The organism is Pseudomonas sp. G1002 (assembly GCF_013385455.1).
Classification (GTDB): Bacteria; Pseudomonadota; Gammaproteobacteria; order Pseudomonadales; family Pseudomonadaceae; genus Aquipseudomonas.
The window spans coordinates 223,128-266,724 of sequence record NZ_JACAPY010000019.1 but is presented as its reverse complement, the minus strand read 5'-3'; the positions used below and the strand labels follow the sequence as shown (position 1 = coordinate 266,724).

Sequence of the window (43,597 nt, the reverse complement as noted above, 5' to 3'; positions counted from 1 at the left end):
GATGGCCCGTCGCGGCGGCCCGCGGAACCGGGCCGGAGTGCGGGCATGCCGAGCCTAGGCGAGGCACCGAGTGGTGGGGCAAAGACCTTTTGGTTACTTTTGGCTGGGCCGGCATTCCGGGCGTTTGCCAAAAGTGACCCGCTGTAAGAGCGGAACCATAAGTGGCCGTTACCGAAGAAACGGATATGTACTCGGTCCCCCTCCCTCAGGCCACTTTTCCAGCCGCCTGGCGCTCCCGCTCAGCCACCAACTGCCGAGTCAGCGGAATCAGCCTCTTCCCGTAATCAATAGCATCATTCAGCGGATCAAACCCACGAATCAAAAAGGTCGTGATACCCAGGTCGTAATAGTCGAGCAGAGCCTCGGCCACCTGATCCGCAGTACCCACCAAAGAAGTAGAGTTACCCTGGGCCCCCAGCAACCCCGCAATCCCGGTCCACAACCGCTTATCCAACCGCGACCCCTGGGCCGCCGCCGCCAACAGCCGCCGCGACCCCTCATTCGGCGGTTCACGCCTCACAAACCCATTCTTCTGCGCCAGCGCCGTCGCCTGCTCCAGGATGCGATCCGCGCGCTCCCAAGCCAGCGCTTCAGTCTCTGCCAGAATCGGCCGCAACGACAAACTGAAGCGAACCGTACGCCCATGTTTGGCCGCCTCAGCCCGCACCTGGGCGACCACTTCCTTCACCTGCTCGTAGGTCTCACCCCACAGCGCATACACATCCGCATGCTTGCCCGCCACCGCAATGGCCGCCGCTGAAGACCCGCCAAAATACAACGGTATATGCGGCTGCTGCGGCGACTTCACCGTCGAAAACGCACCCTCGTACCGGTAGTAAGTGCCGTGATGGTCGAAGGGCTTTTCACTGGTCCATTCCTGCCGCACCACGCTCAAGTACTCGTCGGTGCGCGCATAACGCTCATCCTTGTCGATATGACTGCCATCGGCCCGCAGTTCACGGTCGTCGCCGCCGGTGATGATGTGCACCGCGGTGCGCCCGCCGTTGAACACATCCAGCGTGGCGAACTGCCGCGCAGCGAGGGTGGGTTGGACGAAGCCGGGCCGGTGGGCAATCAGGAACTGCAGCTTTTTCGTCACGCTGGCCGCATGGGCAGCGATCAACGTACTGTCCGGGCTGTTGGAATGGAAGGCCACCAGCGCGCGGTCGAAGCCGGCCTCTTCGTGGGCGCGGGCCACGGTCTCCACGTAGTCGGGCTGCAAGGTCGGGCCGCTGCGAGGGTGGATCTCGGAGGCGTGGTGGCCGCCGATATAGCCGATAAATTCGATGCTCATGGTCAGTCCTTGTTGAGGGCAGGAATAAAGCTGCTATCGAAAATAGGGGCCGCACCCGGGCCTGTAAAATGCCGATTGGTTCTATCCTAATTATAAAAATACAGAATCATAGTTTTAGATCGTTATCAGTAATGCGCATTTTAATCGTATTAGGTTATTCCCAAATAGAATTTCACTGAGGTTTTTTATGCGAATAGCATGAAACCGCAGCGGCGCTCCTGGCCGTGTTCTTGATGAGGAAGGAAGCCCGATGACTGAAAAGTCCCTTAACGCCAGTTCGTTTTCCGTCGACAAGGCCGAGGGTCAAGCCGGCGTTGCATCCCGCTTGATTCCGCGCTGGCTGCGCAACTGGCGCACCCCCGATGTGTTGCTGCGGCTGGTCAGCCCGATTGTGTTGCTGTTGCTGTGGGAACTGGCCTCCGAGCTGGGCTTGATCCCGGCACGGATCATCGCCGCGCCGTCTCAGATTGGCGGCACCCTGTGGGCAATGATCGTCTCCGGAGAGCTGGGCAAGCACCTGCTGGTGTCCCTGCAACGGGCGCTGCTGGGCTTGAGCATCGGCGTGAGTATCGGGGTGGTGGCCGCGTTGATCACCGGCCTGTCGAAGCGCGGCGAGGTAATCCTCGACTCACCGATGCAGATGCTGCGCACCATTCCTTCCCTGGCACTGGTGCCGTTGTTCATCCTCTGGTTTGGCATCGGCGAGTTCACCAAGATCGCACTTATCGTTACCGGCACCACCTTTCCGGTGTACCTCAACCTGTTCGCCGGCATCCGCAACATCGACCCCAAACTGATCGAGGCCGCCAACACCCTCGGCCTCAACCGTCGCGAGCTGATCTGGCACGTGATCCTGCCGGGCTCGTTGCCTTCGTTTTTTGTCGGCCTGCGCTATTCCCTGGGCATCTCCTGGCTGGCCCTGGTGTTTGTCGAGCAAATCAACACCACCGCCGGTATCGGCTACCTGGCCAGTGATGCGCGGGACTTCATGCGCACCGACGTGATCGTGATCTGCCTGTTGATCTATAGCGTGCTGGGCCTGCTGATCGACGGCTTGATCCGCACCCTGGAACGTTTTGCCCTGGCCTGGCGCCCATCGTTTGTGAGGAACTGACATGTCGATTCTCGAAGCTTCAACAGCACCGGTGCAGTTGCGCAATGTGGTGCGCCAGTTCGGCCAGCAGCGGGTCATCGACGGCCTGGACCTGGATATCGCCCCGGGGGAGTTCGTTGCGTTGCTGGGCGCCAGCGGTTCCGGCAAGACCACTTTGCTGCGCAGCCTCGCGGGCCTGGACAGCATCGACAGCGGCCAGTTGCGCGTGCCCAAGGCCCGGGCGGCGGTGTTCCAGGAGCCGCGCCTGATGCCGTGGAAGCGCGCCTGGAAAAACGTGATTCTCGGCCTGCGGGTTCCCGACGCCAAGGCCCGTGCGGTGCAGGCGTTGACGGAAGTCGGGCTGGCCCATCGGCTGGAGGCGTACCCGGCTACCCTCTCCGGCGGCGAGGCCCAGCGCGTGGCATTGGCCCGCGGCCTGGTGCGCGAGCCCAAGCTGCTGTTGCTCGACGAACCCTTCGCCGCGCTGGATGCGCTGACCCGCATCAAGATGCATCGCCTGATCACCGAACTCTGGCGCAAACACACGCCGGCCGTGTTGCTGGTGACCCACGACGTCGACGAAGCGATCCTGCTGGCCGACCGCGTGATCGTGCTGGCGGAGGGCAAGATTGCCGAGCAACTGCGCATCGACCTGCCCCGTGCACGGGATACCGGCCAGGACGGTTTCCAGGCGATTCGCGCCCGCTTGCTGAGCCTGTTGGGGGTTGAAGTGGACGCCCCGGCCGCCCAGCCTGCGAACGCCAGCGTCAGGCGGTTTGCCCATGGTTGAATTCAGAACCCTTTGCCTGTTGGCGGCTGCACTGCTGATGGGCGGCTGCGACAAAGCCGCTGAAGCGCCGAAGTCAGCATCGGATCTGTCGGGTGTGACCCTGATCCTCGGTGACCAGGCCAAGGGCTTGCGTACGGTGGTGGAGGCCGCCCACGCCCTGGATGGCATCGACTACAAGGTCCAGTGGGCCAACTTCCAGGGCGCCGCGCCGCTGTTCGAGGCCTTGCGCGCCGGCGCCGTGGACCTCGGCCCGGCCGGGGATACGCCGGTGCTGGCGGCTGCCACCGGAGGCACGCCGCTGCGTATCGTTGCGGTGCGCCGCAGTCAGGCGCGCAGCATTGCGATCCTGGTGCCGCCCGATTCACCGATCCACAGCGTGGCCGATCTGAAAGGACGCAATGTGGTGGTGTCGTCGGCCCGTGGGAGCATTTCCCAGTACCTGCTGATCCGCGCCCTGGCGAATGCCGGCGTGGATGAAAAGGACGTCAACGTCGGCTTCGTGCTGCCCACCGATGCATTACCTGCGTTCAACGCCGGCAAGATCGAAGCCTGGGCGACCTTCGGGGTGTACCAGGCGTTCGCCGAACAGCAGGGCGCGCGGGTGCTGATCAGCGGGGAGGGCATCAATACCGGCCTGACGTTTATTACCGCGTCCGATGAAGTGCTCACCGACCCGCTCAAGCGCCAGGCGTTGCGTGACGTTTTGCAGCGGTTCGCCAAGGCTTTTGAATGGGCGCAGCAGAACCCCGAGGAATACGCACGGGTGTTTGCCACGGTCAACGATATCCCGCTCAAGGTTTCACAGTTGCTGCGCACATGGGGTGATGAGTCGCTGCTGCCGGTAGAGGAGCGGGATGTGCAGGCGTTGCAGCAGGTGGATGATTTGTTTGTGGAAAAGAAGATTTTCCCGCACCGGGTAGAGGTACGGAAACTGACGGATACCGAGGTGTTTTCGCCGCAATCGCTGGCTGGCGCGCCCTGAAGTCGTTGTGTTTTGCCCGGACCTGAGGTCTCATGGGTCCGGGAAAAACTTGCGGGTAGGGAACAGCACTTGATACGGGAAGAACTGGCGCAATATGGCGGTATCACCGTCATGATTCCGGCCGCAGTGGTGATCGCCGTCTGGCTCTGGTATTCCCGGCCCCAGGCGGTCAAGTGGTGGCTGATGACCATCGCCTGCACCTATTCCATCGTGGCGTTCAGCAAGTTGCTGTTCAAGGGCTGGGGCGTGGCGCTCCAGCAGCTGGATATTGCGGTGCTCAGCGGTCACGCCATGAATACGTCGTTGATGGTGCCCGTGGCGATGAGCCTGGTGGCGCGCCGGGTCAACCCCGAGTGGCGCTGGCCCGCAGCTATCGCCGGGATGTTGATCGCCGGCTGGTTCAGTGCCTATTGCGTGGCACCCTATATTCACCCACTCAACGAAGCACTGGCCGGTGGCTTTTTGGGCGGCATGGCGGCACTGGCGTTTCTGTGGCGCCTTGAGGTGGTTGAAGTGCGGGTTTCCCCATCGTTGATCGGTGGGGGAATGGTGATCCTGTTGTTAAGTGCGATGGCACCCAAGTACAACGCCGAGAAGCTGCTCAACCATGTGGCAGTGGCCGTATCAGGTGCCGACCAGGCCCATCAGGAGCCTTCCTGGCGGGCCTCTTCCATGCAGTTGAACGCCGAGTAAGTGGCCAGGTCCAGGGCCAGGTTACTTTCCACCAGCAGCTCCAGCAGCACCGTCTGGCAATTGAAGCGCCGGGCATCGCCACGGCGCTGCGAACGCTTCATCTGCTTGAACAGCGTGTCGGTTATATCCTGCGGTGAGTTGCCGCGCAGCTGATCCAGCCAGTGGGACATGATCCGGGTGTTGCACGCATATTGCTCCGCCGGCAGTTGTTCGTGCGGTGCCAGGCCCTCGAAACCTTCAAACGTGTTCGTCAGCCTTTTCAAGGCGTAGGCCCGTTTCAGATCCTCATAAATGCTCATGGCCGCTCCTCGGTGCAGGAAATATTCGCCAATAGTTCGGCCGTCTTCATTTGCATCAGGTGGCTGTCGCCGCGGCTCTCCACGCACAGGCAGATGGACAGGGGATTGCTCACCTGCAACTTGAAGCGCCAGTCGGCAAACACCATTGAAAGCCCGGTACAGGATTCGTCACTGTCCAGGGAATGGCCGGCGTATAACACCTGCATGCGTTCTACAACGGTGGTTGAACTATTAACCTTGACGTGAATGTTTCCCGAAGAAGGAAACAGGCCGATACGCTCTACCAATAGCTTTGAACTTTTCATGGCCGTCCCTCGCTGTTAATTCACGTATTACTTTATTCTCAAGAGGTGAAAAAGTAAGCGGATGTTATTTTTAGTCTGTTATTAAATTGAATGTTATTTCTTGTCTGTTCAGCGCCGCTATCAGTCACATCTTTGCACTCGGCTGATTTCTGCCAATAGCAAGTTGATGCGTTGTTCCCGTTGCAGGAAGTTCATCAGCAACACCACCCGTTCCTCACCGTCCATGGCCAGGAAGACCGCTTCAAGTTCGGCAAACGGCCCTTCATTGATGCGCACGCTTTCGCCGGGCTGCAACAGGGCGCTCACCACGGCCTGGTGGTCGCGCTCCTGGAGTTCGTCCACCAGCGTGTCGCTGATGGGCAACGGGTGCGCGCCGAATGCCACCACCCGCGACACACCGCGGGTCGAGCGCAGTGAGCTCCAGCTGTCCTGCTGGCTCATTTGAATAAACAGATAACCGGGAAACAACGATTCACGGGTGGTCCTGCGCTGGCCCTTCAACAGCCGTTCGCGTTTATAGGTAGACCGGAAGCAGGTATAGCCCTGGCGCTGGAGGTGCTCCTCGGCGCGCTCGTCCTGCCGGGATTTGCACTGGACCAGGTACCAGGCTTTGTTGGCATTTGCGCTCATGGGAGTTCCTCTTCCTATATAAGGCGATACGTGACAAGGCTGTAATTTAAAGCCGATGGGGGTGACGAAGTAATGAATGTTATAAATTGTCGTGTTGAAGGCGGTGGTTGTTATTTTTCGTCCGGAGATAATTTTGGGGGAAGTAAGGGTTACGTGTTAATAAATACTGCCGTGAAGTAATGAAGTTGAAGAGGTTGCTTCATGGGGTAATGGATGGCCCGGGGATAGTGCCTTGTTTAAAAGAGTGTTGATTGTCTGTATTGGCAATATTTGCCGTAGTCCCACCGCGGAAAGTCTTTTGCGTGGCGCACTCCCGTGCTCCGATATCAAGATCAGTTCTGCAGGTATTGCCGCGTTGGTCGGCAAGCCGATTGAAACCACCGCCCGTGCGGTACTCGAAGCCCACGGTCATCCGGCCGACAAGCACCAGGCCACCCAGTTGGCGCCACAGGCGATCAGTGAAGCCGACCTGATCCTGGTCATGGAACGACAGCACATCAATGCCGTACTCAGCATGGCGCCCGAGGCACGAGGCAAGGTCTTGCTGCTGGGCAAATGGCAAAACGAGCGAGAGATCAGCGACCCGTACCGTCAAGGCAAGGCCGCGTTTGTGCACGCTTATGCGTTGATCGAAGAAGCTGTAAACGCATGGGTGCAGCGTCTTGCACGCTGATCGCCACTACTTTTTGAATCGAAATAAAGGCTAAGAATCCGACTTATGCAGCAAACGCCAGCAGTCACCGTACAGGAAGACGATAACGGGGAGATTGATCTCCTCGGTCTGTTTGGAACACTGATCGACCATAAATGGCTGATCGCTGCGGTGACCGGTGCCTTTATGGTCACTGGCGCCGCCTATGCGGTGCTGGCAACCCCGGTCTACCAGGCGAATGCCCTGCTGCAGGTCGAAGCGAAAAAGAACGACTTGCTGGGCTTCTCGGACATCGGCGGGATGCTGGGCAAGGAGTCGCCGTCGGCCACCGAGATCGAGCTGATCCAGTCCCGCTACGTGATTGGCAAAACCGTCGACAACCTGAAACTCGATATCGTCGTACAGCCGATGTACTTCCCGGTAGTGGGTGAGTTCCTGGCGCGCCGCTTCCAGAAGGCCAACCCCGGTGCAATCGCCGAGCCGCTGCTGGGCCTGGACAGCTTCGCCTGGGGCGGCGAGTCGCTGAAGATCTTCAAGCTGGACCTGCCCGACGGGCAATTGGGCAAGAAGCTGACCCTGACCGTGGGTGAAAACGCGCACTACACCCTGGTGGATGAAGATGACCAGGTGCTGGCGGCCGGCGAGGCCGGGCAGCCGTTCGAGCAAAATGGCGTGGCATTCCAGATTGAAGAACTGCGCGCCAAGCCCGGCACGCGTTTCCGGGTGATCCGCAATGCGCGACTGACCAGCATCCTCGACTATCAGGAGAACCTGGATGTGGTCGAGCGAGGGAAGGAGTCGGGCATGATCGGCCTGGCGCTGGAAAGCACCGAGCCGGACCAAGCGATCAAAATCCTCAATCAGATCGCGGCGATCTACGTGCGGCAGAACGTGGAGCGCACCTCGGCTGAGGCGGCGCAAAGCCTGGCGTTTCTCAAGGAGCAACTGCCGGAGGTCAAGAAGGACCTGGAAAAAGCCGGGAAGGCCTTGAATGAATACCAGACCCGCAGCAAGTCGGTGGACATCACCCTGGAAACCAAGGCGATTCTCGACCAGATCGTGGGCCTCGATACCAGCATCTCCGAGCTGAAGCTGCAACAGGCCGAGATGGACCGCAAGTTCACCCGCCAGCATCCCGCGTATCGCGCATTGCTGACCCAGATCGGCGAGCTGACCAGCAAGCAGCAGAGCCTGGCGAGCCGGGTCGAGAGCCTGCCTTCCACCCAGCAGGAGCTGCTGAGCCTCACCCGGGATGTCGAGGTCGGCACGGCCATTTACACCCAGTTGCTCAACAAGTCCCAGGAACTCGATGTGATGCGCGCGGGCACCGTGGGCAACGTGCGCCTGATCGACACCGCAGACGTCAATTTCTTCAAGCCGATCAAGCCGAAAAAGATCCTCATCGTGCTGATCGCGACGCTGCTGGGCGGCTTCCTGGCGGTGACCCTGGTGCTGCTGCGCAAGGCGCTGAACCGTGGCCTGGAAAGCCCCGAGGCCATCGAGCAACTGGGCTTGCCGGTGTACGCGTCGATTCCGTACAGCACGCTGCAAAAGGTCGAAGAAGACAAAATCACCCGCGGGCGTGGGCGTGCCGATGCCGGTTCTTCATTGCTGGCCATCAGTCACCCCACGGACCTGGCAGTGGAGGCCTTGCGCAGTTTGCGCACCAGTTTGCACTTCGCGATGCTCGAGGCGCCGAATAACCGGATCATGATTTCCGGCCCCAGCCCCGAGGTGGGTAAAACCTTTGTCTCGGTGAACCTGGCGGCGGTCATCGCGCAAACCGGGCAGCGCGTGTTGTTGATTGACGTGGATATGCGACGGGGCTACCTGCACAAAGTGCTGGGTGTGCCGGCCAAGGATGGGCTTTCCGACATCCTCTCCAATCAATGCACCCTTGAATCCGCCATCCACAAAACCGCCATTGAAAACCTCGACATCATCAGCCGCGGGCAAATACCGCCGAATCCTTCCGAGCTGCTGATGCACCGCAACCTGACCGAGCTGTTGGCGCAGGTCAGCGAACGGTATGACCTGGTGATTCTGGATACGCCACCGCTCTTGGCCGTGACCGACGCAGCCATCGTGGGACGGCAATCGGGGACCAACCTGATCGTCACCCGCTATGGCTTGAACCCGGCAAAAGAGATCGAGCACACCATGCGCCGATTTGCCCAGAACGGCATCGTGCTCAGGGGCGCGATCTTCAACGGCGTTGAAAAGAAAGCGTCGGCCAAATATGGCTACGGCAACTACGGGTATTACCAGTACGAATACCAGGCTGATCGGAGCTGATTCACCACTGTAATTGCAGGATAGAGGTCACGTTTTCAGGAAATGAACGAAAAATCCTGGGGCGGTAGCGTGCCAAATTCAAATCAGCATAAAGAATACCCAGCCATGTTTTACCTGTTATCCCTTATCGCGCTGTCAGCGGGTTTGCTCGCGGCGAAAAATCCAAAATACTCAATCGTAGTGTTCGGGATAATGCTGGCTGTTATTCCCACGGGTAACTCCTACAGCGAAATAATCTCGCTCAAGGGTATCTACTTCTTTGACTTTTATATCGTCGGCGGGCTGGGCGCACTGCTGATCCGGCAGGTGGCTACACAGAAGAAACAATTGACGGTGCCAGGCGGCCTGCTTTTTGGGTGCGGGCTGTATGTGGTGTTACTCGCCTGCGGCCTGCTGGAGTCCTCGAACAAGTACCTGTTGAAGGATGTTCGGCCGTTTATAATGATCCTGTCATTTATCGTGCTCTCGAACATCGCGACCCTTGCCGCAAAAACGCTGAAGTTGCAGGCAGTGCTCCTGCTATTGATCGCGATGACCGCCTTCAATGTGCTGGACATTGCCTGGTTACGCTTGGGCTTGTACAAGTTTCAAGACGTCTACTATGAAGAAAACGCCTACCGCTACCTGGACGGCGGTACGTACGCCGCCGTGGCCTATCTGATTTATTACTTCATAGACCCACGGCTGTTCGAACACAGGAAAAAGCTCGCAAGCATTTGCCTGGCCACTTCATTCATCTGTTTGTTCATTGCCAACTCTCGCTTCATCTTTGTCTCGGTGTTTGCGGCGATCATCATCCACCAATACACCCGGCCGGCCCGCATGATAGGCGTTGCCCTGGCCGGGGCGGTGGTGCTGATGGCGTTCATTGGCATCAGCAATATGATCGGGGCTGATCGAATCAATGATGGTTTGTCGTCCGAAGGCATGGCCGCCCAATTGGCCACGCGCTTCAGCCCGGCGCTGGAGTTGATCCGCGGCATGAACCCGCTGCATTACTTTGTGGGACTGGGCGCGGGCACGCCGTTCGAGATTCCCTGGTTCGAGTACCGTGGCCTCGATGACAAGAACTCGAATATCGACAGTGCCTACCTAACCTACTTCGTTAAGTACGGGCTGATCGGCGTGTACTTGCTGTACGTGTTCATTACCTCGATTACCCAGCACATGAACAGCCGGGTGGCGGTTTCGATCGCCATCTTTCTGGGGGTGATGTTCGTTGTCTCGGCCACGCCTTATCAGCCGTACGCCATCGGTATCGCGTATGGCGCGATTGTGCTGCGGGTCTGTTCCGAACACACCGCCAGGCAACGCAAAAAGATCCTCAAGCCTGACCAGCCGCTGATAACCACACCCTTGCAGGTGAATGCCGGATGAACAGCACACTGTTGAAAAAGTTCGTGTCCAGTACGGCATGGAGTTTCGTTTCTGCCGTGGCCACCAAAGTGTCGGTGGTCATCACCGGCATCCTGGTTGCCCGGGTATTGGGTGCGCAATCGTTTGGCGAGTATGGTTTGATCCAGAGCGCGATTGTGATGCTTGCCAACGTCGCCGCCCAAGCCACCACCACGGCGACGGCCAAGCATATCGGGCAGTTCAAGGAGACCTGTCCCGAGAAGACCGGCAGGGGCATCGCGCTGACGCTGCTGTTCTCGGTTGTGTTCAGCGGGATGATCATCGGGACAGCGCTGTTTTTCCCGCACTTTTTCTCCAGCGTTATCCTGGGGGCAGACAGCCTCAGCGCTGCATCGCTGATCGTATTGAGCACCATCACGTTGATTATCCTGTCGGGATGGACCCAGGGCTGCCTGACCGGTTGGGGCCAATACCGGACAATCGCGACCATCAACGGAATCATTGCGATTGTCGCGATCCCGGCGACGTACTTCCTGACCCTGCAGTTCCGACTCAACGGTGCGCTGCTGGGCTTGGCCGGTTCTCAATTGCTGATCGTGTTCTTCAGCGCACTGGCCTGCTGGAAGACATTGAAGGCCCGAAATACCACGCTGAGTTTCAAAGGTGCAATGACTGAAAAGCACGCAGTGCTGTCGGTTGGCCTGCCGGTATTGCTGACGGGGTTGATGGTCGCCCCGATGAACTGGTTCGCCAACAAGTTGCTGGCGGAAACAACTAACGGCCTTGCCGCATTGGGCATGTACGCCGCCGCGATGCAATGGAACGCGATCTTTTCCCATGTTTCCGTGGTGTTGGGCTCTGTGCTGGTGCCGATGCTGGCCGCCGCGCTGGGCGGTAAAAGCCGCAAGTTGGACGCCTTGAACTTTCTGTCGGGCTGGCTGGTGGTGTTGGTGATCATACAGCCGGTGATCATGTTCCCCGAGTTGCTGGCCAAACTGTATGGCAGCAGTTTCCTGGGGCGGGATTTTGAAGTGACGTTGGTTCTGGTAATCCTGGGTTCGCTGCTCAGTGCATTCAAGTCCGGTATTTCAAGAAAAATGATCGTGATGAACCTGGCCTGGTTCAGTGTGATGAGTAACATTCTATGGGGAGTGTTATTCATTGCCGGAGCACTGTGGCTTCGGGAAGAAGGTGCAATCGGGATTGCCAAGGCATTTATCGGTTCGCAGTTTATTCACTTCCTGCTGGGACTGCCGTATTTCGTCTACAAGAAGATATTACCTCTGGAGTTGCTCGTATCTCCCAGGATCCTGATCTTGTGGACATTGCCTCTCATCAGTTTCATATCAAGCGCCTACGTCGAAAGTGTGCTGTATCGATTAATGATCATGGCGCTGATATTTATCTACATTCTCGCAACAACGTTTGCCTTGAATGCCGTGTTTAATGACCCCGTGGAAAATGGAAGCCCAGCATGAATGTCAGCAAAGTATATATCCGGGGGGCATACGGTCCTGGTAATTTGGGTGATGACGTATTAATGCTATGCGTGATCAATATTCTGAAAAAACGCTTTAAGGAATCGGATATAGCGGTGGGTGTCGATCATCCGCAGATCGCCAGGAACTTCAACCCGCGTATCAAGTGGCTGCACATCAAGGAGCCGGTCAAGGCTGACCTAGTGGTGTTGGGCGGTGGGGGCCAGTTCTTCTCGTTCATCCCACCGGCCAAAGAGGCGGCTGCCAACAAAGGCATCGTGGCGAAGCTGTGCAAGAGCATCAAGGCGCAGACCGACCTGAAGTCCACGCTTCTGCGTTTGTATGTCGGGTTGCTCGGTGGTGTCGACAGGATCTATTTCCACCGGCGCCTGGCAGCGTTCTGTATTGGCCTGGGCCCCTTCGATGGCGGCGGCAAGCTGCTGACCCGCGCCGTCAGCGTGATCAATCGCTGTGACTACATTTCCGTGCGGGACGGTACCAGCCAGCAGCATTGCAAGGCTTTCGGAAAGTCCGACGTCGAGGTGTACACCGACCCCAGCCTGCTTTCCGACCTGTGGATCTCCAGCAAAGACCTGGAGGTCGGCAGCCTCAAGAAGGGCAAGTACCTGTCCTTCATCCTGCGCGACTGGCCCCATGACGCGAACGGGCAACAGTTCATCAAGGCGATGGTCCAGGCCGCGGATGAGCTCGCCAAGCGTGGCGAGCAGGTACGCCTGGTCTCGCTGTACAAGGAACGTGACCAGCACCTGATCGACAAGTACCACACGTTCGAATGGTTGTGCTGGGACGCGGCGGGCGATACGCCCGAAACCTTCATGGCGAAACTGATCGTCGAGTCCGACGTGATCATCAGCGCCCGTGCACACGGTGTACTGCTGCCGGCTTCCCTGGGCTTTCCCACCATCGCGGTTGAAATCGAAAACAAGCTGAAAAAAGTCCATGAAATGCTGCCGCAGGGCACCCGGCTGGTCAGCACCCCAGACCCTGAGGTGATCAAGGCCACCATCAGCGAATTTCGGCAATCCAAGGCGCAAATGGCCGAGCACCTCAAGCAGGAGATCGCCCAGCGTTCTTCCCTTGCGCAAAAAGCGGTCGACGACTTTTTGAAATGGGTCGATGAAAAATAAAGTGGAGGGGCAACCGACGTGAAAAAGACAGCCTCGACGCTACTCATTGTGGCGTTCGCCCTGCAGGTGGCTGCCAGCGGCGCATCTGAGTTGAACGACCGTTGCGAGCCAGGCATCAAGAACATCTACCCGTCACTGCCGGACGTTTCGCAGATGGCCGACGGGCCCCAGGCGCAAAGCAGCATAAAGGGCAGGGCCAATCTGACGAACAAGGCCTACAGCCAAAAGATCAAGGACATTGCCGTGCATTTTCCGGCCGGCTCCTATGACCCGGGTTCGATGGTGCGCCTCGGGTTGCCCTACGGCGGCATTGAATTCAAATCCCCATTGCCGCAACCAGGCAGGGAATGCCTGGTACTGACCTATGAGTTGAAGTTCGACAGGAATTTCGACTTTGTAAAAGGCGGCAAGCTCCCGGGCCTCTACGGTGGCACCGGCAATACGGGCGGCAAGATACCGAACGGCCATGACGGCTTTTCCACGCGCTACATCTGGAAAGAAAAGGGCGCAGGCGCCATTTACGCGTATTTGCCCACCAGTAAAACCTGGGGCACGGCAGTCGGGTTGGGTTCCTGGATCTTTACGGTGGGGCAATGGCACAGGTTGGAGCAACTGGTGAAGTTGAATACGCCGGGGCAGGCCGACGGTGTGATTTCCATTTGGTACGACAACCAGCTGGTGCACTCGGAAACCGGGCTGACGTTTAGAGACACGCCGGAGATCACCATCGACGGCTTGCTGTTTTCGACGTTCTTCGGTGGCAATAACCCGTCTTTCGCCACGCCGGTGAGTACCAATATCCGCTTCAGGAATTTTGTGATGAGTTCACAGCGCGTAACGGATACTTCAGGGCAGGGCGAGTAGATGAAGAACCTGAAGCTGAACATCAAGAAGGCCGCTGTTGCGCTGTTCAATACGCTGCTCAGCCTGGCGTTGTTTTTCAATCTGCGACGCGCGTTGCTCCGGGCAACCGGATGCCGGGTGGGCGCCCGGACCACGATCCACCGCAACGTGGTGTTTTTCTCCTTCGGCAACTTCTCGGTCGGGAAAAACTGCACGGTCAATTACGACTGCTACCTGGATAACCGGGCGGGCATCCGCATCGGCGACAACGTCAATATTTCCCATAACACCCGGATTTATACGCTGGGCCACGATATCGATGACCCCATGAGTTGCCTGGTGGGGAAGCCGGTGTTGATTGAAGACAATGCCTGGATCTTTCCCAATGTGATGGTGATGCCAGGCGTCACCATCGGAACAGGCGCGGTTGTTTATCCGGGCAGTGTGGTCACGCGCAACGTTGCAGCGTATTCGATCGTGGGTGGCAACCCGGCCAAACATATCCGCTTCAGAAACAACACCATTCGATACAACGCCGACTTTCCGATCTGGTTTGCAGTGTAAGCAATCTCACTGGTCCCACCTTTATTTATGCAGGACTCTGACGTGAAATCATTAATGATTGCATGGATTGGCTATCAACGACGCGCCGATACCATGAAGCAATACTGGGCGTATGACATTCTGCATCTGCCCAACCAGTTCAAGAAGAAATCCGCGCGGCCGCTGGATTACTTGATCAAGTCGTTTAAAACCCTGAAGACGCTGCTGGCCGGTTCGCCTGACGTGCTGTGGGTGCAGTTGCCGCCGAGCCCGGTATTGCATATAGCACTGGCCTACAAGTTTATATTCAACCGCCGGCTGAAGATTATCGCCGATGCCCACAACAGCCTGTTGCGCAAACAATGGATAGGCTTTCCGGGCACGGTAGCGCTGTTGAATAGAATCGATGCCGTCGTCGTTCATAATTTTAAAGTCAAAGAGGAGTTGGCCGGCCTGGGCGTCAAGGACACCAATATCTTTATCCTGGAAGACTTGCCGTGTGACTTTCACGCGGCGCCCGCCAGTGAGCGCGAGACACCCTATGTACTGTTTCCGTGCTCGTTTGATATCGATGAACCGATCGAGATCGTGATCAACGCCGCCCGGGAAATGCCCGGTGTCGACTTCCTGATCACCGGCAAGCATCAGGGCAAGCTCTCCGAGGAGCTCGTGGCGTCACTCCCCGAGAACATCAAGCTGACCGGCTTCCTCAGCAAGGCGACCTTTGAACAGCTGCTGTGCGACGCGAATGTGGTGCTCGGCCTGACCACCCGCGACAACGTCCAACTGAGCGTGGCCAACGAAGCGGTCAGCGCCGGCAGGCCGATGGCGCTTTCGAATACCACGGTACTGCGCTCGTTGTTTTCCGAGGCGGCGGTGTTTGTCGACACCCTGGACCCGCTGTCCATCAAGGCCGGCGTCGCGCAGCTCATCGCCAATCAAGAAACCTATAAAGAGAAATCGGCCTTGCTCAAAGCCAAGCGAATAACCCGCTGGAAAGGCCAGGCCCAACTGTTAAGAACTGCCGCCACTATTTAATGATGTCTATTACACCTGACAGGAAGGGAACCGTCATGAGTCAATCAAGTGATGTTTTATTGATTTGTTCTGGAGGTGGGCACTGGGTACAAATGAGCAAGTTGCTGCCTGCCTTCGACGGTCAAAAAGTTACCATCGCCACCGTGGATATCAGCATTGGCTCGCAGTATCCAACCCATGCCTTCGCGCAAGTCCCGGACTTTAATCGCAGTGAACCGTTGAAGATCATCAAGGGCTTTTGCCAGATCTTTGCGATCGTTTACCGCAGCAAGGCCAGGTACGTGATCTCCACCGGGGCGGCACCGGGGTTGCTGGGGCTGGTCGCGGGAAAACTCATGGGCAAAAAGACCCTGTGGATCGACAGCATTGCCAATCCCAAGAAGCTCTCGTTGTCCGGCAGGATCGCTGTGTATTTTGTCGATGAGTTGCTGACCCAGTGGCCCACGCTGTCGCAAAACAGCCGGGCCCAATATAAAGGGAGGATTGTATAAATGATATTTTGCAGCGTTGGCACTCAAGCACCCTTTGAAAGAATGCTCGGCTACTTGCATGAGTGGAGTCATGCAAACCCGCAGGTCCCGATTGTTGCCCAGGTGGGCAATAACGAAAATGACCTGGGGCGCATTACGGCTTACAAGACCATCGCCGAGCCGCTGTTTTCCAAAAACTTCAATGCGTCAAAGGTGATTGTTTCCCATGCGGGCATGGGCAATATCATTCGCTCCCTTGAACTGGGCAAACCGATTGTTATTGTCCCGCGCGACAGTCGGCGCGGTGAACACATCAATAATCACCAGTACGACACCGCCGAAAACTTTTCAGACCTTCCCTCTGTGTTTATCGCCCATGATAAAGATGCGTTCTTTTCGGCGATTGATTCGGCGCTTAACTACAGTAGTGCCGAAAGTTCACTGGACTTTACCGAAAGGGACCGCTTGATCAGTTATGTGAAGTCATTCACTTCTTAAGTTTCGGCTGTTTGTCAATCCGCTCTTATTGCCTTTAATCATCGAGTAATCGTTATGATCCCAGTTATATTGTCTGGCGGTTCAGGCACGCGCCTGTGGCCGCTTTCAAGAGCGCTTAAACCAAAGCAGTTTATTGCGCTGCACGGTGACTTGAGTTTGTTTCAAGCCACCTTGGATCGCATCAAGAACCTGTCGATAGAGGGCGAGACCGTCAGCCCGCCGATCATTGTGTGCAACGAAGAACACCGTTTCATCGTGGCCGAGCAAAGTCGATCACTGGACGTGATTCCGCAGAAAATCCTCCTTGAGCCGACCGCCCGCAACACCGCCCCGGCGATTGCGGCAGCAACCCTGTCGGCGCTGGCGGATGGGGACGATCCGATCCTGCTGGTGCTGGCGGCGGACCATGTGATCGGCGATACCCAAGCCTTTAATGCGGCCTTGACGCTGGCCAAGGTGGAAGTCAACAAAGGCAAGATCGTCACCTTCGGGGTTGTGCCCACCAAGCCGGAGACCGGCTACGGCTATATCCGTACTCAAGCGGCTGCGGTGGACGGCGCCGCGCATGTCGATACCTTCGTGGAAAAGCCCGACCTGGCGACCGCGCAAGGCTACCTGGAACAAGGCAACTACTTCTGGAACAGCGGCATGTTCATGTTCCGCGCCTCGGTGATGAAGGCCGAGCTGGAGCGCCTGAGCCCGGAGATCATGGTGGCCGCAGAACTGTCCCTCTCCAACGCGGCCCATGACCAGGATTTCACCCGGCTCAGCCAGGTGGATTTTGTGAACGCGCCCAACGTGTCGATCGATTACGCGGTGATGGAAAAGACCGACATCGCGTCGGTGGTCATCCTCGATTCGCCGTGGAGCGACCTGGGTGCCTGGGACTCAGTGTGGGAAGCGGGCCTCAAGGATCAGAACCAGAACTGCACCCAGGGTGACGTGCTGCTGCAGGACGTCACCAACAGCTATGTGCATGCCAGCCATCGCCTGGTCACGGTTGCAGGGATCAATGATGTGGTGGTCGTCGAGACCGCCGACGCGATTTTGGTGACCACCAAGGACCACGCGCAAGACGTCAAGAAAATAGTCGCGCAGCTGACTGAAAAGCACCGGATCGAGAGCACCAGCCACCGCGAAGTCTATCGGCCGTGGGGCAAATATGACTCGGTGGACCAGGGCTATCGGTACCAGGTGAAGCGGATCACGGTGAAGCCGGGGCACAAGCTGTCGGTGCAACTGCACCACCACCGGGCCGAGCACTGGATCGTGGTGTCCGGCACCGCGAATGTGCAAATCGCCGACAAGCAAGTGCTGCTGACCGAGAACCAGTCCACCTACATCCCCATTGGCGTTGTGCACTCCCTCGAAAACCCGGGGCGAATCCCGCTGGAGCTGATTGAAGTCCAATCGGGCTCGTACCTGGGCGAGGACGACATCATCCGCTTTGAAGACCGCTATGGCCGCCTCGAGCTTGTTTAAAGGAAGATTGAAATGAATGTAACTGTATTTGGAATCGGCTATGTGGGTCTTGTGCAGGCAGCGGTGCTGGCCGACGCGGGGCATGAGGTGTGTTGTGTCGACGTGGACGCGACTAAAGTCGAGAACCTCAAGGCCGGCATTATTCCGATCTTTGAGCCCGGGCTGAGTGCGCTCGTCCAGAAGAACCACGATGCCGGACGCTTGCACTTCACCACCGACGCCGCACAAGGCGTGCGGCACGGAGAGGTGCAGTTCATCGCCGTGGGCACCCCGCCTGATGACGATGGCAGCGCAGACATCAAGTACGTGCTCTCCGTTGCCGCGACCATTGCGCTCAACATGACCGAGCCGAAGATTATCGTTAACAAGTCCACGGTGCCGGTGGGGACGGCGGACAAGGTCCGGGCGAAGGTGTCCGAGGTGTTGACGTCGCGGGGGCTCGAGGTGGAGTTCCACGTGATCTCGAACCCCGAGTTCCTCAAGGAAGGTTCGGCGGTCGCCGACTGCACCCGGCCCGACCGGATCATCATCGGCAGCGACAGCAGTTACGCCGTGGACCGCATGCGGGAGCTGTATGAACCCTTCAACCGCAACCACGAAAAGATCATCACGATGGACATCAGGAGTGCCGAGCTGACCAAGTACGCGGCCAACTGCCTGCTGGCCACCAAGATTTCCTTCATGAATGAAATGGCCAATTTCGCCGAACGCTTGGGCGCCGACATTGAGGCGGTTCGTAAAGGCATTGGCTCCGATCCACGGATCGGCTACGACTTTATCTACCCAGGCTGCGGTTATGGCGGCTCGTGCTTCCCGAAAGATGTGCAGGCGCTGGAGCGCACCGCGTCGTCGATCGGCTATCAGGCAACGCTGTTGTCTGCCGTCGAGGAAGTCAACAAGCGCCAGAAGCAGCACCTGTTCGGGCATATTCACCACCACTTCGGCGGCCAGCTGGAGGGCAAGACCTTCGCCATCTGGGGCCTGGCCTTCAAGCCCAATACGGATGACATGCGCGAAGCCTCGAGCCGCGTGTTGATCGAACAACTGCGCAGCGTGGGTGCCAGGGTCCAGGCATTCGACCCCGAAGCGATGGCCGAGACCCAGCGCATTTACGGGATGAACGAAGACCTGTTGCTGATGGGCACCAAGGAAGCGGCGTTGCAAGGTGCCGATGCGCTGGTGATCGTGACCGAATGGCGGGAGTTCAAGGCCCCGGACCTGGACTTGATAAAAGAAAAACTGAGCACGCCGGTGATCTTTGACGGCCGCAATATATTTGATCCGCAGCGTATGAAAGCCAATGGTTTCGAGTATTACGGTATTGGTCGCGGGTTATCGGTACGCCCCGTTGTTTAATCCTGACGATTATTAACATTGGTGGTTTGAGCTATCCACAAGTGAGATGATTTCGAGGAGGTTAAGTGCGTGATCCAACAGGATCTTTGCGCAGTTTGCATAGCCTGTTTATCTCCGTTCCATCACTACGCCCTTATTGCATTATTTGATAAGGGGTAAATATCGAGAAGGAGTCTGATATGAGGAAAATACTGTTGGCCGGCGTGCTGGCCTTTAGCAGTACTGCGGCATTGGCGGCAGGTGAAGTCGCGAGCGAGGCCTTGAGCGATGCGGCCGGCGCGAGCGAGCCCCTGTCGTTGAGCACCCCGCTCGTGGGCGGCGTGACGCTCGGTGAAACCGTCGGGGTCGGTACCGCGGTAGTCGGCGCTGCGGCGGCGGCTTCCAACTCGGGCGGCAGTTCCAATGGCGGTACTTCCGGCACCGGCGGCACCACCGGTACAGGCGGTACCACCGGTACCAACTAATAACCCGCAATGTGTGTTGTTCAAGATCACCCGGAACTTCTGGGTGATCTTTTTTAGACTCGCCCTCGACTAGCGTAGTGCCATTATGATTCGTAGGTTACCTGTTCTTTTGCTGGCAAGTTTCAGCTTGCACGGCTGCATGTTTTCGCCTGGTCAACATATGGACACCAGTCAAATGTCCAGTGAGGGTTCTCCCGAAAGTACTCGGGTAGAGTTGATTCCCATCACCCCCAAATTGATTGCCATGGATGCCGCCACGCATGTTCGTGAATCGGTGCCGGCGGAACTGTTGTCTTATGTGCCCGGTGGCTATCGCGTCGGTGCCAATGACCTGTTGTTTATCACGGTTTGGGACCATCCCGAGTTGACGGCACCGTCCGGGCCGCAACAGCAGATCGACGCCAACGGGCGCCTGGTTCGCCCCGATGGCACGTTGTTTTATCCGTATATCGGCAACGTCCCGGTGGCCGGCAAGACCATCGAAGAGCTGCGGGCCTTTATCGCCGGGCGCTTGTCGCAATTTATTGAAAGCCCACAGGTCGACGTCAGCGTCCTGCGGTTTGCCAGCCAGACAGTGGTGGTGACCGGGGCGGTGATCAAGGCCGGGCAACAGCCGATCACCACCACGCCATTGAGCGCCGTCGAGGCCATTGGGGCCGCCGGTGTCGACCCCACGAATGCCGACCTTTCGAGCCTGACCCTGACGCGCGACGGCCGTGAGTACACGCTTGACCTGGACAGCCTCAATCGCCAGGGCTCGCAACTGCAGGGCATCTACCTCAAGGGCGGCGACCGGTTGTACCTGCCCTATAACGACCAGAAACGTGTCTACCTGATGGGCGAAGTCAATCAGCCCCGGGCCCTGAGCTTCAAGGGCAAGTCGATCAACCTGACCGATGCCCTGGGTACCGTAGGCGGCTTGAACCAGACCACTTCCAATGGCAATGCGGTCTATGTGATTCGCGGCGTGGACAACCTGGAAGCCGAACCGGCCAAGGTGTTCCAACTCGATGCCCAATCACCTTCCGCGCTGGTGCTGGCCACCCGGTTCGACTTGCAACCCCAGGACATCGTGTACGTCGGGCCGGCCGGCGTGACGCGCTGGAACCGCCTGATCAGCCAGTTGCTGCCGACGGCCAGTGCCATTGGGATTGGTGCCCGATCGGCCAATGACCTCAGTGAAGTCAACAGCAGATAAGGCGTTATCCCGTGGTGAAAATGTTGCCTACCAGCGCCTGCCTGTCGATGGCGCTCTTGTTGTGCGGGTGTAACCCGTTGATGAGGGCGTCGTGGTACACCCTCGAAACTTCTGTGACGGGCCCGGCCCCGATCAACGTGACCCGCGCCCAGGTCGACGCGGTGCCATACCCGCAGATCCTGGTCACCACCGCCGTCAGCGAGGGCGTGATGGCCATGGCCCGGCGCCGGGGCGACCTGCAGTTCTGGGTCGCTTCCGGCAAGCAAGTGGTGATGATGCGTGACGGCCTGGTGGTACGCACTGTCGGGCTGGGTGTTTCCCTGGATGGCACGCGTTTCAGTGGCGAATCGCCGTTCAAGCGCGGGCTCCAGCATCTGCCCGACGGTTACACCGGCACACGCTGGATCGACCTCTACGACGGCAACCGAATCGGTATCGCGGTCAACAGCCGTTTCAGCAGCCACGGTATCGAGACCCTCCGCATTCTGGACAAGGATTACGCCTTGCTGCGCATCGACGAGCAGGTGGACGCTCCCACCTTGAATTTCCGCGCCACCAACCATTATTGGGTCGACCCGCAGGATGGTTTCATCTGGCGCAGCGAGCAGCATTTGACGCCCCGGTTGGCCCTGAAAATCGTGCAGTTGCGTCCCGACCGGGAGGCAGCCCGATGAAGTGTTCGAAGCTTTTATGGCTGGGCCTGTTGCTGATCGGCCCCGGCACTGGCCAGGCGGCCGTTACAGTCAGTGGCGATGTGCGCAGCCCTGGCGCCTTCGAGGTCAAGCCGGGGGCGCGTTTGCTGGACGTTATTCGTGTGGCCCAACCCAATGCAGAAAGCTACTGGTTGGGCGCCGCGTGGCTGCACCAGTCGTTGGTGAGCACGCAGGAACGCTTGAAGGCAGGGGTTTTGTTCGATCTGAAACTGCTGCAACGAGGGGCCTTGCTGGATGACCGTGGCTCCCGGGCGGACTTGAGTGCGCGTCTGTATCGACAGGTCGAACAGTTGCCGGTCACCGGCCGCCAGGTGCAAGTGCTGGACCCGATCGCCGTGGAGACGGGGTTCGCGCGCAACGCATTGCTGGATGACGGGGACCGGCTGGTCTACCCCGTGAGGCCGTCCACCGTGCAGGTGCTCGGGGCGGTCGCGCAGTCCTGTGATGTGCCGTACCGGGCCATGCGCGAGGTGCGGGATTATGTTGGCGACTGCACGGTCCTCGATGACGCCGAGCGCGATGACCTGTGGCTGATCCAGCCCGACGGCCAGGTACGGCGCGTGGGCGTGGCGGCGTGGAATCGCGAGGACGGCGTGGTGGCGGCCCCCGGCAGCAGGATCCTGGTGCCGATCCGCAGCGACGACCTTGAGACGCCGACCCCTGATCTCAACCAACAACTGGCCGAGTTTTTCGCCACTCAACCGTTGGCTGAGGTGAACCCTTGAATTTACGTTTTGCGGCTGTACTGCTGTTGCCTTGCGGGTTGGCTCACGGTGACCCCCGTTACACCCAAAATGATTTCGGCGGCGTGGGCCTGCTACAGACCCCCACCGCACGCATGGCCCCGGCGGGAGAGTTGAGCGCCAACGCCAACCGCACCGATCCCTACTCGCGCTACAGCTTTTCCCTGCAACCGTTTGATTGGCTGGAGGGTTCGTTTCGTTATACCGCCATCAGCAACCGCAGGTACGGCGCCGAGGCGTTGAGCGGAAGCCAGAGCTTCAAGGACAAGGCCATCGACTTCAAGGCGCGGCTCTGGGAGGAAAGCCGGTGGGCACCGCAGGTGGCTTTCGGTGCCCGGGACATCGGCGGTACCGGGCTGTTTTCCAGCGAATACTTTGTCGCCAACAAGCGCCACGGCAACCTGGATTTCAGCCTAGGCATCGCCTGGGGCTACCTGGGAAACCGAGGCGACTTCGGCAACCCGCTGTCGGTGTTCGGCAGCAAGTTCAACGACCGGCCCAAGAGCACTGCGGTCGTCGCCAGGGCAGGGGACGTGAACTCCAACGCCTATTTCAGGGGCCGCCCTTCGTTGTTCGGCGGGATCGCCTATCAAACGCCCTGGGAACCCCTGAGCCTGAAACTCGAATACGAGGGCAATGACTACAAGCACGAGCCGTTGGACAACCCGATCAAGCAGGACTCGCCGGTAAACATTGGCGTGGTCTATAAGCTGGCTGACAGCGTCGACCTGAGTGCGGCCTGGGAACGCGGGAATACCGCGATGTTCGGCATCACCCTGCACACCAACTTTGTCAGCCGCAAGGCACCGGTCAAGACCTATGACCCGCCCGCCGAACCGTTGCCGGCGCGCATGCCCACCACCCCGGCCGACCAGGTCAACTGGGCCAACGTCGCCGACAGGCTGCAGCAGAATGCCGGCTACAAGGTGGAGCGCATTGCCCGGCGCGGCTCGGAATTGATGGTGTATGGCGAGCAGCAACGCTACTTCTATTCAGCCAAGGCCGTGGGACGCGCCAGCCGGATTCTCGACAACAGCGCCAATCAGGATATCGACTGGTTCACCCTGGTGAACAAGCGCTATGACATGCCCATCGAAGAAACCAGCGTGCCCCGTGCCACCTTCCGCGCCGTGGTGAACAACCAGCAACCGTTGACGGACCTGCACCGTAATACCGAGGTCAATCCGGCGGTTGCCCATCGGGAAACCACGCTCTACAGCAGACAATCCGAGCCGTTCAACTATGGCCTCGGCCTGGGTTACAAGCAGAACATCGGTGGCCCCGACGGCTTGCTTTATCAGTTCACTGCCGACGCCGACGCGGAGTACCGTTTTACCCGCAATACCTGGTGGAGCGGCTTGCTCAGCGCCAACCTGCTGAACAACTACGACAAGTTCACCTACGACGCACCCAGCGGGTTGCCGCGAGTACGCACCGACCTGCGCCAATACATGACCACGTCCGATGTGACGATGCCGAACTTCCAGGTCAACCATGCGCAGCGCCTGGACCGCGACCTGTATGGCATGGTCTACGGCGGCTACCTGGAGTCCATGTACGCCGGGGTGGGCGGCGAGGTGTTGTTCCGGCCGGCGGGCAAGCACTGGTCAGTGGGCGCAGACATGAACTTCGTGCGCCAGCGTGATTTCAACCAGGGCTTCGGCCTGCGGGATTACCAGACCATCACCGGCCATGTCACCAGCTATACCGAGCTGCCCTATGACACCCTGGCCGCCGTCAGTGTGGGGCGTTACCTGGCGCGGGACTGGGGCACCACCGTCGACATCTCGCGCCAGTTCAAGAACGGCGTGAAGTTTGGTGGCTGGGTGACGCTGACCACCGCCTCGAAGGAAGAATATGGCGAAGGCAGCTTCGACAAGGGTATCTATATTTCCGTCCCCTTCGACGAATTGATGAGCACCTCGACGATGCGTCGGGCCAACGTCGTATGGGCGCCACTGACCCGTGACGGCGGCGCACGCCTGAACCGCGGCTATTCGCTGCAGACCATGACCGACGGGCGTGACAGCGAGTTGTTCTACAACAACTTCGAGAAGATCACCGAGTGACGGTGCGGCATCTGCCGACCAGGTTGTCGACTGCCCGGCGTTGAATGCGCCGGGCAGTCGCCACGCCGAACGCTACAGCGCCAGGTGCAATGCCGGCGCGCAACACTTGCCTGACTTTCCTCTTTGATGACTATGCGAATGGCCCGGGCCGGGCGTTGCTGTGGGCGCTATCGTTGCGCCTTGCGGGGAGTGGTGGCGGGGAGGGCGCAAAGCGCGCCTGGTGCCCCGCGCCGCCGATGCAGCGGCACGGGGAAGGGCGGGGTCAGTAGATGTCTTTGGACAACAGGGTAAACGGCGTCTTGAACAGGATCTTGATGTCCAGCCACAGCGACCAGTTGTTGATATAGCGCAGGTCGATATCGACGCGTTGCTGCATCTTCTCCAGGGTCTCGGTTTCACCCCGGCAGCCATTGACCTGCGCCAGGCCGGTGATGCCGGGCTTGATGCGATGCCGCGCCATGTACGCGCGAATCTTGCCCGAGTAGTAGTCATTGTGGGCGACGGCATGCGGGCGTGGGCCGACCAGTGCCATATGCCCTTGCAGCACGTTGAACAGCTGGGGCAGCTCGTCGATGGAGGTGCGGCGGATAAAGCGCCCTACGGGGGTAATGCGTGAGTCGTTGCGGCTCGCCTGGCGCACTTCGTGGTCGTCATGCACGCGCATCGAGCGGAACTTCCAGACCTTGATCACCTCGCCGTTCCAGCCGTGACGATCCTGCTTGAAAATTACCGGGCCGGGAGAGGTGAGTTTGATCAGCAGGGCGAACAGCAGCAGCAACGGGCTGAGCAGGATGATCGCCAACAGGGCCAGGCTCTTGTCCAGCAGCGACTTGCTCAGTGCTGCGGTCGGCCGGCTGGTCAGCGGGCTTTCATTGAGGAAGATCGCGGGCAATCCATCCACCTCGGCCACGCTGTGGTTGAGCAGCAGCATGTTGTTGAGGTCGGGCACCCAGATCACGTCCACGCTGATCTCCAACAGGTTGAGGTACAGCGCCTCGATGTGGGTCGCTTCCTGGAGAGAGTGAGTGATGTACAGGCGGCGGATACCGTGCTGGCGGATCAGCGCGGGAAGATCGGGCAAGTCACCGAGGATCTGAGGCTGGGTGCCGGCCTGGGGGGAGGTGGTGCGGGGACCTACGAGACCGACCAGAGGGGAGCGTTTTTGCCTGGCGAGAGTATTGGCCAAGTCGGTTGCAAGTTTTCCCGTACCAATAATCAGCGATTTCTGGCGCTCATGTAGTTGCCGGTGGTAGTACCTGGATAGACTGTGAATGGGAATGTAGCAAAGGGCTAGTATTGGATAGCTGACAGCAGCCCAGAGTAGCAGGATCTCGATGGGAAACAGCGAACTGGCATTACAGGCTATGCCGACCGCGAACAATATGCCCAGGGTCAATAACCAGCCGGTGAATAATCGTCCCAGCCCAACAAAAAAGTCATCTTTTTTGCTATAGACGTCACATAACATGTAGGCCGGTATAGAGGCCAGTATTGTAATGGCTGCCAATATCCGGTAGTGGGATTCCAATTGCCCGGTCTTGAAAAGTACCAGTGAAAACAAAAGTACAACGACCACACTCAGGGCAATTGCCCACTGTCCCCAAAAGGTCAGGCCTTTGGGTGTAAGGTTACGATGCATTCTTCTGTTGTTAAGCATACTTCTGCTCCCTGTGGTATCCACTCACGTGCTGGCAGGTTAAAGCGAGGCGTGGTTTTAATGACTATCAAATGGCAGGCGCACGCGTAGGCGTGCGTATTGATAGTAATAAATGGCAGGGAGCAATGGCTGACGACTTATAACGCGGTCATGTTGTTATAAAATGGCAGATAGAAAGGCGTTCTAATAGGCAGGGTGAATTGTAATTTTTATGAAATAATTATTGTTCTGTGACGTTCGCGCGACTGCTCAGCGGGCTTTTTATTTTTTGTGTCAGGCAGTAGCCACGGTTACGCACCGCGCGGAACAGGCGTTCGCCATCATTCACGCGCTTGAACTTGTCCTGCAATCGGCTAAGGCACATTTCAAGCCCGCGATAGAGGTCGGGCTCACGTCCGATGTTGCGGATAAGTTCTTCCTTGCTCACCACACGTTCTTCATGGTTCAACATTTTCTTGATCAATGCCGACTCAATAGTGGTCAAGGAAATGCGTAGCCCACCTTTCACCAGCGCACGATCTTGCTGGGTAAGTAGCCAGACATCGGGGCCGCGTAATGCAGAGGATGAGTTAACTGTTTCCGCGGTGGTGTTATTCAGGTCCGTGTGTGTGACGTCTGATTTTAGAGCCGTGATGTTAGGTTTTTTTGATGCGTCGTAAAGTTGTCGGGTCAGCCGATTACTGGCTTCGTAAAGTCTTTTGGCGGCGACATAGTTACTGAGCCACAGGTTGAAATTCTGCTCTTTGGTAACGGCGTAGGAACTGGTCGAAGCGTCCGATGTTTTTTCCACGGTTTCGATCAGCGGCCCGCTGTCGACGTCGTAATGTAAAAATGCCACATTTGGCGTGAAATCGTGCAGTGCGATTGACGGGTACGTCGATGTAAATGTGTGTTTCTTGAGAGAACTCATGGCATTCACCGATTCCAGGAAAGTACGGGGGTTCATAAACTATCAGCAGGGGAGAAGTAGGGGCCCTGAAAATAGTCAAAAGGCAAGCGTCTGGCGAGAAGTGCGCTGTCGGCGTGCTCGACGTTGTCGGCGATGAAGGAGACCCGGGTGGTGCTCATCAGCCCCAGCATCTGGTCGTAAAGCCGGTCGAACAGGCCCGAGCGGGTGTTCAGACTGAGCCTGAGGGCCGAGTCTGGAAAAGGCATTTTTATATAGTCATAAAGACTCAAGTCGATCAGCAGGTCGGTGTTTTTTGTATTTAATGTGTAATTGTTATAGGCAAGCTTCAGGTTGCTCTGGTCTTTCAGGCTATACAGTTGACGGATCATGCTCCGGCGTTCCAGCGGGCCCGGAAGGGTGTCCAGTGTATTTTCAACGCTGACAATGAGTTGTTGTCTGTTTTTTTCCAGCGTGTGTGAAGTATCGATAATTTCCTTGAGCAGGTCCTCATTCATCAACAGCGATTGCTCAACTCGGAAAAACTTGTGGAGGCCCGGGCTTTTATCCGCGCGCAAACGTTTACTTGTGCGGGCAAATGAACTCGGCCTGGCATGTTGCAGGGCTTCGCTGTAGGCGTCTTTAAGTTGTTCGGAATAAAACGGGCAGGCGTCATCACGCGGGCTGTCGAGCGCAGGCTCGGCGTGGACGCGGATCTCACTGCCCCATAGCGTGCAACTTCGTTCAAGTATCGCTTGCCGCGAAAAGGTGAAGCAGGCTGACGCCTCACGTAATAAGGTTCCGCTATTCACGGTTCGACCGCTCCCTGACGGGGTGGATATGATTAACCGAAGCCAGCCCTCTGCTTAGTTTGTAGCCGTAACCGCGAATGCTCTGGATTATATTGCTTCCGTAATGTGATTTTATTTTGCCACGTAACCGGCTAATCGATTTTTCGAGGGCCCTTGAATCATAAAATCGGGGATTCAGCCCCATTACCACGGCAATTTCATCATGGCTGAGCAATCGATTATGAATGAGCGCTTCCAGTACTTTCATTTCGACAAAGGACACTTCGAGCTTTTTGCCACCCCCGTAGATGCACATGCGGTCCTGATCGAGTAGCAAATCAGTATTACTTAGCCAGTATGTCTCGCTGAGGAACGCGGCAAACAGGGCAAGTTTTTTCTCGGGCGAGCTCTCGACGACCTTTATGCAGTAATCGGCGCCTGCGAGATAATATTTGGTTTTGCTTAGTGTAGTGGCGAAGGTGACAACCAGGAAAATGGTGCTGCCAGGATTTTCCGATCTGGTTTTTTTAATGATGTCCAGCGTTTGGGTGCTGGCAGAGGGGGTGTCGATCTCTATGATGATGGCACGGTAATGTCCATGGCTTGCATAGGGACCGATTAGTTGGCCGTAGGAGCGTGTATCGACTTTTAGATTTTTCGGTACAGTACGAACTATAAGCTCGCTGAAGTCCTCGGATTTCGATGGGGTCCGTGCAATAGCGAGGACGTTGGAAAAATGCATCACGTTGCTCCCTTTTCCGGCATGCGAGGCCGTCAATTCAATCGCTGCAGGCGTTTAGATGTTAATCGAATTGAATACGCCAAAACGTGACAAATTTTAACATTCGGCACTTTATTTGCGGGGGGTAAGGCGGATTTCAGGCGGGTGTTGAGAGCGGGTTTGTGGACCGGAGTACTCATATGCTAGTGCAAATTTTTTAGTGTGCGATAAGTATTTTAGGCGGGTTGATTTTTTTTGGCTGGAATGATTTAAGCCTTCTAGTCCCTTAGCTCTAAAAATGCTTATACGTGACTATTTATAATAATCCAGCAAGGCGATAGCGGGCGTCGTGTGCTGGGGGATGCTCGCGCGGTCGGCCAGGTAGCGCGCCGGCGGTTGGCCGATGGCCTTGCGGAACATGGTGATAAAGCCGCTGGCGTTTTCATAGCCGAGGTCCAGCGCCACCGTCTGCACACTTTCGCCTTTCGCCAGGCGCTGCAGTGACAGGATCACATGCAGTTGCCTGCGCCAGCGGCCGAAACTCAGGCCGATCTCCTCCAGCAACAAGCGCGTCATGCTGCGTTCGCTCATGCCGATGCGTACGGCCCATTCGCCCAGGGTGGCCTTGTCGCTGGGGTTGGCCAGCAAACTGTCGGCCAGGCGCCGCAGCCGAGTGTCCCGGGGCATGGGCAGGTGCAGGGCCTCCACCGGTGCCAGTGCCAGTTCGTCCAGCAGCGTGGCCACCAACCGGCCCTGGGCGCCCTCGGTGTCGTACAGCGGTGGGAAGCTGACGGCCTTGCTGATCAATTCGTGTAACAACGGCGATACCGCCAGGGTGCAGCATTGCCGGGGCAGGGCGCCGGCAGCGTCGGGGTCGACCAACAGACAGTAGATATCCGCTGCCCCCGACCCGCGCGCGGCATGGGAAAGGCCGCCCGGAATCCACAACGCGCACTGGGGGGGCACGATCCAGATACCTTCTTCGATGACGCAATGAATCACCCCGCGCAATGTGTACATCAACTGGCCCTTGCGGTGCTGGTGCGGTGCGTGCTCCCAACTCGCAGAGGTGCTTGAAGCGCTCACTGCAACCACCGCACGGGGAATTGCATCGGCGAGGGCCGGGCGCAAGGGGTCACGGGTTTCGAGGCGGTGGTTGTACATGGCGGCGCGGCGTCTTGGCTGGAATGCGAAACATTCTGGCCATTCTGTGCAATGGCGTCCAGTGATGGCATGGCTATCATGAGAAACATTCTCGTTAAAGGAGCTTCCCATGCAACTCGACAGTTCAACATTCCCCGTGGTGAAAATCGTGTTTGACGCCCCCAGCGACACTCCCCCGCAAGATACCTTTGGCGCATTCGAGGCCTTGTTGCAGCGCGAGGAACCCTTCGTCCTGCTGCACGAGAAAGCCGTGGATGAAAGCACTCACGAGCATTCACACGAAGAACGCAAACAGGCCTCGATCTGGATGAAGAAGCACAAGGTGGCCCTGCGTACTTTCGTCAAAGGCATGATCCAGGTGGAGCCCAGCGCAGCCAAGCGCCTGGCGCTCAAGCCGTTTGCCGTGATGTTCGGCAAGGCGTGGGGCTACCCGTTGCTGGTGGTGGAATCCACGGATCAGGCCTGGGCATTGGCGGGGGATGTGCTGGATACCCAGGTGTCGGATGTGGCGCACTATTGAGTGTGGGGCGCTGCCGTGCTGCCGCGTACTGTGAGTTCGAACGGCACTACAACCTGACGCTCCGACAGCGGCGTTTTCTCGATCAGTGCGATGAGCATCTCGACCGCCTTGCGGCCGAAGATTTCGGCAGGCTGTGCAATGGTGGTCAGGGGCGGGTCGCAGTAGGCCGCGAAGGGGATGTCATCAAAGCCCACCAGGGAAATATCCTGGGGCACGCGCAGGCCCTGTTGCTTGATGCGCTTCAAGGCGCCGATGGCCATTTCGTCGTTCTCGCAGAACAGCGCAGTGGGCCGCTTGGGCAGGGCGAGCATGTTGCCTGCGCCCTCGAAACCGGCGTGCAGGGTGAAGTCGCCGTGGCAGATAAGCGCCGGGTCGCGGGGGATGCCCGCCGCGAGCAAGGCATCTTCATAACCGGCCACGCGGTCACGGGTCAGTGGGCTGCTTTTCGGGCCTTTGATCAAGCCGATGCGGCGGTGGCCGAGGTCGATCAAGTGCTGGGTCATAGCCCGGGCGGCGCCACGGTTGTCGAGGCTGATGGTGGGGTGGCGACCGTCCTGGATCACCTCGCAGGCGTTCACCAGTGGCGGTGAGTCGCTGCAGTCGCTGAATGGGTCTGAGGCCCGCAACTGAATCACACCGTCGGCCTGATGGGCGTGGACCAGTTCGGCGAACTGTTTTTCGATTTCTGCCTGGCCCCGGGTGTCGCACAACAGCAACCGATAACCCGATGCCTGCGCCGCTTGCTGTGCACCGCTGATGACCCGGGCGAAAAACGTGTTGGCAATCGCCGGCACCAGGATCACCAGGTTGCCGGTGCGCCGCGAACGGAATTGCACCGCCATGCGGTTCGGCCGGTAGCCGGTCTGTTCCACGGCGGCGTTGACCTTGTCGCGGGTCTCGGGCAACACGCGTTCAGGGCTGGCCAGGGTTCTGGACACGGTGGCCACCGAGACCCCGGCCAGGCGGGCGACTTCACGAATATTGGACAAGACCACCTCGTTTTCAGAACAGCAGCCTGCAAGTTTACCGCAGTCGGGGTTTGACACCGCGAGCAACCAGGCCTAAATTTCCGGCACGATGTAACCGGTTACATCATGATCGGTAATTGCCCATAAAGAGAAGACTTGCGATGACGGTTGCTGTGCAAAAAATAAGAATGGGCTTTGTTGGCGGCGGCGAAGGCGCCTTCATCGGCCAGGCTCACCGCCAGGCGGCGGGGCTGGATGGGTGTTATGAACTGGTGTGCGGTGCCTTCAGCCGTGAGCCCGAGAACAACCGGAGCACCGGCAATGCGCTGGGCCTGCCCGCGTCCCGCTGTTACAGCGAATGGCAGCAGATGCTCGCCGGCGAACAGGCGCTCCCGGCCGAGCAGCGCATGCAGCTGCTGGTGATCGTCACCCCCAATCATCTGCATGCACCGATTGCGACCCAGGCGCTGCAGGCGGGCTTCCACGTGTTCAGCGAGAAGCCGGCCGCGCTCAATCTTGCTGAAGTGCAGGCGCTGGCAGACGTTGTCAAAAACAGTTCCGGGCTTTATGGGCTGGCACACACCTACCTGGGTTACCCGATGGTGTGGCAGGCCCGCGACATGGTGCGCAATGGCGTGATCGGCGCGTTGCGCAAAGTGATCGTCGAGTACCCACAAGGCTGGCTCAGCCAGGACGTGGCCGGGCAGGGCAACAAACAGGCGGACTGGCGCAGCCGGCCCGAGCTGTCGGGACTGGGCGGCTGCATCGGCGACATCGGCACTCACGCCTTTTCCCTGGCCGAGTTCATCGCCGACCAACCGATCGAACAGCTTTGCGCGAACCTGGGCATCCATGTACCCGGTCGGCAACTGGATGACGATGCCGCCATGCTGTTCAAGATGGCCTCCGGCGCCAGCGGCGTGCTGATCGCCAGCCAAGTGTGTGCCGGTGAAGAGAACCCGCTGAAGATCCGCCTTTATGGCGACAAGGGCGGCCTGGAATGGCGCCAGGAAGAACCCGCCAGTCTGATCCATCGTTCCCTCGACCAACCGCTGCGCATCCTGCGTTCCGGCGTCGGCCAGCCCTGGCTGTGCGACGCGGCATTGCAGCGCATGCGCCTGCCCGCCGGGCATCCCGAGGGTTACCTGGAAGCCATGGCCAACCTCTACCGCGACTTCGCCAAGGCCATTCGCCAGGGCACCGAGGCCGTTGGCGTACCCGGCATCGAACTCGGCGTGCGCGGCATGGCCTTTATCGAAGCCGTGATCGCCAACCATCGCGGCGAGGCGAAGTGGACCACCCTGGCGAACCACCCATGAAGGAGACTACAGACATGCGCGGCCCAGGCATTTTTCTCGCCCAGTTCATCTCGGACGAAGCGCCTTTCGACACCCTGGCCAACATCGCCCAATGGGCGGCGTACCAGGGCTACAAGGCGATCCAGTTGCCCACACTTGGCACCCGCTACATTGACCTGGCCCGCGCTGCAGAAAGCCAGGCCTACTGCGATGAACTCAAGGCGACCTGCGCCCATGCCGGCGTCGAAATCAGCGAGCTATCGACCCACCTGCAGGGCCAACTTGTGGCCGTGCACCCGGCATTCGACACGCTGTTCGACGACTTCGCCCCGGCCCATCTGCGCGGCCAGCCCCAGGCACGGACCGAGTGGGCCATCGACCAATTGAAACTCGCCGCCCGCGCCAGCCAGCGCCTTGGCTTGACGGCCCACGCGACCTTCTCCGGCGCGCTGCTCTGGCCGTACATCTACCCCTGGCCACAACGCCCCAGCGGCCTGGTGGAGCAAGGCTTTGCCGAGTTGGCCAAGCGCTGGCTGCCGATTCTCGATTGCTTCGAGGCGGCCGGCGTCGACCTGTGCTACGAAATCCACCCCGGCGAAGACCTTCACGACGGCGCCTCTTTCGAGCGCTTCCTCGAAGCCGTCGACCACCATCCCCGGGCCAACATTCTCTACGACCCCAGCCACCTGCTGCTGCAGCAAATGGATTACCTGGGCTTCATCGACCGCTACCACGCGCGCATCCGCATGTTCCACGTCAAGGACGCCGAGTTTCGCCCCGACGCGCGCTCCGGCGTGTATGGCGGCTACCAAGGATGGGTCGACCGCCCTGGCCGTTTTCGCTCATTGGGCGATGGCCAGATCGACTTCAAATCGATCTTCAGCAAGCTCACCCAGTACGACTTCCACGGCTGGGCCGTGCTGGAGTGGGAGTGTTGCCTGAAGGACGCGCAACAAGGCGCGGCAGAAGGGGCGGAGTACATCCGCCAGCACATGATCCGCAAGACCAGCAAGGCATTCGATGACTTCGCCGGCGTGACATCCGACGAGCAATCCAACCGACGGCTGCTGGGCCTGCCCGACGCCTGAACAGCGCCTCTGCCCCAAAATAACAATAAAACGGTGACCACAATGAAAGCGCGACTGAGCGTCATGATGTTCCTGCAATTCTTCATCTGGGGCGGCTGGTTCGTCACCCTCGGCACCTTCCTCGCCAGCAACCTGGGGGCCAGCGGCGGGCAGATCGGCATGGCGTTTTCCACCCAGTCGTGGGGGGCGATCATCGCCCCGTTTATCATCGGCCTGATCGCCGACCGCTACTTCAACGCCGAGCGCATCCTGGCGGTGCTGCACCTGATCGGCGCGGTGCTGCTGTACCAGCTGTACCGCGCGCCGGACTTCGTCGGCTTTTATCCCTACGTGCTGGCATACATGGTCATCTACATGCCGACCCTGGCACTGGTGAACTCGGTGGCCTTCCGGCAAATGAGCGACCCGGCCCAGGAGTTTTCGCGCATCCGTGTGTGGGGCACCCTGGGCTGGATTGTTGCGGGGCTGGTGATCAGCTTTGTGTTCGCCTGGGATTCGCAGCAGTCGATCACCACGGGCGCGTTGCGCAACACCTTCCTGATGTCTGCCATCGCGTCAGTGGTGCTGGGTTTCTACAGCTTCACCTTGCCGCGTACCGCGCCCTTGAAAGCCGAGGCGGGCAAGGGTGATATCAAGCAACTGCTCGGGCTGGATGCGCTGGGGTTGCTCAAGGATCGCAGCTACCTGGTGTTCTTCATCGCCTCGATCCTGATCTGCATTCCCCTGGCGTTCTACTACCAGAACGCCAACCCGTTTCTCGCGGAAATCGGCGTGACCAACCCCACGGCAAAAATGGCCATTGGGCAAGTGTCCGAGGTGCTGTTCATGCTGCTATTGCCGCTGTTCATCCAGCGTTTTGGCATCAAGGTCGCCCTGTTGGTGGGCATGCTGGCGTGGGCGCTGCGCTATGCGCTGTTCGCCTACGGCAATAATGGCGAGCTGGCCTTCATGCTGTTTACCGGGATTGCGCTGCATGGCATCTGCTATGACTTCTTCTTTGTCTCGGGGCAGATCTACACCGACGCGAAAGCGCCGGAGCGCTTCAGGAGCTCGGCGCAGGGGCTGATTACCCTGGCTACGTACGGTGTGGGCATGTTGATTGGGTTCTGGGTGGCAGGGCAGGTGACCGACCACTATGTGGCGGCGGGTGGCAGCCATGACTGGCGCAGCATCTGGTTGTTTCCGGCGGGGTTTGCGCTGGTGATCTTTTTTTGTTTTTCGCTGGCGTTCAAGGGGCGGGAGCGGGTGCCAGCAGAGCCGGCTGATTGACGCATGGCGCCCGCAAAGCGGCGTTGCGCAGCGTTGGTATCGCGCTAGAATGGCCCGGCGCAGCGAGTCGACTGTGCGGCCAGAATGTTTGAAGGAGACGCTAATTGCTGTGCAACCAGTGCGAAGAAGAACACCGGATTGACGAGATGGAGCTGGCGTTTCGACGTCCTGATGCCGTTATGGCGCTATCGCAAGACGACAGAGAGAGTGGGGTCCAGGAGAACAATGACCTGGCCATCATCGGCGGTAAGCAATTTTTCATTCGTGCGTTGCTGCCATTGCCGGTGCTGGGTCGCGAGGAGGTTTTTCACATCGGTATTTGGGTCAGGATCGAGCAGTTGGATTTTGAGCGGGTTTACGAACTCTGGGATGACCCGCAGCAATCAAGCGAACCACCGTTTTCGGTGACGATTGCCAATGACATCCCGGGTCTGCCTGCAACATGTGGGCTCCCCGCCATGCTGAACCTGACTGACCCGGCTAACCGGCCAAAGGTGACGCTGATCGCGAGTAACCATCCGCTGTCGCTTGAGCAATGCCGAGGCATTACGGCGCATCGTGCACACGAATATGTGGTGTGGACACGTTGACGCCACTGCCAGTAGAGACCATAAGAAACGCTGCGACCGAATGCCCGACTCTTCATGGATCGACCAACAGTTAAAGTCTGAATAAACGAAGACCTCGTTGTGCGCGCCTGCGCGTTTCTACCCCCTGGGTTTCAGGTATCCTCCGCGCCCGCCAATCACTATTTTCCAAACCATGCCAGAACACAACATGCAGGCCCTGTTGGAGTCGATCCTCGACGAAGTCCGTCCACTGATCGGCCTCGGCAAGGTCGCCGACTACATCCCCGCACTCGCCGACGTGCCGGCCCAGCAACTGGGCATTGCCGTGTATGGCAATGACGGCTCGTCCTACTGCGCGGGTGATGCTCACACCTTGTTCTCCGTACAGAGCATCTCCAAGGTATTCAGCCTGGTGCAGGCCATCGACCATGGCGGCGAAAGCATCTGGGAACGCCTGGGCCACGAACCTTCGGGGCAGCCGTTCAACTCCATGGTGCAACTGGAGTTCGAGCGTGGGCGGCCACGCAACCCGTTTATCAACGCCGGTGCGCTGGTGATCTGCGACATCAACCAATCGCGCTTTGCCGTGCCGATTTTGTCCATGCGTGATTTTGTGCGGCGGCTGTCGGGCAACCCGCAGATCCTGGTCAACAGCGTGGTGGCCGAATCCGAAGCCCAGCACGGTGCGCGTAATGCGGCCATGGCGTACCTGATGAAGTCCTTCGGCAACTTCCACAATGACGTGGATGCAGTGCTGCACAGCTACTTCAACTATTGCGCATTGCAGATGAGCTGCCTGGACCTGGCCAAGGCATTTTGCTTCCTGGCGAATGAGGGGGTGTGCACCCACAGCGGCGAGCAGATTCTGACGGCGCGCCAGACCAAGCAAGTGAACTCGATCATGGCCACCAGTGGGCTGTATGACGAGGCGGGGAATTTTGCTTATCGCGTTGGCTTGCCGGGCAAGAGCGGGGTAGGCGGCGGGATTCTCGCGGTGGTGCCGGGGCAGTTTACGGTGTGCGTGTGGTCGCCGGAGTTGAATGCGGCAGGCAATTCGCTGGCGGGGATGAAGGCGTTGGAGTTGTTGAGCGAGCGGATCGGATGGTCGGTTTTTTGAAGAGACTTGATCGCTCCCACGCTCTGCGTGGGAGCGCAGCCCTGGACGCTCTGCGTCTGCCTTTGTGACGCGGAGCGTCACGGTCTGCATTCCCACGCGGAGCGTGGGAACGAGCTCAGCGCGGGCTGGTTTGCGCGCATCGATCCAGCGCTTTGTCGACCAGCATCTGCACACCTTCCAGCATCCGGCAAATGCCCAGCGCCACGTTGCGCTGGGTACCATCGACTTCGAAGGCCAGGTGAGCGGCGATGACATTGATCGACGCCAGGTCTTGTGAGGCATTGGCCAGCAAGGTTTCCGTGTCCAGGTCCGTACGCACGGTAAATAATCCATCGAACGGTAGCTCGGTGGGTTCAGGCGGTTGGGGTTGGGCGTCAGGTTTCAGATAGTGGTGAATGGCGCGGTAAGCGGCTTCTTGAAGCCGGTCGGTGTGCGGTGGGGGATTTGGGCTGTCTTTAATCATGGTGAAGCTCCTTTGTGAATGGAGCTGCCACGATTCGCGGTCAAACGATTAGGGTGGCAGCTATACGCGGGTTGACCGACCGGCCCAAAGAACAAAACCGGCATACCCGAAGGTATCCCGCGTACAGCTGCCGCGACACAATACATCAGGCGTAAAAAAAACGCCCAAGATCGGTTTTGGCGCAGTTGTTCTATGGTTGCGGACGGTCAAATCCGGTCGCTGAATTGGCAGCGACTGCGGGAGGTTAGTCAGCCCGGGTCCGACCGACAACCTGAAACAGTTGTCGGAAAAATCCGAGCATGTCTCCCTCAGTCAGAGACGGTCCATGTTGCCCAATCGTGTCGTCCAGGCCCCGCCAAGTCGGTGCTCCGGCTATTGATCGCTCCCACGCTCTGCGTGGGAGCGCAGCCCTGGACGCTCTGCGTCTGCCTTTGTGACGCGGAGCGTCACAGTCTGCATTCCCACGCGGAGCGTGGGAACGAGCTCAGCGCGGGCTATTTTCCGCGCATCTATCCAGCGCTTTGTCGACCAGCATCTGGGCACCTTCCAGCATCCGGCAGATGCCCAGCGCCACGTTACGTTGAGTTCCGTCGACTTCGAAGGCCAGGTGAGCTGCGATGACGTTGATCGACGCCAGGTCCTGCGAGGCATTGGCCAGCAAGGTTTCCGTGTCCAGGTCCGTACGCACGGTAAATAATCCATCGAACGGTAGCTCGGCGGGTTCCGGTGTTTGGGGTTGGGCGTCAGGTTTCAGATAGTGGTGGATGGCGCGGTAAGCGGCTTCTTGAAGCCGGTCGGCATGATTTGGGGGATTTGGGCTGTCTTTAATCATGGTGTAGCTCCGTCGATAAGTGGAGCCACCACCGTTCGCGGTCAAACGAGGAGGGTGGCAGCTGTACGCGGGTTGACCGACCGGTTATCAACGAACCCGGCATACCCGAAGGTATCCCGCGTACAGCCGCCGCGACACGATACCTCAGGCATTAAAAAAACGCCTGGAATAGGTGTGGGCGTTGCAGTCGTCGATTGGTCGGACGGTCAAATCCGGTCGCTGAATTGGCAGTGACTGCGGGAGGTTAGTCAGCCCGAGTCCGACCGACAACCTGAAACGGTTGTCGGAAAAATCCGAGCACGTCTCCCTCAGTCAGAGACGGTCCATGTTGCCCAGATGAGGGCGCCGGTCTCCTGACGAAACGCGGCGCCTTCGAATTGTTTACAGGGAGAGGCGATCCAGCAGGCTATACCACGCCACGCCCGCGCCGATGTAGAAGCGTTGCAAGCCATGCAGTGGCAACCGCTGCAAAGGCGTTACCGGGTAAGCGAAGTCGGAGCGGCTGTCACACAAGCGCCCGGCCAATTGCTGGCCGAGGCTGGTGCACAAGGCAATCCCGCGTCCGTTACAGCCCAATGCCAGGGTCAGGCCGGGTGCGGGCTCGTGGACGTGGGGCATAAAGTCCCGGGTGATCGCGATCCGGCCCGCCCAGCGGTACTCGAAGTCCAGCTTGCCCAGCTGGGGAAACAACAGTGCCAGCGAGCGCTCCAGGTGCGCAAAATCTGCGGGCCCGGTGGGATCTTCGAACAACCCGCGCCCGCCCATCAGCAGGCGACCGTGGGCGTCCTTGCGAAAGTACAGCAGCAGCCGTTGGGCGGTTGAGACGGTTTCCTGCCCCGGCAAAATGCTCTCGGCCGCAGGCCCGCTCAAGGGCCGGGTGGCGACGATAAAACTGTTGGCCGCCAGCACACTCTGGGCCATGCCGGGCCACAAGTCGCCGCTGTAGCCGTTGGTGGCCAGTACCACCTGGCCGGCCGACACCTGCGCGCCGCTCGCGGTCTGCAACTTCCAGCCCGCGCCCGCCTGTTGCATCGCGGTCACTGCGCTCTGCCCATGAATGCGCACGCCCGCCGCCTGGGCTGCACGCACCAGGCCCCGAGCATAGGCCAAGGGTTGGATGGCACCCGCGCGACCGTCCAGCCAGCCACCGGCAAACGCCTGGCTGCCCATGCGGGCGGACACCGCGCCGGCATCCAGGCGCTGCACCGGCACCCCGCGACGTGCCCACTGTTCGGCCCGGGCGTGCAGGCCCGCCACGCCTTTTTCGGAATAGGAAACCTGCATCCAGCCCTTGCGTGTGGGCGCACAGTCGATGCCATGGCGCTCGATCAGGTTGAACACCAGGTCGGCAGAGTTGGACACGGTGTTGATCAGTGGCTCGGCGCGCTCGGCACCGTACATCTGCACCAGTTGATCCGGGTCGTATTTGAGTGTCGGGTTGACCTGCCCGCCATTGCGCCCGGACGCGCCCCAGCCGGGCTCGTTGGCCTCCAGCACGCACACGCTGACGCCGCGTTCCGCGAGGTGCAGCGCCGTGGACAAGCCGGTATACCCGGCGCCGACGATGGCCACGTCCACCTTCAATGACTCAGCCAACGCGGGTGTTTGCGGTGCAGCGGGCGCCGTCGCGGCCCAGAGTGACTTCATGGCAGGCTCCGGGTGTTGGCCGTCGGGTGCAGCACGCGGCGCAGGAAGTCCTGGGTGCGCGGTTGTTGCGGGTTGCCCAGCACCTGCTCGGCCGGCCCGCTCTCCACGATGTAGCCGCCGTGCAGGAAGCACACGCGGTCGGCCACTTCCCGGGCAAAGCCCATTTCGTGGGTCACCACGATCATGGTCATGCCTTCGTCGGCGAGGGTGCGCATCACCTCCAGCACATCGCCCACCAGTTCCGGGTCGAGGGCCGAAGTGGGTTCGTCGAACAGCATGGCGTCGGGTTTCATCGCCAGTGCGCGGGCGATGGCAACCCGCTGTTGCTGGCCGCCGGAGAGTTGTTCCGGGTAGGCATCGGCCTTGGCCGACAGGCCGACTTTATCCAGCAGCGCCAAGGCTTCTTCCCGGGCCTGTTGCAGCGGTTCGCCCTTGACGTACACCGGGCCTTCCATCACGTTTTCCAGCACGGTGCGATGGGGGAACAGGTTGAAGCGCTGGAACACCATGCCCATGCGGCTGCGCAGGGCGTGTACGGTCTTGCTGCCACGTTGCACGGTTTCGCCGAACACGTTGATGGTGCCGCCGTCGTAGGCTTCCAGGGCGTTGATGCAGCGCAGCAAGGTGGATTTGCCCGAGCCGGACGGGCCGATCAGGCACACCACTTCGCCCTTGGCCACGTCCAGGTCGACGCCGTGCAGCACGCGATGGGTGCCGTAGTGCTTTTGCAGTTGGCGAATCTCGATCATGCTTTTTTCCTCCGGCCCAGGTGCTGTTCCATGCGGCGCAGGCCATACACCAGCGGCAGGCTCATCAGCAGGTAGAGCAGGGCGACCAGGGTGTAGACGGTCATGTTCTGGAAGGTGGACGAGGCGATCAGTTGGCCCTGGCGCGTCATCTCGGCCACGGTGATGGTCGACACCAGCGATGAGTCCTTGAGCATCATCACCAGGGTGTTGCCGTAGGGCGGCAAGGCGATGCGAAACGCCTGGGGCAGGATTACCCGGCGCATCATCAGCACCGAGCGCATGCCCAGGGCTTCGGCGGCTTCACGCTGGCCCTGTTCGACGGCGATGATGCCGGTACGGAAGTTCTCCGCCTGGTACGCCGAGTAGGCGATGCCCATGCCGATCACACCCGCCTGGAATGCACTGAGGTGCACGCCCATGTCCGGCAACACGAAGTAGATGTAGAACAGCTGCACGATGATCGGCAGGCCGCGAATCACATTGATCACGGTGCTCGCCGCCCACGACAGCGCCTTGATCGGCGACAGCTTGAGCAGCGCCAGCACCAGGCCGATCGCGCTGCTGAGCAGGAACGACAGCACGGTGATCTGGATCGTCACCCAGGCGCCTTGCAGCAGGATCGGCAGGAAGTCCTGGGCGTTTTGCAGGAATTCAGCCGGGTTCATGGCTGCACCCGGGCATCAAGCCCCCACTTCTTCAGGATCGCGTCCAGGGTGCCATCGGCCTTGATGCTGGCGATGGCCTGGTTCAGGCGTTCGAGGGTTTCACTGTCGCCTTTGCGCACCACCAGGCACACCTCGCCGACGTTGACCGGCTTGTAGTCGGCGGCGAGCTTCACGCCCTTGAACAGCTTCTGGCGGATCTGGTACGCCACCACCGGCTGGTCACCCACGGCGGCCTTGATGCGGCCCAGGCTCAGGTCGCGGACCATTTCGCCGATGGAGTCGTAGGTGCGGATTTCCTTGAAGATCCCCAGCTTGTTGAGCATGTCGTAGAAGATCGTGCCGGCTTGTACGCCCACTACCTGGTCCTTCAAGGAGCTGAGGTCGGTATAGGTCGCGTTGTCGTCGGCACTCACGATCAGGCCTTCACCGTAGGCGTACACCGGCGCGCTGAAGTCCACCACCTGGGCACGCTCCGGGGTCTTGAGCATGCCGGCGGCGATGAAGTCGAGCTTGCCCGAGGTGAGGGACGGGATCAGCGCGGCAAAGTTGGTCTGCTCGATCTCGCTGGTGAAGCCACCGGCCTTGCCTACGGCATTGGCGACGTCGACCATCACGCCCTGGATGCTGTTGCTCTTGATGTCGAGGAAGGTGAACGGCGAACCGCTGGCCGTTGCACCGACTTTGTACGAGGCTGCACCGGCGGCGTGCACGGTGGCCACGCAAAAGGTGGCGCAAAGACCGAAGGCGAGGCGGCGAAACAAGGGCGAAAGACTGTTCATCGGGTTACTCCAGAAGGAAAACGGATCGTCAGTACCGCGAGCGGTTACCGAGCAAACCGCAAGCTCTGTGCCATTTCGATTAAACAAAATCGTTTTACGCTATGGAAATTGAACAAAATGAACCATTCGTATCGGTATGCGATTTTTAGTGGTCGAATTTCGCGATTTCGTGTAGAAATATCGCCACGCTTGATCGACCTGACCGCGAGTTCGCCATGTCCGAAGAACGCAACAGCTTGCACAACCAATCCCTGGAAAAAGGCCTGTCGGTGCTCAAGGCATTCAGCGCCCAGCGCCGCAGCATGAGCCTTGCAGAGGTGGCCGAGGCCGCCGGCATGACCAAAAGCTCGGCCCAGCGCATGGTGTTTACCCTCGAGAGCCTGGGTTACCTTCGGAAACACTCGCGCACCCGTCATTACCAACTCACACCACGGGTGCTGGAGTTGGGCTTCAGTTATCTGGATGCGCATTCGCTGATTGAAGTGGCCAACCCGTTCCTCTCGGAATTGACCCGCCTGACGGGAGAAACCTCGTGCCTGACCGAGCCTGCGGGTTACGACATGACGTATATCGCGCGGTTTGTCAGCTCGGGCTTCGTGCCGGTACACATGCCGATTGGCTCGCGGGTGCCGATGTATTGCACGGCGTCGGGGCGCGCGTATCTGAGTGCGTTGCCGCAGGATGAGGCGCTGGCATTGATCGAGCACAGCCAGCGGGTGGCGCACACCAGCCAGACGTTGACTGAGGTCGACAGGATCATGGAGTCGTTGCAGCAGGTGCGCGAGCAGGGCTATGCGGTGAATGGCCAGGAACTGTTCCTGGGGGACATGACCATCGGCGCGCCGGTGCTGGGGGCGAACGGTCGGCCGGTGGCGGCGGTGCATGTGGTGGCGCCGACCAGTCGCTGGAGCCGGGCGGATGCAGAGAAGCAGTTGGCGCCGGCGTTGTTGCAGTGCTCAAGGGCGTTGAGCAATTCGGCGCGTAACCTGGAGTAACCCGCTCTCAAGAACACAGCAAATCCAAAATGTGGGAGCGGGCTTGCTCGCGAATGCGGTGTATCAGTCGCCAGATGCAGTGACTGGCACACCGCATTCGCGAGCAAGCCCGCTCCCACATTTTGATCTTCATTGTTCTTTGATATTTATGTGAGCCCCAACAAAAAATGCGCCCCTGAGGGCGCATTTTTTTGTTCGGTCAACTATCGCCTATCAGGCAATCGCATCCCAGGCACGGTCACCGTTCTCGTCTTTGATCCGAGTCGGCAAGCCCATCACGTCCAGCGCCTTCAGGAACGGCTCAGCCGGCAGTTCCTCGACGTTGGCCATGTGCTTCACGTCCCACTCGCCACGGGCAACCAGCAGCGCTGCGGCTACCGGCGGTACGCCGGCGGTGTAGGAAATGCCCTGGCTGTCGGTCTCGGCGAAGGCTTCTTCGTGGCAGGCCACGTTGTAGATGAACAGCTCGCGTGGCTGGCCATCCTTGGTGCCCTTGACCAGGTCGCCGATGCAGGTTTTGCCGGTGTAGCCAGGCGCCAGCGACGACGGGTCGGGCAGCACGGCCTTGACCAGTTTCAGCGGCACGACTTCCAGGCCTTCGGCGGTGGTGACCGGTTTTTCGGAGAGCAGGCCGAGGTTTTTCAGCACGGTGAACACGTTGATGTAGTGTTCGCCGAAGCTCATCCAGAAACGCACATTGGGCACGTCGAGGTTTTTCGACAGCGAGTGCACTTCATCGTGGCCGGTCAGGTACAGGTTCTGCGAACCGACCACAGGCAGGTCGTCGGTGCGTTTGACTTCGAACATGGTGTTGCTGGTCCACTGGCTGTTCTGCCAGCTCCACACCTGTCCGGTGAATTCGCGGAAGTTGATTTCCGGGTCGAAATTGGTGGCGAAATATTTGCCATGAGAGCCGGCATTGACGTCGAGAATGTCGATCGAATCAATGCGGTCGAAATGCTTTTGTTGCGCCAGCGCTGCATAAGC

45 protein-coding genes (1 of these 45 running past the window's edge) are annotated in these 43,597 nt (G+C 59.2%); 28 read left to right on the top strand and 17 right to left on the bottom strand.

What is annotated here, in order from left to right; genetic code table 11:
- Nucleotides 1–205 precede the first annotated feature (205 nt).
- Entirely contained in the window at nt 206–1,294 is a 1,089-nt protein-coding gene (locus HX801_RS10440; protein ID WP_177022027.1) for an LLM class flavin-dependent oxidoreductase, read from the bottom strand.
- 250 nt (nt 1,295–1,544) lie between these two features.
- Here HX801_RS10440 and HX801_RS10435 point away from each other — a divergent pair, with 250 nt between their 5' ends.
- The 4 genes from HX801_RS10435 (at nt 1,545) to HX801_RS10420 (ending at nt 4,852) form a co-directional block, all read left to right on the top strand.
- On the top strand, nt 1,545–2,408 hold the full coding sequence (locus tag HX801_RS10435) for an ABC transporter permease (RefSeq protein ID WP_003211316.1): 864 nt from the start codon (nt 1,545–1,547) through the stop codon (nt 2,406–2,408).
- Nucleotide 2,409: 1 nt separating this feature from the next.
- A complete protein-coding gene (locus HX801_RS10430; protein ID WP_177022026.1) occupies nt 2,410–3,177 on the top strand; it encodes an ABC transporter ATP-binding protein in 768 nt (255 codons plus the stop codon).
- Nucleotides 3,170–4,159 carry an ABC transporter substrate-binding protein gene (locus HX801_RS10425; RefSeq protein ID WP_102368809.1) on the top strand — a complete coding sequence of 330 codons (990 nt, stop codon included), beginning with the start codon at nt 3,170–3,172 and terminating at the stop codon, nt 4,157–4,159. The genes HX801_RS10430 and HX801_RS10425 overlap by 8 nt, the downstream gene beginning before the upstream one ends.
- A gap of 69 nt (nt 4,160–4,228) precedes the next feature.
- Nucleotides 4,229–4,852, top strand: a complete 624-nt coding sequence (locus HX801_RS10420; protein WP_087694216.1) for a hypothetical protein — start codon at nt 4,229–4,231, stop codon at nt 4,850–4,852.
- Here the strand turns inward: HX801_RS10420 and HX801_RS10415 are convergent.
- The 3 genes from HX801_RS10415 to rfaH all read right to left on the bottom strand — a co-directional run bounded on the left by HX801_RS10415 (nt 4,804) and on the right by rfaH (nt 6,086).
- On the bottom strand, nt 4,804–5,151 hold the full coding sequence (locus HX801_RS10415; RefSeq protein ID WP_177022025.1) for a hypothetical protein: 348 nt from the start codon (nt 5,149–5,151) through the stop codon (nt 4,804–4,806). The two genes, HX801_RS10420 and HX801_RS10415, sit on opposite strands and share 49 nt — an antisense overlap.
- Nucleotides 5,148–5,456 (bottom strand): hypothetical protein, encoded by a 309-nt coding sequence (locus HX801_RS10410; RefSeq protein ID WP_023658750.1) that lies wholly within the window; start codon nt 5,454–5,456, stop codon nt 5,148–5,150. Before HX801_RS10410 ends, HX801_RS10415 begins: the two co-directional genes overlap by 4 nt.
- Before the next feature lie 120 nt (nt 5,457–5,576).
- Nucleotides 5,577–6,086 carry a transcription/translation regulatory transformer protein RfaH gene (gene rfaH / locus HX801_RS10405; protein ID WP_177022024.1) on the bottom strand — a complete coding sequence of 170 codons (510 nt, stop codon included), beginning with the start codon at nt 6,084–6,086 and terminating at the stop codon, nt 5,577–5,579.
- Nucleotides 6,087–6,330: 244 nt separating this feature from the next.
- Between rfaH and HX801_RS10400 the strand changes: the two genes are divergently transcribed.
- The 17 genes from HX801_RS10400 to HX801_RS10320 all read left to right on the top strand — a co-directional run bounded on the left by HX801_RS10400 (nt 6,331) and on the right by HX801_RS10320 (nt 24,432).
- On the top strand, nt 6,331–6,759 hold the full coding sequence (locus HX801_RS10400) for a low molecular weight protein-tyrosine-phosphatase (protein ID WP_371316562.1): 429 nt from the start codon (nt 6,331–6,333) through the stop codon (nt 6,757–6,759).
- 45 nt (nt 6,760–6,804) lie between these two features.
- Nucleotides 6,805–9,033 (top strand): polysaccharide biosynthesis tyrosine autokinase, encoded by a 2,229-nt coding sequence (locus tag HX801_RS10395; RefSeq protein WP_177022022.1) that lies wholly within the window; start codon nt 6,805–6,807, stop codon nt 9,031–9,033.
- A gap of 105 nt (nt 9,034–9,138) precedes the next feature.
- A complete protein-coding gene (locus HX801_RS10390; RefSeq protein ID WP_177022034.1) occupies nt 9,139–10,410 on the top strand; it encodes a DUF6369 family protein in 1,272 nt (423 codons plus the stop codon).
- Entirely contained in the window at nt 10,407–11,867 is a 1,461-nt protein-coding gene (locus tag HX801_RS10385; protein WP_177022021.1) for an oligosaccharide flippase family protein, read from the top strand. Before HX801_RS10390 ends, HX801_RS10385 begins: the two co-directional genes overlap by 4 nt.
- Nucleotides 11,864–13,015: a polysaccharide pyruvyl transferase family protein gene (locus tag HX801_RS10380; protein WP_177022020.1), complete on the top strand. Its 1,152-nt coding sequence runs from the start codon at nt 11,864–11,866 to the stop codon at nt 13,013–13,015. The genes HX801_RS10385 and HX801_RS10380 overlap by 4 nt, the downstream gene beginning before the upstream one ends.
- 18 nt (nt 13,016–13,033) lie before the next feature.
- Nucleotides 13,034–13,879 carry a polysaccharide lyase gene (locus HX801_RS10375; protein ID WP_256662413.1) on the top strand — a complete coding sequence of 282 codons (846 nt, stop codon included), beginning with the start codon at nt 13,034–13,036 and terminating at the stop codon, nt 13,877–13,879.
- Nucleotides 13,880–14,422, top strand: coding sequence for a DapH/DapD/GlmU-related protein (locus HX801_RS10370; protein WP_102368815.1), 543 nt, complete (start codon nt 13,880–13,882; stop codon nt 14,420–14,422).
- Nucleotides 14,423–14,476: 54 nt separating this feature from the next.
- Nucleotides 14,477–15,439 (top strand): glycosyltransferase family 1 protein, encoded by a 963-nt coding sequence (locus tag HX801_RS10365; RefSeq protein ID WP_177022019.1) that lies wholly within the window; start codon nt 14,477–14,479, stop codon nt 15,437–15,439.
- 92 nt (nt 15,440–15,531) lie between these two features.
- Nucleotides 15,532–15,930 (top strand): polysaccharide biosynthesis protein, encoded by a 399-nt coding sequence (locus HX801_RS10360; RefSeq protein ID WP_003211350.1) that lies wholly within the window; start codon nt 15,532–15,534, stop codon nt 15,928–15,930.
- A complete protein-coding gene (locus tag HX801_RS10355; RefSeq protein WP_003211352.1) occupies nt 15,931–16,407 on the top strand; it encodes a glycosyltransferase in 477 nt (158 codons plus the stop codon).
- A gap of 54 nt (nt 16,408–16,461) precedes the next feature.
- Nucleotides 16,462–17,889: a mannose-1-phosphate guanylyltransferase/mannose-6-phosphate isomerase gene (locus HX801_RS10350; RefSeq protein WP_177022018.1), complete on the top strand. Its 1,428-nt coding sequence runs from the start codon at nt 16,462–16,464 to the stop codon at nt 17,887–17,889.
- A gap of 12 nt (nt 17,890–17,901) precedes the next feature.
- A complete protein-coding gene (locus HX801_RS10345; RefSeq protein WP_003211357.1) occupies nt 17,902–19,245 on the top strand; it encodes a UDP-glucose/GDP-mannose dehydrogenase family protein in 1,344 nt (447 codons plus the stop codon).
- 179 nt (nt 19,246–19,424) lie between these two features.
- Nucleotides 19,425–19,709: a hypothetical protein gene (locus tag HX801_RS10340; RefSeq protein WP_003211359.1), complete on the top strand. Its 285-nt coding sequence runs from the start codon at nt 19,425–19,427 to the stop codon at nt 19,707–19,709.
- Between the two features lie 85 nt (nt 19,710–19,794).
- Nucleotides 19,795–20,907: a polysaccharide export protein gene (locus HX801_RS10335; RefSeq protein WP_134326351.1), complete on the top strand. Its 1,113-nt coding sequence runs from the start codon at nt 19,795–19,797 to the stop codon at nt 20,905–20,907.
- Between the two features lie 14 nt (nt 20,908–20,921).
- On the top strand, nt 20,922–21,581 hold the full coding sequence (locus HX801_RS10330) for a YjbF family lipoprotein (RefSeq protein ID WP_032899416.1): 660 nt from the start codon (nt 20,922–20,924) through the stop codon (nt 21,579–21,581).
- Entirely contained in the window at nt 21,578–22,345 is a 768-nt protein-coding gene (locus HX801_RS10325) for a capsule biosynthesis GfcC family protein (protein ID WP_134326352.1), read from the top strand. Before HX801_RS10330 ends, HX801_RS10325 begins: the two co-directional genes overlap by 4 nt.
- Nucleotides 22,342–24,432 carry a YjbH domain-containing protein gene (locus HX801_RS10320; RefSeq protein WP_177022017.1) on the top strand — a complete coding sequence of 697 codons (2,091 nt, stop codon included), beginning with the start codon at nt 22,342–22,344 and terminating at the stop codon, nt 24,430–24,432. The genes HX801_RS10325 and HX801_RS10320 overlap by 4 nt, the downstream gene beginning before the upstream one ends.
- A gap of 262 nt (nt 24,433–24,694) precedes the next feature.
- Here the strand turns inward: HX801_RS10320 and HX801_RS10315 are convergent, their stop codons facing one another.
- From HX801_RS10315 to HX801_RS10295, 5 genes are all read right to left on the bottom strand, one after another.
- Nucleotides 24,695–26,089, bottom strand: a complete 1,395-nt coding sequence (locus HX801_RS10315) for an undecaprenyl-phosphate glucose phosphotransferase (protein WP_023658758.1) — start codon at nt 26,087–26,089, stop codon at nt 24,695–24,697.
- 220 nt (nt 26,090–26,309) lie between these two features.
- Nucleotides 26,310–26,999: a winged helix-turn-helix domain-containing protein gene (locus HX801_RS10310; RefSeq protein ID WP_003211376.1), complete on the bottom strand. Its 690-nt coding sequence runs from the start codon at nt 26,997–26,999 to the stop codon at nt 26,310–26,312.
- A 32-nt stretch (nt 27,000–27,031) separates the two neighbouring features.
- Entirely contained in the window at nt 27,032–27,787 is a 756-nt protein-coding gene (locus HX801_RS32000; RefSeq protein WP_008435428.1) for an EAL domain-containing protein, read from the bottom strand.
- Nucleotides 27,780–28,508 carry a winged helix-turn-helix domain-containing protein gene (locus tag HX801_RS10300; protein ID WP_003211381.1) on the bottom strand — a complete coding sequence of 243 codons (729 nt, stop codon included), beginning with the start codon at nt 28,506–28,508 and terminating at the stop codon, nt 27,780–27,782. The genes HX801_RS32000 and HX801_RS10300 overlap by 8 nt, the downstream gene beginning before the upstream one ends.
- 291 nt (nt 28,509–28,799) lie before the next feature.
- Nucleotides 28,800–29,651 carry a helix-turn-helix domain-containing protein gene (locus HX801_RS10295; RefSeq protein WP_003211383.1) on the bottom strand — a complete coding sequence of 284 codons (852 nt, stop codon included), beginning with the start codon at nt 29,649–29,651 and terminating at the stop codon, nt 28,800–28,802.
- Between the two features lie 109 nt (nt 29,652–29,760).
- Between HX801_RS10295 and HX801_RS10290 the strand changes: the two genes are divergently transcribed.
- Nucleotides 29,761–30,171: a hypothetical protein gene (locus HX801_RS10290; RefSeq protein WP_177022016.1), complete on the top strand. Its 411-nt coding sequence runs from the start codon at nt 29,761–29,763 to the stop codon at nt 30,169–30,171.
- Here the strand turns inward: HX801_RS10290 and HX801_RS10285 are convergent.
- Nucleotides 30,165–31,160 (bottom strand): LacI family DNA-binding transcriptional regulator, encoded by a 996-nt coding sequence (locus tag HX801_RS10285; RefSeq protein WP_008435422.1) that lies wholly within the window; start codon nt 31,158–31,160, stop codon nt 30,165–30,167. The genes HX801_RS10290 and HX801_RS10285 overlap by 7 nt on opposite strands.
- 167 nt (nt 31,161–31,327) lie before the next feature.
- Here HX801_RS10285 and HX801_RS10280 point away from each other — a divergent pair, with 167 nt between their 5' ends.
- The 5 genes from HX801_RS10280 (at nt 31,328) to glsB (ending at nt 36,480) form a co-directional block, all read left to right on the top strand.
- Nucleotides 31,328–32,458 carry a Gfo/Idh/MocA family protein gene (locus HX801_RS10280; protein ID WP_177022033.1) on the top strand — a complete coding sequence of 377 codons (1,131 nt, stop codon included), beginning with the start codon at nt 31,328–31,330 and terminating at the stop codon, nt 32,456–32,458.
- 14 nt (nt 32,459–32,472) lie between these two features.
- Complete coding sequence (locus tag HX801_RS10275) at nt 32,473–33,525, top strand: sugar phosphate isomerase/epimerase (RefSeq protein WP_177022032.1); 1,053 nt, start codon at nt 32,473–32,475, stop codon at nt 33,523–33,525.
- Nucleotides 33,526–33,567: 42 nt separating this feature from the next.
- Entirely contained in the window at nt 33,568–34,794 is a 1,227-nt protein-coding gene (locus HX801_RS10270) for a nucleoside permease (RefSeq protein ID WP_177022015.1), read from the top strand.
- A 104-nt stretch (nt 34,795–34,898) separates the two neighbouring features.
- The gene (locus tag HX801_RS10265; protein WP_177022014.1) at nt 34,899–35,384 is read left to right on the top strand and encodes a DUF2199 domain-containing protein; all 486 of its coding nucleotides are present in this window, start codon (nt 34,899–34,901) and stop codon (nt 35,382–35,384) included.
- 187 nt (nt 35,385–35,571) lie between these two features.
- The gene (gene glsB / locus HX801_RS10260; RefSeq protein WP_003211397.1) at nt 35,572–36,480 is read left to right on the top strand and encodes a glutaminase B; all 909 of its coding nucleotides are present in this window, start codon (nt 35,572–35,574) and stop codon (nt 36,478–36,480) included.
- Between the two features lie 115 nt (nt 36,481–36,595).
- On the opposite strand, the gene HX801_RS10255 is transcribed toward glsB, so the two are convergent.
- From HX801_RS10255 to HX801_RS10230, 6 genes are all read right to left on the bottom strand, one after another.
- Nucleotides 36,596–36,943: a DUF6124 family protein gene (locus HX801_RS10255; protein ID WP_003211399.1), complete on the bottom strand. Its 348-nt coding sequence runs from the start codon at nt 36,941–36,943 to the stop codon at nt 36,596–36,598.
- A gap of 484 nt (nt 36,944–37,427) precedes the next feature.
- Nucleotides 37,428–37,775, bottom strand: coding sequence for a DUF6124 family protein (locus HX801_RS10250; protein WP_177022013.1), 348 nt, complete (start codon nt 37,773–37,775; stop codon nt 37,428–37,430).
- 381 nt (nt 37,776–38,156) lie between these two features.
- The gene (locus HX801_RS10245; protein ID WP_177022012.1) at nt 38,157–39,422 is read right to left on the bottom strand and encodes an FAD-binding oxidoreductase; all 1,266 of its coding nucleotides are present in this window, start codon (nt 39,420–39,422) and stop codon (nt 38,157–38,159) included.
- Complete coding sequence (locus tag HX801_RS10240; RefSeq protein ID WP_087694235.1) at nt 39,419–40,171, bottom strand: amino acid ABC transporter ATP-binding protein; 753 nt, start codon at nt 40,169–40,171, stop codon at nt 39,419–39,421. The genes HX801_RS10245 and HX801_RS10240 overlap by 4 nt, the downstream gene beginning before the upstream one ends.
- Complete coding sequence (gene ehuD / locus HX801_RS10235) at nt 40,168–40,836, bottom strand: ectoine/hydroxyectoine ABC transporter permease subunit EhuD (RefSeq protein ID WP_008435412.1); 669 nt, start codon at nt 40,834–40,836, stop codon at nt 40,168–40,170. Before ehuD ends, HX801_RS10240 begins: the two co-directional genes overlap by 4 nt.
- Nucleotides 40,833–41,615: an ABC transporter substrate-binding protein gene (locus tag HX801_RS10230; RefSeq protein ID WP_134326359.1), complete on the bottom strand. Its 783-nt coding sequence runs from the start codon at nt 41,613–41,615 to the stop codon at nt 40,833–40,835. Before HX801_RS10230 ends, ehuD begins: the two co-directional genes overlap by 4 nt.
- Before the next feature lie 215 nt (nt 41,616–41,830).
- Between HX801_RS10230 and HX801_RS10225 the strand changes: the two genes are divergently transcribed.
- A complete protein-coding gene (locus HX801_RS10225; RefSeq protein WP_008435411.1) occupies nt 41,831–42,610 on the top strand; it encodes an IclR family transcriptional regulator in 780 nt (259 codons plus the stop codon).
- Nucleotides 42,611–42,823: 213 nt separating this feature from the next.
- Here the strand turns inward: HX801_RS10225 and HX801_RS10220 are convergent, their stop codons facing one another.
- On the bottom strand, nt 42,824–43,597 hold the 3' portion of the coding sequence (locus HX801_RS10220; protein ID WP_003211412.1) for a saccharopine dehydrogenase family protein. Its footprint extends 471 nt past the window's final position; only the last 774 of its 1,245 coding nucleotides appear in the window; its start codon lies off the right edge, out of view; it ends in the stop codon at nt 42,824–42,826.

Coding starts and splice junctions, on each gene's coding strand:
- HX801_RS10370 (WP_102368815.1), top strand. CDS start 13,880: ATGAAGAACCTGAAGCTGAACATCAAGAAGGCCGCTGTTGCGCTGTTC.
- HX801_RS10360 (WP_003211350.1), top strand. CDS start 15,532: ATGAGCAAGTTGCTGCCTGCCTTCGACGGTCAAAAAGTTACCATCGCC.
- HX801_RS10350 (WP_177022018.1), top strand. CDS start 16,462: ATGATCCCAGTTATATTGTCTGGCGGTTCAGGCACGCGCCTGTGGCCG.
- HX801_RS10275 (WP_177022032.1), top strand. CDS start 32,473: ATGCGCGGCCCAGGCATTTTTCTCGCCCAGTTCATCTCGGACGAAGCG.
- HX801_RS10345 (WP_003211357.1), top strand. CDS start 17,902: ATGAATGTAACTGTATTTGGAATCGGCTATGTGGGTCTTGTGCAGGCA.
- HX801_RS10255 (WP_003211399.1), bottom strand. CDS start 36,943: ATGATTAAAGACAGCCCAAATCCCCCACCGCACACCGACCGGCTTCAA.
- HX801_RS10325 (WP_134326352.1), top strand. CDS start 21,578: ATGAAGTGTTCGAAGCTTTTATGGCTGGGCCTGTTGCTGATCGGCCCC.
- HX801_RS10415 (WP_177022025.1), bottom strand. CDS start 5,151: ATGAGCATTTATGAGGATCTGAAACGGGCCTACGCCTTGAAAAGGCTG.
- HX801_RS10440 (WP_177022027.1), bottom strand. CDS start 1,294: ATGAGCATCGAATTTATCGGCTATATCGGCGGCCACCACGCCTCCGAG.
- HX801_RS10250 (WP_177022013.1), bottom strand. CDS start 37,775: ATGATTAAAGACAGCCCAAATCCCCCAAATCATGCCGACCGGCTTCAA.
- HX801_RS10340 (WP_003211359.1), top strand. CDS start 19,425: ATGAGGAAAATACTGTTGGCCGGCGTGCTGGCCTTTAGCAGTACTGCG.
- ehuD (WP_008435412.1), bottom strand. CDS start 40,836: ATGAACCCGGCTGAATTCCTGCAAAACGCCCAGGACTTCCTGCCGATC.
- HX801_RS10385 (WP_177022021.1), top strand. CDS start 10,407: ATGAACAGCACACTGTTGAAAAAGTTCGTGTCCAGTACGGCATGGAGT.
- HX801_RS10430 (WP_177022026.1), top strand. CDS start 2,410: ATGTCGATTCTCGAAGCTTCAACAGCACCGGTGCAGTTGCGCAATGTG.
- HX801_RS10230 (WP_134326359.1), bottom strand. CDS start 41,615: ATGAACAGTCTTTCGCCCTTGTTTCGCCGCCTCGCCTTCGGTCTTTGC.
- HX801_RS10290 (WP_177022016.1), top strand. CDS start 29,761: ATGCAACTCGACAGTTCAACATTCCCCGTGGTGAAAATCGTGTTTGAC.
- rfaH (WP_177022024.1), bottom strand. CDS start 6,086: ATGAGCGCAAATGCCAACAAAGCCTGGTACCTGGTCCAGTGCAAATCC.
- HX801_RS10270 (WP_177022015.1), top strand. CDS start 33,568: ATGAAAGCGCGACTGAGCGTCATGATGTTCCTGCAATTCTTCATCTGG.
- HX801_RS10380 (WP_177022020.1), top strand. CDS start 11,864: ATGAATGTCAGCAAAGTATATATCCGGGGGGCATACGGTCCTGGTAAT.
- HX801_RS10335 (WP_134326351.1), top strand. CDS start 19,795: ATGATTCGTAGGTTACCTGTTCTTTTGCTGGCAAGTTTCAGCTTGCAC.
- HX801_RS10295 (WP_003211383.1), bottom strand. CDS start 29,651: ATGTACAACCACCGCCTCGAAACCCGTGACCCCTTGCGCCCGGCCCTC.
- HX801_RS10310 (WP_003211376.1), bottom strand. CDS start 26,999: ATGAGTTCTCTCAAGAAACACACATTTACATCGACGTACCCGTCAATC.
- HX801_RS10280 (WP_177022033.1), top strand. CDS start 31,328: ATGGGCTTTGTTGGCGGCGGCGAAGGCGCCTTCATCGGCCAGGCTCAC.
- HX801_RS10390 (WP_177022034.1), top strand. CDS start 9,139: ATGTTTTACCTGTTATCCCTTATCGCGCTGTCAGCGGGTTTGCTCGCG.
- HX801_RS10315 (WP_023658758.1), bottom strand. CDS start 26,089: ATGCTTAACAACAGAAGAATGCATCGTAACCTTACACCCAAAGGCCTG.
- HX801_RS10300 (WP_003211381.1), bottom strand. CDS start 28,508: ATGCATTTTTCCAACGTCCTCGCTATTGCACGGACCCCATCGAAATCC.
- HX801_RS10425 (WP_102368809.1), top strand. CDS start 3,170: ATGGTTGAATTCAGAACCCTTTGCCTGTTGGCGGCTGCACTGCTGATG.
- HX801_RS10240 (WP_087694235.1), bottom strand. CDS start 40,171: ATGATCGAGATTCGCCAACTGCAAAAGCACTACGGCACCCATCGCGTG.
- HX801_RS10225 (WP_008435411.1), top strand. CDS start 41,831: ATGTCCGAAGAACGCAACAGCTTGCACAACCAATCCCTGGAAAAAGGC.
- HX801_RS10410 (WP_023658750.1), bottom strand. CDS start 5,456: ATGAAAAGTTCAAAGCTATTGGTAGAGCGTATCGGCCTGTTTCCTTCT.
- HX801_RS10365 (WP_177022019.1), top strand. CDS start 14,477: ATGATTGCATGGATTGGCTATCAACGACGCGCCGATACCATGAAGCAA.
- HX801_RS10435 (WP_003211316.1), top strand. CDS start 1,545: ATGACTGAAAAGTCCCTTAACGCCAGTTCGTTTTCCGTCGACAAGGCC.
- HX801_RS10245 (WP_177022012.1), bottom strand. CDS start 39,422: ATGAAGTCACTCTGGGCCGCGACGGCGCCCGCTGCACCGCAAACACCC.
- HX801_RS10395 (WP_177022022.1), top strand. CDS start 6,805: ATGCAGCAAACGCCAGCAGTCACCGTACAGGAAGACGATAACGGGGAG.
- glsB (WP_003211397.1), top strand. CDS start 35,572: ATGCAGGCCCTGTTGGAGTCGATCCTCGACGAAGTCCGTCCACTGATC.
- HX801_RS10355 (WP_003211352.1), top strand. CDS start 15,931: ATGATATTTTGCAGCGTTGGCACTCAAGCACCCTTTGAAAGAATGCTC.